The 57,671-nt window shown below is 69.0% G+C and carries 46 protein-coding genes and 1 pseudogene (1 of these 47 running past the window's edge); 34 read left to right on the top strand and 13 right to left on the bottom strand.

Annotated elements, in window-relative coordinates; translation table 11 throughout:
* From G6045_RS06775 to G6045_RS06765, 3 genes are all read left to right on the top strand, one after another.
* Positions 1–724 carry the 3' portion of an SCO1664 family protein gene (locus tag G6045_RS06775; protein ID WP_165330896.1) on the top strand. Its footprint begins 113 nt before the window's first position, so the window shows 724 of its 837 coding nt (coding positions 114–837); the start codon falls outside the window, past its left edge; it ends in the stop codon at positions 722–724.
* Between the two features lie 243 nt (positions 725–967).
* On the top strand, positions 968–2,197 hold the full coding sequence (gene mshC / locus G6045_RS06770) for a cysteine--1-D-myo-inosityl 2-amino-2-deoxy-alpha-D-glucopyranoside ligase (RefSeq protein ID WP_165330895.1): 1,230 nt from the start codon (positions 968–970) through the stop codon (positions 2,195–2,197).
* A 106-nt stretch (positions 2,198–2,303) separates the two neighbouring features.
* Positions 2,304–5,363: an NPCBM/NEW2 domain-containing protein gene (locus tag G6045_RS06765; protein WP_165330894.1), complete on the top strand. Its 3,060-nt coding sequence runs from the start codon at positions 2,304–2,306 to the stop codon at positions 5,361–5,363.
* 72 nt (positions 5,364–5,435) lie between these two features.
* Here the strand turns inward: G6045_RS06765 and G6045_RS06760 are convergent, their stop codons facing one another.
* Positions 5,436–6,128: a hypothetical protein gene (locus G6045_RS06760; protein WP_165330893.1), complete on the bottom strand. Its 693-nt coding sequence runs from the start codon at positions 6,126–6,128 to the stop codon at positions 5,436–5,438.
* An 84-nt stretch (positions 6,129–6,212) separates the two neighbouring features.
* Positions 6,213–7,958 carry a S8 family peptidase gene (locus G6045_RS06755; RefSeq protein WP_165330892.1) on the bottom strand — a complete coding sequence of 582 codons (1,746 nt, stop codon included), beginning with the start codon at positions 7,956–7,958 and terminating at the stop codon, positions 6,213–6,215.
* A gap of 273 nt (positions 7,959–8,231) precedes the next feature.
* Here G6045_RS06755 and G6045_RS06750 point away from each other — a divergent pair, with 273 nt between their 5' ends.
* Positions 8,232–9,212, top strand: coding sequence for an SMP-30/gluconolactonase/LRE family protein (locus tag G6045_RS06750; protein WP_165330891.1), 981 nt, complete (start codon positions 8,232–8,234; stop codon positions 9,210–9,212).
* Between the two features lie 120 nt (positions 9,213–9,332).
* Here G6045_RS06750 and G6045_RS06745 read toward each other — a convergent pair whose 3' ends face one another.
* On the bottom strand, positions 9,333–10,343 hold the full coding sequence (locus G6045_RS06745; protein ID WP_165330890.1) for a PAC2 family protein: 1,011 nt from the start codon (positions 10,341–10,343) through the stop codon (positions 9,333–9,335).
* A 271-nt stretch (positions 10,344–10,614) separates the two neighbouring features.
* Here G6045_RS06745 and G6045_RS06740 point away from each other — a divergent pair, with 271 nt between their 5' ends.
* Genes G6045_RS06740 through G6045_RS06725 form a run of 4 tightly spaced genes read left to right on the top strand, consistent with a single transcriptional unit; the run spans position 10,615 to position 15,594 of the window.
* The gene (locus tag G6045_RS06740; protein ID WP_165330889.1) at positions 10,615–11,928 is read left to right on the top strand and encodes an enolase C-terminal domain-like protein; all 1,314 of its coding nucleotides are present in this window, start codon (positions 10,615–10,617) and stop codon (positions 11,926–11,928) included.
* On the top strand, positions 11,925–12,971 hold the full coding sequence (locus tag G6045_RS06735) for a sugar ABC transporter substrate-binding protein (protein WP_165330888.1): 1,047 nt from the start codon (positions 11,925–11,927) through the stop codon (positions 12,969–12,971). The genes G6045_RS06740 and G6045_RS06735 overlap by 4 nt, the downstream gene beginning before the upstream one ends.
* A 5-nt stretch (positions 12,972–12,976) precedes the next feature.
* Positions 12,977–14,566, top strand: coding sequence for a sugar ABC transporter ATP-binding protein (locus tag G6045_RS06730; RefSeq protein ID WP_165330887.1), 1,590 nt, complete (start codon positions 12,977–12,979; stop codon positions 14,564–14,566).
* Positions 14,563–15,594: an ABC transporter permease gene (locus G6045_RS06725; protein WP_165330886.1), complete on the top strand. Its 1,032-nt coding sequence runs from the start codon at positions 14,563–14,565 to the stop codon at positions 15,592–15,594. Before G6045_RS06730 ends, G6045_RS06725 begins: the two co-directional genes overlap by 4 nt.
* 18 nt (positions 15,595–15,612) lie before the next feature.
* On the opposite strand, the gene G6045_RS06720 is transcribed toward G6045_RS06725, so the two are convergent.
* The 5 genes from G6045_RS06720 to G6045_RS06700 all read right to left on the bottom strand — a co-directional run bounded on the left by G6045_RS06720 (position 15,613) and on the right by G6045_RS06700 (position 21,606).
* Positions 15,613–16,284 (bottom strand): FadR/GntR family transcriptional regulator, encoded by a 672-nt coding sequence (locus G6045_RS06720; protein WP_165330885.1) that lies wholly within the window; start codon positions 16,282–16,284, stop codon positions 15,613–15,615.
* 211 nt (positions 16,285–16,495) lie between these two features.
* Positions 16,496–18,112, bottom strand: a complete 1,617-nt coding sequence (locus G6045_RS06715; protein WP_165330912.1) for a glycerol-3-phosphate dehydrogenase/oxidase — start codon at positions 18,110–18,112, stop codon at positions 16,496–16,498.
* A gap of 80 nt (positions 18,113–18,192) precedes the next feature.
* Positions 18,193–19,746, bottom strand: a complete 1,554-nt coding sequence (glpK, locus tag G6045_RS06710; protein ID WP_165330884.1) for a glycerol kinase GlpK — start codon at positions 19,744–19,746, stop codon at positions 18,193–18,195.
* A 56-nt stretch (positions 19,747–19,802) separates the two neighbouring features.
* Complete coding sequence (locus G6045_RS06705) at positions 19,803–20,591, bottom strand: MIP/aquaporin family protein (protein WP_165330883.1); 789 nt, start codon at positions 20,589–20,591, stop codon at positions 19,803–19,805.
* Positions 20,592–20,841: 250 nt separating this feature from the next.
* Positions 20,842–21,606, bottom strand: coding sequence for an IclR family transcriptional regulator (locus tag G6045_RS06700; protein ID WP_165330882.1), 765 nt, complete (start codon positions 21,604–21,606; stop codon positions 20,842–20,844).
* Between the two features lie 257 nt (positions 21,607–21,863).
* Between G6045_RS06700 and metH the strand changes: the two genes are divergently transcribed.
* The 4 genes from metH to G6045_RS06680 all read left to right on the top strand — a co-directional run bounded on the left by metH (position 21,864) and on the right by G6045_RS06680 (position 30,083).
* On the top strand, positions 21,864–25,394 hold the full coding sequence (metH, locus tag G6045_RS06695) for a methionine synthase (protein WP_165330881.1): 3,531 nt from the start codon (positions 21,864–21,866) through the stop codon (positions 25,392–25,394).
* A 161-nt stretch (positions 25,395–25,555) separates the two neighbouring features.
* On the top strand, positions 25,556–26,251 hold the full coding sequence (locus G6045_RS06690) for an HAD family hydrolase (RefSeq protein WP_165330880.1): 696 nt from the start codon (positions 25,556–25,558) through the stop codon (positions 26,249–26,251).
* A gap of 527 nt (positions 26,252–26,778) precedes the next feature.
* On the top strand, positions 26,779–28,413 hold the full coding sequence (locus G6045_RS06685) for an ABC transporter substrate-binding protein (RefSeq protein WP_165330879.1): 1,635 nt from the start codon (positions 26,779–26,781) through the stop codon (positions 28,411–28,413).
* 86 nt (positions 28,414–28,499) lie between these two features.
* Positions 28,500–30,083 carry an ABC transporter substrate-binding protein gene (locus G6045_RS06680; protein ID WP_165330878.1) on the top strand — a complete coding sequence of 528 codons (1,584 nt, stop codon included), beginning with the start codon at positions 28,500–28,502 and terminating at the stop codon, positions 30,081–30,083.
* A gap of 101 nt (positions 30,084–30,184) precedes the next feature.
* On the opposite strand, the gene G6045_RS06675 is transcribed toward G6045_RS06680, so the two are convergent.
* Positions 30,185–30,856, bottom strand: a complete 672-nt coding sequence (locus G6045_RS06675; RefSeq protein WP_165330877.1) for a response regulator — start codon at positions 30,854–30,856, stop codon at positions 30,185–30,187.
* A 45-nt stretch (positions 30,857–30,901) separates the two neighbouring features.
* Positions 30,902–31,828: a RecB family exonuclease gene (locus G6045_RS06670; RefSeq protein WP_165330876.1), complete on the bottom strand. Its 927-nt coding sequence runs from the start codon at positions 31,826–31,828 to the stop codon at positions 30,902–30,904.
* Between the two features lie 218 nt (positions 31,829–32,046).
* On the opposite strand from G6045_RS06670, the gene G6045_RS06665 reads away from it, so the two are divergent.
* The 3 genes from G6045_RS06665 (at position 32,047) to G6045_RS06655 (ending at position 35,265) form a co-directional block, all read left to right on the top strand.
* A complete protein-coding gene (locus tag G6045_RS06665) occupies positions 32,047–33,531 on the top strand; it encodes a site-2 protease family protein (protein ID WP_165330875.1) in 1,485 nt (494 codons plus the stop codon).
* 61 nt (positions 33,532–33,592) lie between these two features.
* Entirely contained in the window at positions 33,593–34,498 is a 906-nt protein-coding gene (locus tag G6045_RS06660) for a tRNA (adenine-N1)-methyltransferase (protein ID WP_165330874.1), read from the top strand.
* A 251-nt stretch (positions 34,499–34,749) separates the two neighbouring features.
* Positions 34,750–35,265: a hypothetical protein gene (locus G6045_RS06655; RefSeq protein ID WP_165330911.1), complete on the top strand. Its 516-nt coding sequence runs from the start codon at positions 34,750–34,752 to the stop codon at positions 35,263–35,265.
* Between the two features lie 138 nt (positions 35,266–35,403).
* Here G6045_RS06655 and G6045_RS06650 read toward each other — a convergent pair whose 3' ends face one another.
* Positions 35,404–35,715, bottom strand: coding sequence for a ferredoxin (locus G6045_RS06650; protein WP_165330873.1), 312 nt, complete (start codon positions 35,713–35,715; stop codon positions 35,404–35,406).
* Between the two features lie 253 nt (positions 35,716–35,968).
* Here G6045_RS06650 and arc point away from each other — a divergent pair, with 253 nt between their 5' ends.
* From arc to prcA, 6 genes and pseudogenes are all read left to right on the top strand, one after another.
* Positions 35,969–37,735, top strand: coding sequence for a proteasome ATPase (arc, locus tag G6045_RS06645; RefSeq protein ID WP_165330872.1), 1,767 nt, complete (start codon positions 35,969–35,971; stop codon positions 37,733–37,735).
* A gap of 236 nt (positions 37,736–37,971) precedes the next feature.
* Positions 37,972–39,483 (top strand): depupylase/deamidase Dop, encoded by a 1,512-nt coding sequence (gene dop, locus G6045_RS06640; protein ID WP_408056304.1) that lies wholly within the window; start codon positions 37,972–37,974, stop codon positions 39,481–39,483.
* A 128-nt stretch (positions 39,484–39,611) separates the two neighbouring features.
* The gene (locus tag G6045_RS06635) at positions 39,612–39,830 is read left to right on the top strand and encodes a ubiquitin-like protein Pup (RefSeq protein WP_093608684.1); all 219 of its coding nucleotides are present in this window, start codon (positions 39,612–39,614) and stop codon (positions 39,828–39,830) included.
* Between the two features lie 120 nt (positions 39,831–39,950).
* Positions 39,951–40,145, top strand: a pseudogene (locus G6045_RS06630) (endonuclease VII domain-containing protein); the annotation flags it as partial.
* Complete coding sequence (gene prcB, locus G6045_RS06625) at positions 40,097–40,942, top strand: proteasome subunit beta (protein ID WP_165330871.1); 846 nt, start codon at positions 40,097–40,099, stop codon at positions 40,940–40,942. The pseudogene G6045_RS06630 and the gene prcB, both read left to right, overlap by 49 nt.
* 52 nt (positions 40,943–40,994) lie before the next feature.
* Complete coding sequence (prcA, locus tag G6045_RS06620; protein ID WP_165330870.1) at positions 40,995–41,750, top strand: proteasome subunit alpha; 756 nt, start codon at positions 40,995–40,997, stop codon at positions 41,748–41,750.
* 74 nt (positions 41,751–41,824) lie between these two features.
* On the opposite strand, the gene G6045_RS06615 is transcribed toward prcA, so the two are convergent.
* Positions 41,825–42,826, bottom strand: a complete 1,002-nt coding sequence (locus G6045_RS06615; protein ID WP_165330869.1) for a LacI family DNA-binding transcriptional regulator — start codon at positions 42,824–42,826, stop codon at positions 41,825–41,827.
* A 193-nt stretch (positions 42,827–43,019) separates the two neighbouring features.
* Here G6045_RS06615 and G6045_RS06610 point away from each other — a divergent pair, with 193 nt between their 5' ends.
* From G6045_RS06610 to G6045_RS06550, 13 genes are all read left to right on the top strand, one after another.
* Complete coding sequence (locus G6045_RS06610) at positions 43,020–44,279, top strand: MFS transporter (RefSeq protein WP_165330868.1); 1,260 nt, start codon at positions 43,020–43,022, stop codon at positions 44,277–44,279.
* 9 nt (positions 44,280–44,288) lie between these two features.
* Positions 44,289–45,650: a Pup--protein ligase gene (gene pafA / locus G6045_RS06605; protein WP_165330867.1), complete on the top strand. Its 1,362-nt coding sequence runs from the start codon at positions 44,289–44,291 to the stop codon at positions 45,648–45,650.
* A gap of 133 nt (positions 45,651–45,783) precedes the next feature.
* Positions 45,784–46,749 (top strand): FKBP-type peptidyl-prolyl cis-trans isomerase, encoded by a 966-nt coding sequence (locus G6045_RS06600; RefSeq protein ID WP_165330866.1) that lies wholly within the window; start codon positions 45,784–45,786, stop codon positions 46,747–46,749.
* A 71-nt stretch (positions 46,750–46,820) separates the two neighbouring features.
* Positions 46,821–47,192: an FKBP-type peptidyl-prolyl cis-trans isomerase gene (locus tag G6045_RS06595; RefSeq protein ID WP_165330865.1), complete on the top strand. Its 372-nt coding sequence runs from the start codon at positions 46,821–46,823 to the stop codon at positions 47,190–47,192.
* 127 nt (positions 47,193–47,319) lie between these two features.
* Positions 47,320–48,273 carry a helix-turn-helix transcriptional regulator gene (locus tag G6045_RS06590; protein WP_165330864.1) on the top strand — a complete coding sequence of 318 codons (954 nt, stop codon included), beginning with the start codon at positions 47,320–47,322 and terminating at the stop codon, positions 48,271–48,273.
* A gap of 17 nt (positions 48,274–48,290) precedes the next feature.
* Entirely contained in the window at positions 48,291–49,244 is a 954-nt protein-coding gene (locus G6045_RS06585) for a helix-turn-helix transcriptional regulator (RefSeq protein WP_165330863.1), read from the top strand.
* A 224-nt stretch (positions 49,245–49,468) separates the two neighbouring features.
* Positions 49,469–49,720: a hypothetical protein gene (locus G6045_RS06580; RefSeq protein ID WP_165330909.1), complete on the top strand. Its 252-nt coding sequence runs from the start codon at positions 49,469–49,471 to the stop codon at positions 49,718–49,720.
* A 10-nt stretch (positions 49,721–49,730) separates the two neighbouring features.
* Positions 49,731–49,928, top strand: coding sequence for a hypothetical protein (locus G6045_RS06575; protein ID WP_165330862.1), 198 nt, complete (start codon positions 49,731–49,733; stop codon positions 49,926–49,928).
* Positions 49,929–50,169: 241 nt separating this feature from the next.
* On the top strand, positions 50,170–50,451 hold the full coding sequence (gene tatA / locus G6045_RS06570) for a Sec-independent protein translocase subunit TatA (protein WP_165330861.1): 282 nt from the start codon (positions 50,170–50,172) through the stop codon (positions 50,449–50,451).
* Between the two features lie 47 nt (positions 50,452–50,498).
* The gene (tatC, locus tag G6045_RS06565; RefSeq protein WP_165330860.1) at positions 50,499–51,458 is read left to right on the top strand and encodes a twin-arginine translocase subunit TatC; all 960 of its coding nucleotides are present in this window, start codon (positions 50,499–50,501) and stop codon (positions 51,456–51,458) included.
* Between the two features lie 18 nt (positions 51,459–51,476).
* The gene (locus G6045_RS06560) at positions 51,477–52,367 is read left to right on the top strand and encodes a diacylglycerol kinase (RefSeq protein WP_165330859.1); all 891 of its coding nucleotides are present in this window, start codon (positions 51,477–51,479) and stop codon (positions 52,365–52,367) included.
* A 65-nt stretch (positions 52,368–52,432) separates the two neighbouring features.
* Positions 52,433–55,237: a DEAD/DEAH box helicase gene (locus G6045_RS06555; RefSeq protein WP_165330858.1), complete on the top strand. Its 2,805-nt coding sequence runs from the start codon at positions 52,433–52,435 to the stop codon at positions 55,235–55,237.
* A 233-nt stretch (positions 55,238–55,470) separates the two neighbouring features.
* Positions 55,471–56,844 (top strand): cytochrome P450, encoded by a 1,374-nt coding sequence (locus G6045_RS06550; protein WP_165330857.1) that lies wholly within the window; start codon positions 55,471–55,473, stop codon positions 56,842–56,844.
* Between the two features lie 51 nt (positions 56,845–56,895).
* On the opposite strand, the gene G6045_RS06545 is transcribed toward G6045_RS06550, so the two are convergent.
* Positions 56,896–57,444 carry a DUF1062 domain-containing protein gene (locus G6045_RS06545; protein WP_165330856.1) on the bottom strand — a complete coding sequence of 183 codons (549 nt, stop codon included), beginning with the start codon at positions 57,442–57,444 and terminating at the stop codon, positions 56,896–56,898.
* Between the last annotated feature and the right edge of the window lie 227 nt (positions 57,445–57,671).

The raw sequence follows: 57,671 nt of genomic DNA, 5'->3' as shown, positions 1-57,671 counted from the left end.
CGCGGTGCTCCTCTGCGATCTGTCGTACGAGGGCGAGTCGGCCGCGTGCGTCTACAAGCCGGTCGCGGGCGAGCGCCCCCTGTGGGACTTCCCGGACGGCACGCTCGCCGAGCGCGAGGTCGCCGCGTACGAGGTCTCCGAGGCGACCGGCTGGGGCCTTGTGCCGCCGACCGTGCTGCGCGAGGGCCCCTACGGCACGGGCATGTGCCAGCTGTGGATCGACGCCCCGCAGGAGCCCGGGCCCGAGCTGCTCGCGCTCCTGGACGCCGAGGAGCCGGGCGAGGGCTGGAAGGCGGTGGCCTTCGCCGAGGTCGGCGAGGGGCGCCAGGCGCTGCTGGTGCACGCGGACGACGAGCGGCTGCGGCGGCTCGCGGTCCTGGACGCGGTGATCAACAACGCGGACCGCAAGGGCGGGCACCTCCTGGCCGCGCCCGAGGGGCACCTGTACGGAATCGACCACGGGGTCACGTTCCACACCGAGAACAAGCTGCGGACGCTGCTGTGGGGGTGGGCGGGGGAGCCGCTGCCCTCGTGGGCGCTGACCGTTCTGACCGGCCTCGCGTCCTCGCTCGCTCCCGACGGCCCGCTGGCCGGACGCCTGGGCGAGCTCCTGACCCCGCCCGAGATCGACGCGACCCGGTCCCGGGTCCGGACCCTGCTGCGCTCGGGCGTACACCCGGTCCCGCAGGGCGAGTGGCCGGCCATCCCTTGGCCGCCGATCTAGCCCTGCGGCAAACCCAGCCGTTCCCGCAAACCCAGCCCCGCCGGGCAAACCCAGCCCGTCCGCAAACCCAGCCCCGCCGGCGTTTGAGGCGATCTTTCAGCCCCTGCGGCGCTTGAGTAGATCCGAACGAAGTTCGGATGCGGGGAGTCCGGGGGCCAAGTCCCCGAAAGCGCAAGACCGCGGATCCGGTCAAGATCGAGGACCGGTTCGGACAGGGAACACCCCTCCGGTTACGCTCAAGGAATGCATGCCTGGCCCGCTTCCGAGGTCCCCGCCCTGCCCGCCAAGGGCCGCGACCTCAGGATTCACGACACCGCGACCGGTGGGCTCATCCCCCTCGACCCCGGTCCCGTCGCCCGTATCTACGTCTGCGGCATCACGCCGTACGACGCGACCCACATGGGTCACGCGGCGACTTACAACGCGTTCGACCTCGTTCAGCGCGTGTGGCTCGACACGAAGCGGCAGGTCATCTACGTACAGAACGTCACGGACGTCGACGACCCGCTGCTCGAGCGCGCGATCCGCGACGGCGAGGACTGGGTCGGGCTCGCGGAGCGCGAGACGGCGCTGTTCCGCGAGGACATGACCGCGCTGCGGATGCTCCCGCCGCAGCACTACATCGGCGCGGTCGAGGCCATACCCGGCATCGTTCCGCTCGTGGAGCGGCTGCGGGACATGGGCGCGGCCTATGAGCTCGAAGGCGACATCTACTTCTCGGTCGACTCCGACAAGAACTTCGGCAAGGTCTCGAACCTCGACGCCGCCGCCATGAAGCTGCTCTCCGCCGAACGCGGCGGCGACCCCGAGCGGCCCGGCAAGAAGAACCCGCTCGACCCGATGCTGTGGATGGCCGCCCGCGAGAACGAACCGAGCTGGGACGGCGGCTCGCTCGGCGCCGGACGGCCCGGCTGGCACATCGAGTGCGTGGCCATCGCCCTCGACCACCTCGGCATGGGCTTCGACGTCCAGGGCGGCGGCTCCGACCTGGCCTTCCCGCACCACGAGATGGGCGCCTCGCACGCACAGGTGCTGACCGGCGAGTTCCCCATGGCCAAGGCGTACGTCCACGCCGGCATGGTCGGCCTGAACGGCGCGAAGATGTCCAAGTCCAAGGGCAATCTCGTCTTCGTCAGCACGCTGCGCCGCGACGGTGTGGACCCCGCGGCGATCCGGCTCGCGCTGCTCTCGCACCACTACCGGGCCGACTGGGAGTGGACCGACCAGGTGCTCGCCGACGCCGTGGCCCGCCTCGGCCGCTGGCGCGCCGCCGTCTCGCGTCCCGACGGACCGGCCGCCGAGGCCCTCGTCGAGGAGATCCGCGAGGCCCTGTCGAACGACCTCGACGCGCCTTCCGCGCTCGAGGCCGTGGACCGCTGGGCCGAGCTGCAGAGCTCGGTGGGCGGTACGGACGAGGGGGCGCCGGGGCTCGTATCGCGGGCTGTCGACGCGCTGTTGGGCGTGGCTCTCTAGGCAGTACCAAGAACCGCAGATCCACGAGGAAGGCCGCTTCGGAAAGTCCAGAAGCGGCCTTTCTCCGTCCATGGTGGCGCCTGTGCGCAGCTGCTACACACGCGCCATGAGATCTCCAAAGTGGTTCAGGGCAACGGCAGTTGCCGCCCTGTTGGGGTTGTCCGCGGTGCTCGCCGGACCCGGCGGCGGGCAGGCCGCGCAGGCCGAGCCCGCGGACACCATCGTCGGCGACATCACCGGCTTCGAGGCCGACGGGTCCGTCTACCACCTGGCGGCGGGAGCCGCCGAGGTCCGTGTCTCCTTCGTGACGGCCGAGACCTTCCGTATCGAACTCGCGCCGGACGGGAAGTTCACCGACCCCACCGGCACCGACATCGTCCTGCCGCAGGGCACCCCGCCCGCCACCAAGTGGCGCGACAGGGGCGACCGCTACGAGCTCTCCACGTCCCACGTCACCTTGCGCGCCTACAAGAAGCCCCTGCGCTTCGCCCTGCACCGGGCCGACGGCAGTCGGATCTGGGCCGAGACCAAGGGCCTCACCTGGAACGGCGAGCGCACCACGCAGAGCCTCGCGCGCGGCGCCGACGAGCAGTACTACGGCGCCGGAATGCAGAACGGCCGCGGCAACACCTCGCACCGCGGCAAGACCGTCGAAGTCGGCGTCGACTACAACTGGGACGACGGGGGCCACCCCAACTCCGTGCCGTTCTACCTGTCTTCGTCGGGGTACGGCGTCTACCGCAATACGTACGCCCCGAACACGTACTCCTTCGCCGACCCCGTGACGGCCTCGGCGAAGGAACAGCGCTTCGATGCCTACTACTTCACCGGCGAAGGCGCCGACAGCGCGAAGGACGTCATCGGCGCCTACACCCGGCTGACCGGGAAGCCGTTCCTGCCGCCCCTCTACGGTCTGGAGATCGGCGACGCCGACTGCTATCTGCACAACGCCAACCGCGGCGAACGGCACACCCTCGACGCCCTGAAGGTGGCCGACGGCTATCTCGAGCACGACATGCCGAACGGCTGGATGCTCGTCAACGACGGCTACGGCTGCGGCTACGAGAACCTCGCCGAGACCGCCAAGGGCCTCCAGGACCGCAAGATGCAGCTCGGTCTGTGGACCGAGGACGGCATCGACCAGCTCGCCGGCCAGGTGAAGGCCGGACAGCGGGTGGCCAAGCTGGATGTCGCCTGGGTGGGCGAGGGCTACAAGTTCGCCCTCGACGGCTGCAAGGACGCGTACCAGGGGATCGAGGACCACAGCGATGCCCGCGGCTTCACCTGGGCGCCCGAGAGCTGGGCGGGCGCGCAGCGCTGCGGGGTGCAGTGGTCCGGCGACCAGTCGGGCAGCTGGGAGAACATCCGCTTCCAGATCCCGACGTACGCCGGTGCCACCATGTCGGGCCTCGCCTACACCACAGGTGACGTGGACGGCATCTTCGGTGGGAGCCCCAAGACGTACACCCGTGATCTGCAGTGGAAGGCCTTCCTGCCGGCCCTCATGACGATGAACGGCTGGGCGGCCAGCGACAAGCAGCCCTTCCGGTACGGGGAGCCGTACACCTCCATCAACCGCAAGTACCTCAAGCTCAAGGAGTCCTTGCTGCCCTACATGTACTCGTACGCGCACGAGGCCACGAAGACCGGCGTGGGTCCGGTGCGGCCGCTCGCGCTGGAGTACCCGGGGGATCCGCAGGCCGGCACGGACGCGGCCAAGTACGAGTTCCTGACCGGTGAGGACTTCCTCGTCGCACCCGTGTACCAGGACTCCACCGCGCGCGACGGGATCTATCTGCCGAAGGGCACGTGGATCGACTACTGGAGCGGGCGCGTGTACCAGGGCCCGGTCACTCTGGACGGCTACAGTGCGCCGCTCGACACGCTGCCCCTGTTCGTACGGGCGGGGGCCTCGGTTCCGATGTGGCCCGGAATCCGCTCGTACCAGGACCGCACGGCCGAGTCGCCGCTCGCCTGGGATGTCTATCCGCAGGGCAGGTCCTCCTTCACGCTGTACGAGGACGACGGCGTGACGCGGGAACACCGCGCCGGCAAGTACGCCACCCAGCGCGCGGACGTCGACGCGCCGCGCCAGGGCGCCGGTGACGTGTCCGTCCGGATCGGGGCGAGCGAGGGCGAGTTCAGCGGAAAGCAGCGCAGCCGCCCGTACCGCTTCACCGCGCACACCGGGGACGCGCCGAGCCGCGTGGAGCTCGACGACCGGGGGCTGCCGCGGCTGGCGTCGAAGGCCGCGTTCGACGCGGCGGCGGAGGGCTGGTGGTACGACCGGGACGACCGCGGTGGCGTGGTCCAGGTCAAGACCGCGAAGCTGCGGACCGACCGGGCCTTCGAGCTCGAACTCGAGGACACCAGCGCGGTCGGCGGTGCGGTGCCCGGCGCACAGGCCGCGCTTTCGGCGCCTGTGGCACAGGAGTTGGGTGCCGGGGTGGCCGGAAAGGTGTCCGTCGACGTCACGGCGGGCAGCCGGGACGCGACCGGCGTCCAGGTGGGCGTCGAGGCGCCAGAGGGCTGGCAGGTGACCTCCGCACCGGTCGTCGACCGCATTCCCGCCGGCACGACCCGCCGGGTCGAGGTGGCCGTCACCCCGGACAAGGACGCGCGGCCCGGCGAGGCCTCGCTGACCGCCACCGCCCGCTACCGGGCGGCGGGCCAGGACCGCACCTCCGTCCAGCGGTTCGCCGTGGCCGTGATGCCCCCGCCGCCGACCGCCGACGCCTGGGCGAGCGATCTGCCGTGGCTGAAGTCCACCAACGGCTGGGGCCCGCCGGAACGCGACCGCAGCAACGGCGAATCCGGCGCCGAGGACGGCCGGGCGCTGACGCTCGCCGGGACCACGTACGAGAAGGGCATCGGCGGGCACGCCGACTCGGACATCGAGGTCTATCTCGGCGGCCGCTGCTCCAAGCTGACCGCCGACGTCGGCATCGACGACGAGATCAACGGCTATGGAGAGGTGGCCTTCTCGGTCGAGGCCGACGGCAAGGTCCTGTGGACCTCGCCCGAGGTGACCGGGGCGTCGGCGACCGTGCCGGTGGACGTGGACCTGGACGGCGCACGCCATGTCCATCTGCGGATCACGGACACGAACGGCTCCAAGAGCGGTGATCACGGGGACTGGGCGGCGGCCAGGTTCCACTGCGCCTGACGCCCGCAGGGCGATACGACGCGGTGCAGGGCGGGAAGCGCTTCCCGCCCTGCACCTCTGCGCATACGCGGCCTACTTGTTGACCACGATCGCCTGGATCTGGTTCGGCGACTGGCTGTCGAAGAAGCCGAGCACCTGGTGGCCCGCGATGAACGCGCGCTGCACCACGTCCTGGATCACCTGGCTGGGGTTGTGCAGCTCACGCCAGACGTTGTCGACCAGGAGGAACAGGATCGGCGGCTGGCCGGGAAGCGCGTCCACGACATCCCAGTAGCGGGTGGCGACGCCGCTCTGGATCGCCTGCGCCCCGATCTGACCGGTCTGGCCCATCTGCTGCCCCATCTGCTGGAGCATCTGCTGGATGTTCGGCTGCCGGCCGAGCTGCTGGAGCTGCTGCTGCAGCTGCGGAGGCAGCTGCTGCTGGCCGGACTGCCCGTACGGGGACGACTGCTGGCCGAAGCTCTGCTGGCTCTGCTGCTGCGGGGGCGCGGTGCTGGGTCCCTGCTGCTGCCCGGACTGCTGCTGTCCGTACGGCTGGGGGCCGAACTGCCCCTGGCCGTAACCCTGCTGGGGCTGCTGGCTGAAGCCCTGCTGACCGAGGCCCTGTTGGGGCTGCTGCTCGTACGGGGACGACTGCTGGCCGAAGCCCTGCTGGCCGTAACCCTGCTGGTCCTGCTGCTGCGGGAACTGCTGCTGCTGTTGTTGCTGCGGAACCTGCTGCTGTCCGAACTGACCTTGCTGACTCATCTGCGGGGTGGTGCTCATGCGCGTGCCACCTTCCCTCGGTGATGGAGTGCTGTGATCGATGGATGTCGTCGATGGATGCCGTCGTACGGGGATCGCGCGGTCTCAGCCGGTGACGACCAGGCCCACGATCTCGTCGTCCGCGTACCAGACACGGATGTCCGGCCGGCCGCCGGCGAAGGCGGAGTGCACCGCCTGGCGGACCTCCGGCGCCGGATGGTTGAGGTTGCGCCAGGCGCCGGCCACGAACAGCCGGAGCCGGGGCGGGAGTTCACGGGGATAGGGGACCAGTTCGTCCCAGTACCGCTCGGCCTGGCCCGAGCCGATCGCCGACGGGAGCAGCCGGGTCAGCGCCGCCTTGATGTCGGGCCGGTTGCCGATGCGCTGGGATGCGGGGCGGCCGGGCGCGTCCTGCTGGGGTGTGCCCGAGGCGCGCAGCACCTCACGCGCCTGCTGCGGGGACATGGGCGCCGACCCGGAGGCCTTCAGCATGCCCTGCAGCGAGGCGAGCGCTCCGGTCACCACCGGGGAGGCCGAAGAGGTGCCGGAGAACGTGTCGGTGTACCAGGCGATTTCCTCGGCACCGCCCTGCAGGTCACCGGGCCGGTTCCACGAGCCGCCGGTCGTGGTGGTCTCGCGCCCCCAGCCCTGGGCGTCCACGCGCGCACCGTAGTTGGAGAACGCCAGACGGGAACGGTCGGGTCCGTGATCGCGGCCGTGGGTGCCGGGCGGCGGTGCGCCCGCGCCGGCCAGGACCGCGCCGGAGGGCTGGTTGGACGGGTTGAAGGGGTTGCGCCACCACTCGGGGAACTCGTCCGGCCTGCGCTCGTACACCGCGTCGTCGAGCGACTCGGCGCCGTTGCCCGCGGCCTCGACCACGATGACGCCCTTGGCGGTGGCCCAGCGGATCGCCGCATAGTCGTCCGGCCACCATTCGAGCGGGATGTAGCCGCGCTGGTCGTCGCGTGTCTCGTAGTCGAACTGCGGTCCCGGGCGGTGCAGTTCGATCAGGACGATATCGCCGTGCGTGAGCTTCTCGGCCGCCGCGTGGATGGCCGCGGCGGAACCGATGCCCTGGAAGGACGCGGCCGCGGTCACGGCCTCGGGCACGATCCCGGTGATCCCGCGCCGGTTGCGGTCGCCGCCGAGGACGCCGAGCACCGCGGTGCCGTGGTTGCGCCAGGCGATGTCCTGCACGGGGGTGCCTACTACGACGCCGGCGAGTTTCGCCGACAGGTCTTCATGGCCGAGCTGCCAGGCGCCTTCGACATCGATGATCGTGACGCCCTCGCCGCTGCCGCCGGGCCGCTGCCAGGCCCAGTGGGCGTCGATGCCCTCGGGGGCCGGACGCAGATACCCCTGGCGCGAGGTGAAGTCCGGTGTCTCGGGGGCGCCTTCCTTGAGGCGCTGATTCTCCTCGGTGGTCTGCCGTACGGGCCCGAGCGTCGCCGGTACGGCGCCGGGCTTGACGTACGCCGTATCGATCTCGGGCAGCGCGGCCATCCGTGACCGCAGCTCCTGGGCCCGTTCGCGGCCGCCGCGCACCCGGTAGAACAGGGTGAGATCGGGGCCCGGCTCCTGGACCTGCTGCGGGGGAACGGCGGCCTGGATGCGCTCTTCGTTGCCGAACAGCGGCTCCAGCGCCAGCTGTTCATCGCTGAGGAACATGTTGAGGGCGGATATGTCGGCACCGGCCGCCGAGCGCACCGAGGTCCCTTCGGCCCGCAGCCGGGCCTCGGGCCGTGCGACCACGATCAGTTCCTGCTCGGCGCCTCGATAGGTGAATCCCGCTCCGTCGGGTCCTGGGCCCGTGCTGCCCGGTCCCTGCGGCGGCTGTACCTGGTCGGTCATCGCTGTGCGCTCCCCTCGGACGAGTCCTGCTGCGTACGTCGGGTGCTGCTCCGCGGTTCTCCGGGGCCCACCCTGCTACCGCTGCGCGGATCCGTCCACCCCCTGTCGTCCCAACTGCGTTTGAAATCAAGTTGAATGGGGAACCCCCTGCAATTCGTCTTGAATCCGATGTCACGCCCCAATTCGGCCAAACCCTGCGGCGACAGTCGTCATGTGATGGGGTATGAGCGACTGTTGACCGTTTCTGGCGACTTCTCCACGAGAGGATGCGCAATGGCATTCAGCAACAGACCGGGCCGTCCGTTAGCACGTCGGGGACTGCTCGGTGCGGGGGCGGCGCTCGGTGGCGCGGCACTCCTCGGAGGTCTCGGCTCCACGGCGCAGGCGGCCGAAACCCGTGACAAGGCCGCGTGGCCCCGGCAGTTCCCGCTGCCGAACGGTTTCCAGCCCGAGGGCGTCACCATCGGCCGCAGTCCGCACGCGTACTTCGGCTCCATCGCCCACGGCGGCGTCTACCGCGTGGACCTGGCCACGGGGCGCGGCCGGACCGTCGTGCGAGGCCAGGGCGCGGACCACCCCACCATCGGCCTGAAGATCCTCGACAGCGGTGATCTGCTCCTGTGCGGCGGCCCCAGCAGCGAACTGCGGATCGCCGACCCGCGCACCGGCGCGCTGCGCACGCTCGCCACCGTGGACGGCATCTTCGTCAACGACGTCATCCCCACGCCGGGCGCCGCCTGGTTCACCGACTCTTTCAAGCCGCAGCTCTACCGTCTCGCCCTCGACCGGCAGCAGCGGCCCGGCGCGGTGACGACCGTGCCGCTCTCCGGTGACTGGGTGCAGGGTCCGGACTTCACGGCCAACGGCATCGAGCGCACCCCGGACGGATCGGCCCTGCTCGTGGTGAACGCCTTTGCGGACGGCGGCACTTTGATGCGCGTGGACCCGCGTACCGGCCGTGCGGCGGCCGTCGATCTCGGCGGCGCCAAGATTCCCAACGGCGACGGACTGCTGCTGCTCGGCCGCACGCTCTACTGCGTGCAGCAACAGCAGAACGCCGTCGATGTGTTCACCCTGGACAAGGCGGGCACGCGCGGCCGGGCGATCGCCCGCATCACGGATCCGGAGCGGTTCCGCATCCCCACGACGGCGGCGGCCTGGGGCAACCGGATCTATCTGCCCAACGCGCGCTTCGACGTGCCGGAGCCCGGCCCTGACACGACGTACGACGCGGTCGCGATCGACCAGGTCTGAGCGCGGCGCATACGGACCCGGTGGACCAGCAGGACGGGGCGGCACCCATCAGGTGCCGCCCCGTACGTATGCCTGTGAGCTCAGCCGTATCCCCGAGAGCTCGGCCGCGGGACTCCGAGATCAGTCCGACGCGTCCTCGCCGCCGGCTTCCTCGGTGTCGTCCTCCTCGGCTTTCTCGCCGGGCCGCGGCCCCGGGTCCGCCGGCGGGTAGGGCGGCTTGGTGCGGTCGTGCGGGGTGTCCCTGTCCCGCAGGAACTGGCCCTCGCCGCCCTCGGTCGCATGCCCGGGACCGCCGTCTCGCCGCCGCAGATACCGCTCGAACTCCCGCGCGATCGCCTCACCGGACGCCTCGGGAAGCTCGGCGGTGTCCCGGGCCTCCTCCAGCGTCTGTACGTATTCGGCGACCTCGCTGTCCTCCGCGGCCAGCTGGTCCACGCCGAGCTGCCAGGCGCGGGCGTCCTCGGGCAGTTCACCGAGCGGGATCCTGAGGTCGATCAGGTCCTCGAGGCGGTTGAGCAGCGCCAGCGTGGCCTTGGGGTTCGGCGGCTGCGACACATAGTGCGGAACGGCCGCCCACAGCGAGACCGCGGGAACGCCTGCGTGCGTGCAGGCCTCCTGAAGGACGCCGACGATGCCGGTGGGACCCTCGTACCGGGTCTCCTCCAGGTTCATCGAGCGGGCCAGGTCCGCGTCCGAGGTCACACCGCTGACCGGCACCGGCCGCGTGTGCGGGGTGTCGCCGAGCAACGCGCCAAGGATGACGACGAGTTCGACGCCCAGCTCATGGGCGAAGCCCAGCAGTTCGTTGCAGAACGAGCGCCAGCGCATGGACGGTTCGATACCGCGGACGATCACCAGGTCGCGCGGCTTGGGGCCGCCGACGCGGACCACCGAGAGCCGGGTCGTCGGCCAGGTGATCTTGCGGGTGCCGCCGTCCAGCCAGACCGTGGGGCGGTTGACCTGGAAGTCGTAGTAGTCCTCGGCGTCGAGCGCGGCGAAGACCTCGCCCTTCCACTCCTTGTCGAGGTGCGCGACCGCGGTGGAGGCGGCGTCGCCGGCGTCGTTCCAGCCCTCGAACGCGGCCACCATGACCGGGTCGACCAGCTCGGGAACCCCTTCGAGCTCGATCACCCAGCGCCTCCTTCCGACGTTCCTCTTTGCACGCCCCAACCTTACGGCTTGTACGGGGGCCTTCCGCAGCCCCCTTGCACGGCCCTGGTGTGGTGTGGTCAGGGTGAGGGGAGTTTGTCTTGGGGACATCGCCTCCAAACCACCGCCTCGGAATTCATCCGAGCTGTAACCCGTAAGTTGCGTCAGAACTCTGGACGACCCCCGTTCTAAGGGCTATACATCGGATGTCCAGCAAAGATCCGATGTCCGGCGCGACGTAACGGGGGCGTGCATGAGCGAGACCGTCACCGGCTTCGAGGTGGAGGACATACGCTTCCCGACCTCGCGGCAGCTCGACGGCTCCGACGCCATGAACCCCGACCCCGACTACTCGGCCGCGTATCTGGTGATCCGCACCGGCACCGGAGCCGAGGGGCATGGGTTCTGCTTCACCATCGGCCGCGGGAACGACGTCATGGCGGCCGCCATCCGGTCCCTGCGTCCGTACCTCATCGGCCGCCGGGCACCACGGGACGCGGCGGATCTGGCCGCACTGCACCACGAACTCACCCACGATTCGCAGCTGCGCTGGCTCGGCCCCGAGAAGGGCGTCATGCATATGGCGGCCGGCGCCGTGGTCAACGCGGCCTGGGACCTGGCCGCCAAGCGAGCGGGCCTGCCCGTCTGGGAGTTCCTCGCGGCCATGAGCCCCGAAGAGCTCGTCTCCCTCGTGGACTTCCGGTACTTGAGCGACGCCCTCACCCCCGACGAAGCCCTCGGCATCCTGCGCGCCGCCGCACCCGGCAGACGGGAAAGAGCGGATCGGCTGCGGGCCACGGGCTATCCCGCGTACACCACCTCGGCCGGCTGGCTCGGCTATGACGACGCCAAGCTGGTGCGGCTCGCCAAGGAGGCCGTGGCCGAGGGGTTCGAGCAGATCAAGCTGAAGGTCGGCGAGAGCCTGGCCGACGATCTGCGCCGGATGCGGCTGGCCCGCGAGGCCGTCGGCCCCTCCGTACGGATCGCCGTCGACGCCAACCAGCGCTGGGACGTGGCCGACGCCATCCGCTGGATGGAGGCGCTCGCACCGTTCGATCCGCACTGGATCGAGGAGCCGACCAGCCCCGACGACATCCTCGGCCACGCCGCCGTACGCGCAGGACAGCCGGTGAAGGTCGCCACCGGTGAACACGCCGCCAACCGCGTGGTGTTCAAACAGCTCCTGCAGGCCGGCGCCGTCGACTTCGTCCAGATCGACGCGGCCCGGGTCGCGGGCGTCAACGAGAACCTCGCCATCCTGCTGCTCGCCGCCAAGTTCGGGGTGCCGGTCTGCCCGCACGCGGGCGGGGTCGGACTGTGCGAACTCGTCCAGCATCTCGCCATGTTCGACTACGTGGCGGTCTCCGGCTCCCTCGAAGGCCGGGTCATCGAGTACGTGGACCATCTGCACGAGCACTTCACGCACCCCGCGGTCGTCGCATCGGGTCGCTACCAGGCACCCGCCGCACCGGGCTTCTCCGCCCGGATGCACCCCGAGTCGATCGCCGCCCACCGCTATCCCGACGGGCCGGTCTGGCGGCCTGGCACCCCAGGGAGGACCTCATGAGATTCCGTACGACGAGTGCGGCGCTGGCCGCCGCACTGATAGCCGTCTCCGCGCTGTCGGCCTGCAACCGGGACTCCGCAAACGGCACTGACGGCGCGGGAGGCGGCGGCAAGGTCGGTATCGATCTGCCACGCAGCGACACCGACTTCTGGAACTCCTACCAGCAGTACATGGAGAAGGGCGTCAAGACGGAGAAGCTCGGCCATCTGCCGTTCACCAACTCGCAGAACGACATCGGCAAGCTCGCCGCCAACGTCCAGACCTTCCAGGACCAGGGCGCCAAGGCTGTCATCATGGCGCCGCAGGACACCGGAGCGGTCGCCGAGACCCTCAACAACCTTGCCGAGAAGGACATCCCGGCCATCAGCGTCGACACCCGGCCCGACCAGGGCGATGTCTACATGGTCGTGCGCGCCGACAACCGCGCGTACGGCGAACAGGCCTGCAAGTACCTCGGCGAACAGCTGAAGGGCAAGGGCAAGGTCGTGGAGTTCCAGGGCGACCTGGCCTCCATCAACGGCCGTGACCGCTCCGAGGCGTTCAAGGCGTGCATGGACAAGAACTACCCGGACATCAAGGTGTTCGAGCTGGCCACCGAATGGAAGGGCGAGGTCGCCTCGGCCAAGCTGCAGACCACGATGGCCGCCCACCCGGACATCGACGGGATCTACATGCAGGCCGGCGGCGCGTTCCTCGAGCCCACCCTCGCGCTCCTGGAGCAGAAGAAGCGGCTGGTCCCGAGGGGCGAGAAGGGCCACATCACGATCATCTCCAACGACGGCATCCCGCAGGAGCTGGACGCCATCCGCAAGGGGACGATCGACGCGACCGTCTCGCAGCCGGCCGACCTCTACGCCAACATCGCGCTGTACTGGGCGAAGAAGGCCCTGGCGGGCGAGAAGGCCAAGGAGGGTCCCACCGACCACGACTCCACCGTCATCAAGATCCCCAACGGGTACGAGGACCAGCTCCCCGCGCCCCTGGTGACCAAGGAGAACGTGGACGACCCCAAGCTCTGGGCCAACCAGCTGGACAAGAAGTAGCCGCCATGACCGAGCAGTTGGAAAGGCCGCCCGCCGTCCGGGCGGAAGGCGTCGTCAAGCGCTTCGGGCCCACCCTGGCGCTCGACGACGTCGGTCTGACCGTGCGCCCCGGCGAGTCCCACGCGCTCGTCGGGCGCAACGGCGCGGGAAAGTCGACCCTGGTCAACGTACTGACCGGACTGCACAAGCCGGACGCTGGCACCGTGCGCTTCCACGGTGAACCGGCGCCTGATTACGGCGACATGGCAGCCTGGCAGTCCAAGGTCGCCTGCGTCTACCAGAAGTCGATGGTCGTACCCGAACTGACCGTCGCCGAGAACCTCTTTCTCAACCGGTTCGAGCCGGGGGAGCGCTATATCCGCTGGTCACGGCTGCGGCAGAAGGCACGTGAACTGCTTGCCTCGTACGGGGTGGACGTGGACCCGTCGGCCAGGGCGAAGGATCTCGCGGTCGAGCAGCGGCAGTTCGTGGAGATCGCCAAGGCGCTGTCCTTCGGCGCCAAGCTGATCATTCTCGACGAACCCACGGCCCAACTCGACGCCCGCGGCATCCAGCGCCTCTACGCCAAGCTGCGCGAACTCCAGGCGCAGGGCGTGGCGTTCCTCTACATCTCGCACCACCTCCAGGAGGTCTACGACCTCTGCACCACCGTCACCGTCTACCGCGACGCCCGCCATGTGCTGACCGAGCAGGTGGCCGATCTTTCCAAGGCGGATCTGGTCGAGGCGATGACGGGGGAGGGCAAGGGCGGCGCCTCCTCGTGGCATGCCGTCTCCGTGCACGGCTCGGACCATGCGGTGGGCGAGACGGTGCTGCGGACCGAACAGCTCGCCCTGGAAGGGGAGTTCGACCCGATCGACCTTTCTGTGCGCTCCGGTGAGGTGGTCGGCCTCGCGGGCGCCACGGCCAGCGGCAACACCGCGCTCGGCGAGGTGCTCGCCGGCATGCGGAGCCCCACCTCGGGCGCCGTGAACGTGGCGGGCCGCGATGTCCGTACCGGCAGCGTGCCGCACGCCCTGGACGCCGGCATCGGCTACATCCCCGAGGACCGCCATCGCCAGGGCCTGGTGCTCGGCCGCAGCGTCGCCGAGAACGCCACGCTCACGGTGGCCGACCAGCTGGGACCGTGGGGGACCGTACTGCCGTCCCGTACAAGGGAGTTCGCGGCCGGGATGATCGCCTCGCTCGACATCAAGACCCGCGGCCCCGAGCAGCTGGTGAACGGCCTGTCCGGCGGCAATCAGCAGAAGGTCGTGGTCGCCCGCGCGCTCGCCCGCGACCCCAAGGTCCTGGTGGCACTGCGGCCGACCGCGGGCGTCGACATCAAGTCCAAGGACGCGCTGCTCGGCGTGGTGCGGCGGGTCGCCGGCGAGGGCAGCGCGGCGGTGATCGTCTCCGACGAGCTCGACGATCTGCGGGTCTGCGACCGGGTGCTCGTCCTGTTCCACGGGCGGGTGGTCGCCTCGTACGACAGCGGGTGGAGCGACCGCGAGCTGGTGGCCGCGATGGAGGGCGTGGGGGAGACCACGCCCTCCGCCGATGGTGGGCAAGAGGGAACAGCCGGGACTTCCGGGAACAAGGAGCAGACGTCATGACCGAGACCTTGCAGCCCGTGCAGGTCGACGAGGCCAAGTCCGCTGGCGGGGCGCGCAGTCGGCTCGATCTGATCCGGTGGAGCGACTTCTCGCTCGTGCCCGTGATCCTGGTCCTGCTGGTGATCGGCTATATCGTCTCGCCGGTCTTCCTGACCTCCGACAACCTCATCAACGTCGTGCAGCAGTCGAGCGAGCTCTCGCTGCTCGTGCTCGGGCAGGCGCTGATCCTGATCGCCGGCCGGATGGACCTCTCGCTCGAATCGACCATCGGCATCGCGCCGGTGATCGCGATGTGGCTCGTCCTGCCCACCGAAGGCGGGCGGTTTGCGGGTCTGGAGTGGTTCCCGATCTGGACCGCCGTACCGATCTGCCTCCTCGTCGGCGCGCTGATCGGCACGTTCAACGGCTTCATGATGCTGAAGCTGCATGTCAACGGGTTCATCGCGACCCTCGGCATGCTGACCATGCTGCGTGGTCTGCAGATCGGCATCACCGAGGGCAAGTCCATCACCGGAGTCCCGGAGTCCTTCCGGTATTTGGGCAAGGCCGACTGGATGGGCATCCCCGCCTCCGTGTGGATCTGCCTCGCCCTGTTCGCCGTCGGCGGCGCCGCCCTCGCGTGGCTGCGGCACGGACGTTCGCTGTACGCGATCGGCGGCAACCCCGAAGCCGCGCGTGCGGCCGGTATCCGGGTCGACCGGATCACCTGGATCGTGCTCGCCGTCGGCGGTGTCCTCGCCGCCCTCGCCGGCATCCTCTACACCGGCCACTACGGCTCGGTCGCGGCGAACCAGGGCAACGGCTGGATCTTCCAGGTGTTCGCGGCCGCCGTGATCGGCGGGATCAGCCTCAAGGGCGGCCGGGGCACCTTGTTCGGCGCACTCACCGGAGTGCTGACGCTGCAGCTCGTGGTGAATGTGATGACGCTCGGCGGGGTGCCCCAGCTGTGGAACCAGTTCCTCAACGGCGCGATCATCATCGTCGCCCTGATCATCTCCCGCTTCGCGAGCGGCGAGAAGCAGGACTGACCGCGCCGGTCGGGGTGCTCAGAGTGTGGTGCGCAGCCACTGCTCCACGCTCGCGATGTGGACGGTCGCCCAGGAACGGGCGGCCTCCGCGTCACGGTCCCGCAGCGAGCCCAGGATCATCCGGTGCTCGTGCAGCGTGCGGCTGACCGCGTCCTCCTGGGTCAGCCCGCGCCAGACCCTGGCCCGGGTCGTGGGCCCGGACAGACCGTCGAGCAGCGAGCAGAGCACCGAGTTGCCGGAGGCCTGCACGATGCCCCGGTGGAACTCCAGGTCGCACGCGACCAGTTCCTCCACCGAGGGCGCCGGGCCCAGCGCGTCCAACTGCGCGCTGAGCGCGTCCAGTTGATCGTCGTCGATCAGGGCGCTGGCCATCGCCGTCGCGGCCGGCTCCAGGATCCTGCGGACCGCGAGGAACTCCAGGACCGTGTCGTCGCGGTGGAAGTCCACGACGAAGCTGAGCGCTTCGAGCAGCAGCTGCGGGTCCAGGCTGGTGACATATGTTCCGTCGCCCTGGCGGACGTCGAGGATACGGATCAGCGACAGCGCCCGTACGGCCTCGCGCAGCGAGTTGCGGGACAGACCGAGCTCGGCGGCGAGCTCGCTCTCCTTGGGGAGGCGGTCGCCGGGGCGCAATGCCCCGGAGACGATCATTCCCTTGATCTTCTCGATGGCCTCGTCGGTGACAGCCATGGCGCCCTCCCTGATACCTCCGATGTATCCGGCCATTATGGGGGCGCCGGGCTGCCGGGGAAGGCGTTCTCGCAGATGAAGCGCTTGCCATGACTGTACGTAGGGCCAGCCGCGCGCTCCGTGATCACTGACGTACAGGTGTGAGGGACGGCCGCCGCGGCGACCGCCCCTCACATCCCCCGATTCCCCCGTGTTCCGGGGCCGCTCGGTCCTACTTGGTGTCGAGCAGCCCCTGGACCTTGCCCCGCACCTCGTCGGAGGCGAGACCGCGGATCGTCAGCGTCGTACGGCGGCGCAGCACGTCGTCCGCCGTCTCGGCCCACTCGTGATCACGGGCGTAGACGACCTGGGCCCAGATCTCCGGGGCATCCGGGTGGATCCGCTGGGCGAGCTCCGGGCTCTCGTTGGCCAGGCGCGCGATGTCGAAGGCCAGCGAACCGTAGTGCGTGGCGAGGTGGCGCGCCGTGTCGGCGGCCATCCGCGGGCCTGGCGCCGGACCGTCGACGAGCAGGCGGTGGGCGACCGCGCGCGGGTTGGCGATCCCCGGCAGCGGCAGCTTCTTGGGCAGCCGGCCGACCGGCTCCAGGTCCTCCCCGAGCGGGTGGCCCGGCAACTGCGCCAGCTTGTGCATCACGGTGCGGCCGATGTGCCGGAAGGTGGTCCACTTGCCGCCGGCCACCGACAGCATGCCGCCCTTGCCCTCGGTCACGACCGTCTCGCGCTTGGCCTTCGCGGTGTCGCCGGGACCGCCGGGCAGCACGCGCAGACCCGCGAAGGAGTACGTGATCAGGTCGCGCGACAGCTGCTGGTCGCGGATGGAGAACGCGGCCTCGTCCAGGATCTGCTTGGTGTCCTGCTCGGTGACGGACACTTCGCGCGGATCGCCCTCGTACACCTCGTCCGTGGTGCCGAGGAGCAGCATGTCCTCCCACGGCAGGGCGAACGTGATGCGGTACTTGTCGATCGGGGTCGCGAGCGCGGCCTTCCACGGCGAGGTGCGCTTGAGCACCAGGTGCGCGCCCTTGGAGAGCCGGATCGAGGGCGCCGCGTTCGGGTCCTCCAGCGTGCGCAGGTGATCGACCCAGGGGCCGGTCGCATTGAGTACGAGCCGGGCGTCGACCCCGAACTCCGTACCGTCGAGGCGGTCCTTGAGCTCGGCGCCCGTGACCCGGCCGCGCGTGAAGCGAAGCCCGGTCACCTCGGCGTGGTTGAGCACCACGGCGCCCGAGTCGACGGCCGCGCGGACCGTCATCAGCGCCATCCGCGCGTCGTTCATCTGGTCGTCGCCGTACACGGCCACGGCCTTGAGGTTGTCGGTCCGCAGCTCCGGCACGTCCTGCGCGGCCTTCGACGGGCTCAGCAGATGCCCCACACCGTCGCCGAACGCGGAGAGCGCGCTGTACGCGAACACGCCCGCGCCCAGCTTCGCCGCACCGTGCGGACCGCCCTTGTAGACGGGCAGATAGAAGGTCAGCGGGTTGGCGAGGTGCGGCGCCACCTGACGGGACACCGCACGCCGCTCGAAGTGGTTCTCGGCGACCAGCTTCACCGCGCCGGTCTGCAGATAGCGCAGACCGCCGTGCAGCAGCTTGGACGAGGCCGAGGAGGTGGCGCCGGCGAAGTCGCCGGCGTCCACGAGCGCCACCCGCAGCCCGGACTGCGCGGCGTGCCACGCGGTGGAAATGCCCAGGATCCCGCCGCCGATGACCAGCAGGTCGTACGAGGCACGGCTCAGCTGCTCACGGGTCTCGGCGCGCCCCGGGTTGATGCCCGAGGCCGCGTGCGTCCCGAGCGAAGGGAGGCTCTGCAGGGTGGTGCTCATGGTCAACTCCTCGTCGGAGTCCCGCACTCAGCCGGTACGGGACTCCATCCAGTAAGGCCCGTCAGGCCTCTGTGTTTCCCGGCCTGTCAGGCCTCGTCGGAATCCTCGACCCAGCCCATGGTCCGCTCCACGGCCTTGAGCCAGCTCTTGTACTCGCGGTCCCGCTGCTCCGCCGGCATACGGGGGGTCCACTCCGCGGCGCGGCGCCAGTTGGCCCGCAGCGCGTCGGTGTCCGGCCAGTAGCCGACGGCGAGACCGGCGGCGTAGGCGGCACCGAGGCAGGTCGTCTCGGCCACCATCGGACGCACCACGGGCGCGTCCAGGAAGTCCGAAAGGGTCTGCATCAGCAGGTTGTTGGAGGTCATGCCGCCGTCGACCTTGAGCGCGCTCAGCTCGACACCGGAGTCCTTCGTCATGGCGTCGGTGATCTCGCGGGTCTGCCAGGCGGTGGCTTCCAGGACGGCGCGCGCGATGTGCGCCTTCGTCACGTAGCGCGTGAGACCGGCGATCACACCGCGGGCGTCGGAGCGCCAGTACGGGGCGAACAGACCGGAGAAGGCCGGCACGAAGTACGCACCACCGTTGTCCTCGACGGACGAGGCGAGGGTCTCGATCTCGGCGGCCGAGTTGATCAGACCCATCTGGTCGCGCATCCACTGCACCAGCGAACCGGTGACGGCGATCGAGCCCTCGAGGGCGTAGACGGGCTTCTGGTCGCCGATGCGGTAACCGACCGTGGTGAGCAGTCCGTTGTACGAGTTCACCGGTGTCTCACCGGTGTTCATCAGCATGAAGGTGCCGGTGCCGTACGTGGACTTGGCCTCGCCCTCGGCGAAGCAGGTCTGGCCGAACAGCGCCGCCTGCTGGTCACCGAGCGCCGACGCGACCGGCACACCCGCGAGCACGCCCGCCTTGGCGTGCCCGTACACCTCGGCGGAGGAGCGGATCTCGGGCAGCACGGCGGCCGGGATGCCCATGGAGTGCAGGATGCGCTCGTCCCAGGCCATGTCGTGCAGGTTCATCAGCATCGTGCGCGAGGCGTTGGTGACGTCCGTGACGTGCACACCGCCGTCGGTGCCGCCGGTCAGGTTCCAGATGACCCAGGAGTCCATCGTGCCGAAGAGGATGTCGCCGGCCTCGGCGCGCTCGCGCAGACCCTCGACGTTGTCCAGCAGCCAGCGGACCTTCGGACCCGAGAAGTACGACGCGAGCGGCAGACCGGTCTCGCGGCGGAAGCGGTCCTGACCGACGTTGCGGCCGAGCTCCTTGCACAGCGCGTCGGTGCGGGTGTCCTGCCACACGATCGCGTTGTGCACCGGCTCACCGGTGTTCTTGTCCCACATCAGCGTGGTCTCACGCTGGTTGGTGATGCCGATCGCCTTCACGTCGGCGGAGGTGATGCCCGCCTTCGAGATGGCGCCCGCGACCACGGACTCGACGTTCGCCCAGATCTCCTTGGCGTCGTGCTCGACCCAGCCGGGCTTGGGGAAGATCTGCTCGTGCTCGCGCTGGTCGACGGAGACGATCCGGCCGTCCGTGTCGAAGACGATGCAGCGGCTAGAGGTCGTGCCCTGGTCGATGGCCGCGATGAACGGCCCTGCGCCGTGGGAGGAGGTCCCTGCGGTGTGTGCGTCGGTCATTTCTGGTGCTCCAAGAAGTCTGTGTACGGCGGCTCTTGCGTCCTCGTAGGAGTCGGTCAGGCGAAGGCGAGCTTGTAGAGACCGCCCGCGATCACACCGCCGATGATCGGTCCTGCGACCGGGATCCAGGCGTACGACCAGTCCGAACCGCCCTTGTTGGGCAGCGGAAGGAGCGAATGGACGATGCGCGGGCCGAGGTCGCGGACCGGGTTGATGGCGTACCCGGTGGGACCGCCGAGCGAGAGACCGATGCCGACCACGACGAGCGCGGTGATCAGGGCGCCGAGCACTCCGAGGCCGTTGCCGTCGCCGTTGAGGCCCTGGGTGAGGATCGCGAGGACCAGGACGACCGTGGCGATGATCTCCGTGGCCAGGTTCTGCGCGACGTTACGGATCTCCGGGCCGGTGGAGAAGACGCCGAGGACCGGGCCGGGCGCGTCCTTGGAGACGGCCTTGACCGAGTCCTGTGCGCCGGGACCGCCGACGATCTCACGGTCGGTCAGATGGGCCTGGAACTGTCCGTAGTACGTGACCCACACCAGGACCGCGCCGATCATGGCGCCGATCAGCTGCGAGAAGAGGTAGAGGGGAACGTCGCCCCACTCGGTGCCGCCCTCTATCGCCAGGCCGATCGTGACGGCCGGGTTGAGGTGCGCGCCCGAGACGCCGCCCGCGAGATACGCGCCGGTCAGCACGGCGAAGCCCCAGCCGAAGGTGATCGCGAGCCATCCGGCGTTGCGGGCCTTCGAGTGCTTGAGCGTGACGGCGGCACAGACACCGCCGCCGAGCAGGATGAGCACGGCGGTACCGATGGTCTCGCCGATGAAGATATCCGAGCTGGACACCCGCGACTCCTTTGTCCTTCGTCCAGGTGACTACCGGGCAGAGCCGGGTAGCTGGTTGCGGTGCTCGATCCGCGTTGTCACACCCTACCCCGTATTGCCGGTAGCTGTTCGACAATGCCGACCGATGAACGGAAGTCTTGTTCCCGTGTTCGCTTGACGTCAAGACTTGTGTGACGGGAATTGCGATCGTTACGGGAGGGTGGTGACGGATCTGTGGGGGAGTGGTTGCGGGAGGTGAGCGCGAGAGTGCTCAGAACCTGCCCGCGCCGAGGTCGCGCGACACCGCGCGGGCGCAGTCCCGTACCGCCGCGATCAGCTCGTTGCGCAGCTCGCCGCCTTCGCAGACCCGCTCCACGGCGCCCGTGATGCCGACCGCGCCGACCGGCATCCGCCGCCGGTCGTGGATGGGGGCGGCCACCGAGGCCACGCCGTCCCAGGTCTCCTCGACATCGGCGGACCAGCCGCGTGCGCGGGTGAGGTCGAGCACCGACTCGAACTCGTCGAGCCCGGTGATCGTGCGGGGCGTGAACTCCTTGCGCTCCACCTCCACGACCTCGCTGTGCGCCACCGGGTCGTAGGCCGAGAGCACCTTGCCGAGTGCGGTCGAGTGCAGCGGGTGCATGGCCCCGACCTCGAGCACCTGACGTGACTCGTCGGGCCGGAAAACGTGGTGCACGATCAGGACGCCCTGCTGGTGCAGGACGCCCAGGTAGACGCTCTCGCCGCTGGAGCGGGCCAGGTCGTCGGTCCACACCAGGGCACGGGCACGCAGCTCGTGGATGTCGAGGTAGCTGTTGCCCAGACGCAGCAGCTCGGCGCCCAGCTGATAGCGGCCGGACGCGGCGTCCTGCTCGACGAAACCCTCCGCCTGCAGCGTGCGCAGGATGCCGTGCGCGGTGCCCTTGGCGAGACCCAGCGAGGAGGCGATGTCGGAGAGGCCGAGGCGCCGCTCGCCGCCGGCGAGCAGCCGCAGCATCGCGGCGGCACGCTCGAGCGACTGGATGTTCTTCGCCATCGCCTAAAGCCTCCTGGTCGTTCGACAATGCTGAACACTATCGGCCGTTGTCGACCTTGTCCTAATGTCCAGCCCCGCAGATTTCGGTATCCGGCCGACATAGTGGCGGACGCCTGTGCGACCCAGGCCCCCGCCCCGTCGTCCGTCCCCTGGGACGCCCCTCACCCCGGGACCTTGGTCCCGGCTACCCTGACCGGGTGCGCCCTCCGCCGGGAGGACGTAAAGCCGACAGCCGTCGCACTCCAGGGAGCAGATCCATGGCCTCGCAGCCGACGCCCATCACGTCCGCAGGCACCCCGCAGGGACAAGCCGCCCGCATCGCAGCCCTCAGGGAAGCGCTCGCCACCCGAGTCGTGGTGGCCGACGGGGCGATGGGGACCATGCTCCAGGCGCAGGACCCGACTCTGGAGGACTTCCAGCAGCTCGAGGGCTGCAACGAGATCCTCAACATCACGCGCCCCGACATCGTGCGCTCGGTGCACGAGGAGTACTTCGCCGTCGGCGTCGACTGCGTGGAGACCAACACCTTCGGCGCCAACGCCACGGCCGCCAGCGAGTACGAGATCGCCGACCGGATCTTCGAACTCTCGGAGTCCGGCGCCCGGATCGCCCGCGAGGTCGCCGACGAGTTCGCCGCCAAGGACGGCCGGCAGCGCTGGGTGCTCGGTTCGGTGGGTCCGGGTACCAAGCTGCCGACGCTCGGCCACACGACGTACGCCTCGATCCGCGACGGCTACCAGCAGAACTCCGAAGGCCTGCTCGCCGGTGGCGCGGACGCCCTGATCGTGGAGACCACGCAGGACCTGCTCCAGACCAAGGCCGGTCTGATCGGTGCCCGGCGTGCGATGGAGGCGCTCGGCATCGACGTCCCCCTCATCTGCTCGCTGGCCTTCGAGACCACCGGTGTGATGCTGCTCGGCTCCGAGATCGGCGCCGCGCTGACCGCCCTGGAGCCGCTCGGCATCGATCTGATCGGCCTCAACTGCTCGACCGGTCCTGCCGAGATGAGCGAGCACCTGCGCTATCTGGCCCGCCACTCCCGTACGCCGCTGATGTGCATGCCGAACGCCGGTCTGCCGATCCTGACCAAGGACGGCGCATACTTCCCGCTGACCCCGCCGGAGATGGCGGACGCGCAGGAGACCTTCGTCAACGACTTCGGTCTTCAGCTGGTCGGCGGCTGCTGCGGCTCCACTCCCGAGCACCTGCGCCAGGTCGTCGAGCGCGTACGGGACATGACGCCGCCCGAGCGCAACCCGCAGCCCGAGCCCGGCGCCTCCTCGCTGTACCAGACGGTGCCGTTCCGCCAGGACGTCTCGTACATGGCGATCGGTGAGCGCACCAACGCCAACGGTTCGAAGAAGTTCCGCGAGGCCATGCTCGAAGGCCGCTGGGACGACTGCGTGGAGATGGCCCGCGACCAGATCCGCGAGGGCGCGCACATGCTCGACCTGTGCGTGGACTACGTGGGCCGCGACGGCGTCGCCGACATGCACGAGCTCGCGGGCCGTTTCGCCACCGCGTCCACGCTGCCGATCGTCCTCGACTCCACCGAAGTCGAGGTGATCCGGGCCGGGTTGGAGCACCTCGGCGGGCGCGCCGTCATCAACTCCGTGAACTATGAGGACGGTGACGGGCCCGAGTCCCGTTTCGCCAAGGTCACGCAGCTGGCGCAGGAGCACGGCGCCGCGCTGATCGCGCTGACCATCGACGAGGAGGGCCAGGCCCGCACCGTCGAGCACAAGGTCGCCATCGCCGAGCGGCTCATCGACGACCTGACCGGCAACTACGGGATCCTCGAGTCCGACATCCTCATCGACACCCTGACCTTCACCATCTGTACGGGTCAGGAGGAGTCGCGCAAGGACGGCATCGCCACCATCGAGGCGATCCGTGAGCTCAAGCGCCGCCACCCGGACGTGCAGACCACGCTCGGTCTGTCCAACATCTCCTTCGGCCTCAACCCGGCCGCGCGCATCCTGCTCAACTCGGTCTTCCTCGACGAATGCGTCAAGGCGGGCCTCGACTCGGCGATCGTGCACGCCTCGAAGATCCTGCCGATCGCGCGGTTCGACGACGAGCAGGTCAAGGTCGCGCTCGACCTGGTCTACGACCGCCGCGAAGAGGGTTACGACCCGCTGCAGAAGCTGATGGAGCTCTTCGAGGGCGCGACCACCAAGTCCCTCAAGGCAGGCAAGGCCGAGGAACTGCTCGCGCTGCCGCTCGACGAGCGGCTGCAGCGGCGGATCATCGACGGCGAGAAGAAGGGCCTCGAAGCCGACCTCGACGAGGCGCTCGCCGACACCCCGGCCCTCGACATCGTCAACAACACGCTGCTCGCGGGCATGAAGGTGGTCGGCGAGCTGTTCGGCTCCGGCCAGATGCAGCTGCCGTTCGTGCTCCAGTCCGCCGAGGTCATGAAGACCGCGGTGGCCTACCTCGAACCGCACATGGAGAAGACGGACGACGACGGCAAGGGCACCATCGTCCTCGCCACCGTCCGCGGCGACGTCCACGACATCGGCAAGAACCTCGTCGACATCATCCTGTCCAACAACGGCTACAACGTCGTCAACCTCGGCATCAAGCAGCCCGTCTCCGCGATCCTGGAGGCCGCCGAGGAGCACCGGGCGGACGTCATCGGCATGTCAGGACTCCTCGTCAAGTCGACGGTGATCATGAAGGAGAACCTGCAGGAGCTCAACTCCCGCAAGCTCGCCGCCAAGTTCCCCGTCATCCTCGGCGGCGCCGCCCTGACCCGTGCGTACGTGGAACAGGACCTGCACGAGATCTACGAGGGCGAAGTCCGCTACGCCCGGGACGCGTTCGAGGGCCTGCGCCTGATGGACGCACTGATCGGCGTGAAGCGCGGCGTGCCGGGCGCGGTCCTGCCGGAGCTGAAGCAGCGCCGGGTCAAGGCCACCGGCGTCCAGGTCGTCGAGGGCGCGGACGAGGAGCCGAAGGGCCGCTCCGACGTCGCCGTCGACAACCCCGTGCCGGAGCCGCCCTTCTGGGGCACCCGCGTCATCAAGGGCATCCAGCTCAAGGAGTACGCCTCCTGGCTGGACGAGGGCGCGCTGTTCAAGGGCCAGTGGGGCCTCAAGCAGAACCGCAAGGGCGACGGACCCACGTACGAGGAGCTCGTCGAGACCGAGGGCCGGCCGCGGCTGCGCGGCTGGCTGGACGAGCTGCACACGAAGAACCTGCTCGAAGCGGCCGTCGTGTACGGCTACTTCCCCTGCGTCTCCAAGGGCGAGGACCTGATCCTCCTCGACGCGCAGGGCAACGAGCGCACCCGCTTCACCTTCCCGCGCCAGCGCCGCGGCCGCCGGCTGTGCCTCGCGGACTTCTTCCGCCCCGAGGACTCCGGCGAGATCGACGTCGTGGGCCTGCAGGTCGTCACGGTCGGCTCGAGGATCGGCGAGGCCACGGCCGAGCTCTTCGAGTCCAACTCCTACCGCGACTACCTCGAACTGCACGGCCTGTCCGTGCAGTTGGCGGAGGCCCTCGCCGAGTACTGGCACGCGCGGGTCCGCTCCGAGCTCGGCTTCTCGGGCGAGGACCCCTCGGCGATGGAGGACATGTTCGCCCTGAAGTACCGCGGCGCCCGTTTCTCGCTCGGCTACGGGGCCTGCCCCGACCTCGAGGACCGCGCGAAGATCGCCCGGCTCCTCGAGCCCGAGCGGATCGGCGTGCACCTGAGCGAGGAGTTCCAGCTCCACCCCGAGCAGTCCACGGACGCCATCGTCATCCACCACCCGGAGGCCAAGTACTTCAACGCCCGCTAGGGCGTCCGGGGTACCTGGCAAGCCCCGCGAGGATCTCCCGCGCGCTTCGCGCGGACGGGACGTACACTGGTCGGTCCAGTGCAGGCCGGTCGCCTTCACCAGCGGAAAATCCCGCGGGTCAAGGCGACCGGCCTTCTCGTCCCTTACGGAGGTGTGGCCGAATGACCAGTACGGTCCCCGCAGTCGGCACTCGTACGGCTCAAAGCGACAACCTGCAGGCCGTGCTGCTCGACATGGACGGCACTCTCGTGGACACCGAGGGCTTCTGGTGGGACGCCGAAGTCGAGGCGTTCGCGAAGCTCGGCCATGCCCTCGACGACTCCTGGCGCGATGTGGTCGTGGGCGGGCCCATGAGCCGCAGCGCCGGGTTCCTCATCGAGGCCACGGGCGCCGACATCACGCTGCCCGAGCTGACCGTGCTGCTCAACGACGCGTTCGAGCACCGCATCAGCCGCGCCCTGCCGCTGATGCCCGGTGCCGCCCGGCTGCTCGCGGAACTCTCCGCGCACGAGGTGCCCACGGCCCTCGTCTCGGCCTCGCACCGCCGCATCATCGACCGCGTACTCGAATCGCTCGGCGCGCACCACTTCGCCCTGACGGTGGCCGGCGACGAGGTGCAGCGCACCAAGCCGCACCCCGACCCGTACCTCCACGCGGCCGCCAGACTCGGCGCGGACCCCGCGCGCTGCGCCGTGGTCGAGGACACCGCCACGGGCGTCGCCGCGGCGGAGGCCGCCGGCTGCCGGGTCGTCGCGGTTCCCTCGGTCGCGCCGATCGCCCCGAGCCCCGGCCGTACGGTCGTCTCCTCGCTCGAAGAAGTCGACCTTCCCTTCCTGCGGTCATTGATCGGTCACTGATCCCTCGGGCATTGGTCAGCCACTGATCGATTGACGGTTCCCGGCCACCGGCCGAAAACCCGGCACCGCCGATTACGGGAATGCACCGGTCGTTCACCGAGCGTGCAGCGGCGAATGCGCGGGAAACGCAGCGCATTGGCCCGTGCATTTTCCGTGACCCGGGAACCGCTAATTCCCTTCTCCGGCAATCGAGTTGACGGCGTGATGTTTATCACGTCGAGGTCCGTCGACAGGGGGTCGCGCCTGTGCTGCGACCCGCGTAGGCGGCGGCCTCGTCCTGACGTTGTGTCCCGATTGGTGGGCTGGTGCACGAAACATTCCGTACCCCGGATTTCAGTGTGTCCGCATCCGCTCCCGCTGCGTGATTACGCCCAACTCCGGGTCACTGCAACCGACCTGACCCCGCGGACTAATGTCTTCGCGAGAACCCAGTCGGGACCACTGAGAACACCGTCATTACCTCCATGCCCTGCGCACCCACCCCTTGGCGCAGGCGCCTTGGGATCGATCGTTGGAGTACTTCGCGCATGAACCGCAAGACACTGGTGCTGCCGGTCGCCATCGGCCTGCTCGCCCCTGTCCTCGCCGCCTGCGGCGGCAGTGACGGCGGCGGCGACAGCGACGATGCGATCGTCATCGGTACCACTGATGCGTTCGCCGCCACCTCCGACGCCCCCGCGCCGTTCGACCCCGCGTACGCGTACGACGCCGGCTCCTGGAACGTCCTGCGCCAGACCGTGCAGACGCTGATGATCGCCCCGCGCGGCGGTGGCGAGCCCGAACCCGAGGCCGCGGAGAGCTGCCGGTTCAGCGACAACATCAACAAGCGGTACGAGTGCACGCTGCGCGACGGCCTGAAGTTCGCCAACGGCAACGCGCTGACCGCCGAGGACGTCAAGTTCTCCGTGGAGCGCACCCGCGCGCTCGGCGAAAGCCTCCCGGAGGAGCAGAACAGCGGAGTGTCCGGGCTGCTCGCGGGCATCGACACCGTCGAGGCCGTGAGCGAGGACAAGGTGGTCTTCCACCTCAATGCCTCCGACGCCACGTTCCCGCACAAGCTCGCCACGCCCGCCGCCGGCATCGTCGACGCCGACACCTACAGTGCGAAGAAGCTCCGCAACGGCTTCCAGGTCGACGCCTCGGGCCCGTACACCCTCGAGACCGAGACGAAGCAGGTCGAAGGTGTCGAGGAAGTCGTCAAGGCGGTCTTCACCAAGAACCCGAACTACAAGGGCTCGCTGAAGGTCAACAGCGACAAGCTCGAGATGCGGACCTTCGCCAAGGCCTCGCAGATGAGCACCGCACTCAAGAGCGGTGACATCGACGTCATGGGCCGCACCATCGAGCCCGCGCAGATCAAGGACTTCTCGGCCGGCGCCGTCGAGGGCATCGAGCTCGTCGAGATGCCCGGCCTGGAGATCCGCTACCTCGGCTTCGACACCGACGCGCCGGTGGTCGAGGAGAAGGCCGTCCGCCAGGCCATGGCGCAGCTCGTGGACCGCGCCGCGATCGTCTCCGAGGTGTACGGCACCTCCGCCGAGGAGCTGTACTCCCTGGTGCCCAGCGGCGTCACCGGGCACACCAACTCCTTCTTCAACAAGTACAGCGAGCCGGACAAGGCGAGGGCGGCCCAACTGCTCGGCAAGGCAGGCATCAAGACCCCGGTCAAGGTGACGCTGAACTACTCGACCGACAAGTACGGTGAGGTCACCAAGCAGGAGTTCGAAATCCTGCGCGACCAGCTCAACGGCAGCGACCTGTTCGATGTGACCATCAAGGGCACGCCCTGGAAGACGTACAGGTCCGCCGAGCTCAAGGGTGAGTACGCGGTGTACGGCATGGGCTGGTTCCCCGACTTCCCCGACGCCGACAACTTCCTTGCGCCGTTCGTCGGCGAGGGCAACTTCCTCAACTCGCCCTACCGGAACAGCAAGATCAACAACACGCTCATTCCGCAGTCCCGCCAGGAAGCCGACCGACTCGCCGCCGGCGACTCGCTCAAGCAGATCCAGGACATCATCGCCGAGGACGTCCCGGTGCTCCCGCTGTGGCAGGGCAAGACCTATGTCGCCGCCCGCGACGACATCACCGGGGTGGAGTGGGTGCTCAACTCCTCCTCCAACATGCAGCTCTGGGAGCTCGGGCGCGGTATCGGCGAATAACGCCCGCACCCGCTCGGCCGACTGCTGACCATACGGGCACGCCCCTGGGGGCGTGCCCGGCTCAACACACCTCCGGGGAACCACCAGTGAACATACGTAAGTCCTGGCCTGCGCCGATCCTCGCGGCCGGACTCGCCGCGGGCCTGCTGAGCGGTTGCGGTTCGGAGCAAGGCTCCAGCGGCGGCGAAGACGGCGAGATCGTGGTCGGCATGTCCGACGACGTCCTCGCCACGGACCCGGCGTCCGGTTACGACCCGGGTTCCTGGCTGCTGTTCAACAACGTCTTCCAGTCGCTGCTCGCCTTCCCCAAGGGCGGTACGGAGCCGGAGCCGGAGGCCGCCGAGTCCTGCACGTTCACGGACTCCGCGACCAAGGAACTGACCTGCAAGCTGCGCGACGGCCTGAAGTTCAGCAACGGCAACGAGCTGACCTCGAAGGACGTCAAGTACTCCTTCGACCGGACGCTGAACATCGACGACCCGGACGGCCCCGCCGTCATGTTCAGCTCGCTCGGCAAGGTCACGACCCCCGACGCCAAGACGGTCGTGTTCCACCTCAAGGTCCCCGACGCGACCTTCCCCAGCAAGATCGCCTCCGGCGCCGGCTCGATCGTCGACCACCGCGAGTACCCCGCCGACAAGCTCCGCAAGGACGGCAAGGCCTTCGGTTCGGGTGCCTACACCCTCGACTCGTATGGCGACAGCGAGGCCGTGTTCAAGGTGAACGGCTCGTACAAGGGCAGCGCCGAGACCCACAACTCCGGTGTGACGCTGCGCTTCTTCCACGACGACCGCAAGAAGCTGAAGCAGGCGATGCTCGCCGGCGACATCGACATCGCCTACCGAGGCCTGTCGGCCGGCGACATCGCCGATCTCGAAAGCAGCACCGACGCCGAGGCGAAGGCCGAGGTCATCGAGGGCACCAGCGCCGAGGTCCAGCACATCGTCCTCAACATGAACGATCCGGTCGTCGGAAAGCTCGGCGTGCGCAAGGCACTCGCGTATCTGATCGACCGCGAGAAGCTGGTCTCCGACGTGCACGACCAGACCGCCTCGGCGCTGTACTCGATCATCCCGGCGGGTATCGAAGCCCACAACACGGCGTTCTTCGACACCTACGGCGGCCGTCCGCAGCCCGACAAGGCGGCACAGGCGCTGCGCGACGAGGGCATCACCGGCAAGGTCAAGCTCACGCTGTGGGCGACGCCCTCGCGTTACGGCCCCGCCACCGTCGAGGAGTTCAAGGCGATCGCCGAGCAGCTCAACGCCAGCGGCCTGTTCGAGGCCGACGTGAAGTCGGTGCCCTTCGACCAGTACGAGAAGGATGTCGAGGCCGGCAAGTACGGCTTCTACGTGAAGGGCTGGGTCCCGGACTACCCGGACCCGGAGAACTTCACCCAGCCGTTCTTCGGCAAGGACAACGTCCTGATGAACAACTACACCAACGAGACGATCACCGGCGAGATCGTCCCGGGTACGGCCGCGCAGACCGACCGCACCGGTACCCAGGACCAGTTCCACCGGCTCCAGGACATCGTCGCCGACGAGCTCCCCATCATCCCGCTGTGGCAGGGCAAGCAGTACGCCGTCGTCGGCGAGGAGATCTCCGGCGTGGAGTGGTGCCTGGACGCCTCGACGGTCTTCCGCTTCTGGGAACTCCAGAAGGGCTGACCGCCCGGGCACAGCAGTGAGGGCCGCCCCGATCCGGGGCGGCCCTCACTGCGTTGTTCCGTTGTTCCTCGGGTGCGGCTACTGCTGCTGCGCGGGTGCGTCTACTGCGCACCCGGCCGTACGAGACCGCTCTCGTACGCGTACACGGCGGCCTGTACGCGGTCCCTGAGCCCCAGCTTGGTCAGCACATGGCCGACGTGGGTCTTCACGGTGGTCTCGCTGACGAACAGGTCGGCGGCGATCTCGGCGTTCGACAGACCGCGCGCGACCAGCTTGAGCACCTCGACCTCACGCTCGGTCAGCGTGTTCAGCGTGTCCGGCACCGGCTCCTCGCCGGACGGCAGATGATCCGCGTACTTGTCGAGCAGCCTGCGCGTGATGCTCGGCGCGAGCATCGCCTCGCCGGCTGCGACCACCCGGATCGCCTGCACCAGCTCATGGGCGGGGGCGTCCTTGAGCAGGAAACCGCTCGCGCCCGCCTTCAGCGCCTCCACCACGTACTCGTCCAGATCGAACGTCGTGAGCACGAGGACCTTCGCCGGGCCGTCCCGCTCGGGCCCGGTGATCTGCCGGGTCGCCTCGACACCGTCCATCCGCGGCATCCGGATGTCCATGAGCACGACATCGGGCTGCAGCGCACGCACCTGGTCGAGCGCCTGCAGACCGTCCCCGGCCTCGCCGACGACCGCGAGATCCTGCTCGGCCTCCAGAATCATCCGGAACCCGGTGCGCAGCAGCGGCTGGTCGTCGACCAGCAGGACGCGGATCGCCACGGCATATCTCCTTCGCTCGGCGCCGCCAAGCCCTCGCGACGAGGACTAGACCGGCCCCATTGTGCCCTGAGCGTCCCCTGCCGGACGCGGCGGCCTGATCTGCAACGGATACGGCGGGGGAGTACCGCCGAATTCCGGACACACCGCCTGGTGGTCGCACCAGCCGCACAGCTTGCTCGGCCGCGGCCGCCACTCGCCGGTCTCCGTGGCCTCGCGGATCGCCTCCCACAGCGTGTGCAGCTTGCGCTCCACCCGCTCCAGATCGGCCATCACCGGGTCGTACGTCAGCACATCACCGCTGCCGAGGTACACGAGCTGCAGCCGGCGCGGGATCACGCCCTTCAGACGCCACACCACGAGGGCGTAGAACTTCATCTGGAACAGCGCACCGTCCGCATACTCCGCCCGCGGCGCCTTGCCCGTCTTGTAGTCGACGATCCGCACCTCGCCGCTCGGCGCGACGTCCACGCGGTCGATGATGCCGCGCAGCTTCAGACCCGAGTCCAGGCTGGCCTCGACGAACAGCTCCCGCTCGGCCGGCTCCAGACGCGTGGGGTCCTCGAGCGTGAACCAACGCTCGACCAGCGCCTCCGCCTCGGTGAGCCACTGGGCGAGCTGATCGCCGGCGGTCCGCTCGTCGCTGTCCTTGAACAGCTCGGCCAGCTCCGGCTTGGACTCCTTGAGCCGGTCCCACTGCCCGGGCACGAGCGACTTGGCGCGCGGCGCGGTGCGCTCGGCGGCAGGAGCGTCGAAGAGACGCTCGAGGACGGCATGCACCAGGGTGCCGCGCGTGGCGGCCGGGCTCGGTTTCTCGGGCAGCTTGTCGATGACCCGGAAGCGGTAGAGCAGCGGGCACTGCATGAAGTCGCTTGCCCGTGAAGGCGAAAGCGACACGGGAGGCGTGGCCCTCACCCCGCCGGCGGGGCCGGCGACGGTCGCTGCGGCCTCGCCGGCCTCGGTGCTGTTGTCCATGGAGAAGACCCTACGGCCCGGGACCGACAACGGACGCATACCATCGACGGCAGACCGTACGGCACCGCATGATCGTGAGAGAGTGACGCACGCGCAACGCCCCGTCGACACCTGCCTGTCGAGCCGGTGCGGCGCACGCGGGACGGCGGCACGGACGGCCTCGCGGAGACGTTGGACGACGGGTACCACGGGCACGACGGGGACTGAAGGGGCGCACAGTGGACGAGAGCGGCGCGAGCGGACTGCCGCGGACCGGCGGCGGGGACAGCGGCCCCACGTCCGAGAAGGACGCCTCGGTGACGCCCGCCGAGCCGGAACGCACCAACTCCGCGAAGCCCACAGCGCAGGCCGAACAGCCCGAGCGCACCGAAGCCGACACCCCCGCTCCTGACAAGGCGTCCGCGAAGGCCGTCAACATCGACAAGAGCGGCGACAAGAACAAGGAGAGCGCCGCCCCGCACCAGCAGAAGGACGGCGCCGCCCCGCAGCAGCAGAAGGACACCGCCGCCGGGCCGGAGAACAAGGACAGCGCCACCGCGCAGGACAAGAAGGCCCCGGGCGGCGGCCTCCTCATGGGCCGCATCTTCGGCGTACCCATCTACGTCGCACCCAGCTGGTTCCTCGTCGCCGCCCTGATCACCTGGGTCTTCGGCAACCAGCTCGACCGCGTCCTGCCCGAACTCGGCGGCGCCCGCTACCTGGTCTCCCTCTTCTTCGCCGTCGCCTTCTACGGCTCGGTGCTCGTCCACGAGCTCGCCCACACCGTCGCCGCACTCCGCTTCAAGCTCCCGGTGCGCAAGATCCAGCTGCAGTTCTTCGGCGGTGTGTCGGAGATCGAGAAGGAGTCCGAGACCCCGGGCCGCGAGTTCGTGCTCGCCTTCGTCGGCCCGCTGCTCTCCCTCGTCCTGGCCGCCGTCTTCTACGGCGGGATGCAGGCCGTCGAACCCGGCACCGTCCCCGGCGTCCTGATGGCCGGCCTGATGATCTCGAACCTGATCGTGGCCGCCTTCAACCTGCTGCCCGGCCTCCCGCTGGACGGCGGCCGCATGCTGCGCGCCGTCGTCTGGAAGATCACCGGCAAGCCCATGAGCGGCACGGTCGCCGCCGCCTGGGTCGGCCGCGCGCTCGCCGTCTCCGTACTGATCGGCCTCCCGCTGCTCACCCAGTCCGGCGTCCTTGGCGCCGAGGCCACCGACTCCGTCGGCATGGACACGGTCATGGACGCGCTGCTCGCCGCGATCCTGGCCGCGATCATCTGGACCGGCGCCGGCAACAGCCTGCGCATGGCCCGCCTCCGCGAGCGACTGCCCGAGCTGCGCGCCCGTACGCTCACCCGCCGCGCCGTCCCCGTCGAGTCCGCGACGCCGCTCTCCGAAGCCCTGCGCCGCGCCAACGACGCCGGCGCCCGCGCACTCGTCGTCGTCAACGGCCACGGCGATCCCGTCGCCGTCGTACGGGAGGCGGCCATCGTCGGCGTCCCCGAGCACCGCCGCCCGTGGGTCCCGGTCAGCGGTCTGGCCCAGGACCTCACCGAGGGCATGAAGGTCTCGGCGGAGCTGTCCGGCGAGGAGCTCCTCGACACGCTCCGCGCCACCCCGGCCACCGAGTACCTGGTCGTCGAGAAGAGCGGCGAGATCTACGGAGTCCTGTCGACCTCGGACGTGGAGCGCGCCTTCGTGAAGGCGATGGACCGCACCGGCTGAGCCCCGCAGGGCCTCCCCGGCCGTGGTGAGCGGGCCCCGTCACGGCCGGTAGGCTGTTCACATGTCCGAACCGACCGGTGCCGCCCGCCGACGCGGGCCCTTCAAGGTCGGGGACCAGGTACAGCTGACCGACCCCAAGGGCCGCCACTACACGTTCACGCTCGAAGAGGGAAAGAACTTCCACACCCACAAGGGTTCCTTTCCTCACGACGAGCTGATCGGCGCTCCCGAGGGCAGCGTTGTCCGCACCACCGGCAACGTCGCCTACCTCGCGCTGCGCCCCCTGCTCCCCGACTATGTCCTGTCCATGCCCCGCGGCGCCGCCGTGGTCTACCCGAAGGACGCGGGCCAGATCCTCGCCTTCGCCGACATCTTCCCCGGCGCCCGCGTCGTGGAGGCCGGTGTCGGCTCCGGCTCGCTCAGCAGCTTCCTGCTGCGCGCCATCGGCGATCAGGGCATGCTGCACAGTTACGAGCGCCGCGAGGACTTCGCCGAGATCGCGAAGGCGAACGTGGAGCGCTACTTCGGCGGTGAACACCCCGCCTGGCAGCTCACCGTCGGCGACCTCCAGGACAACCTGTCCGACACCGACGTCGACCGCGTCATCCTCGACATGCTCGCCCCCTGGGAGTGCCTGGACGTCGTCAAGAAGGCGCTCGTCCCCGGCGGCATCCTGTGCTGCTACGTGGCCACCACCACGCAGCTCGCCCGCACCGTCGAGTCCATCCGCGAGATCGGCTGCTTCAACGAGCCGACCTCGTGGGAGTCGATGATCCGCAACTGGCACGTGGAGGGCCTCGCGGTCCGGCCCGACCACCGGATGATCGGCCACACCGGCTTCCTGCTCACCGCCCGCCGCCTCGCGGACGGCGTCGAGCCGCCCATGCGCCGCCGCCGCCCCGCCAAGGGCGCCTACGGCGAGGACTACGACGGTCCGAACGCCGAGGGCGGCTCCCGCGGCCGCTGACCGCCTGCCCGCAGGCAAGGTCTCAACACATCGGCGCCGCCGCCGAGTTCCAGGAGCACGCAACGGAACTCGGCGGCGGCGCCGTCGTATTGACCGAGGCTTTACGCGGCCGCGCCGTACCCCGCCGTTCCGTACCTCTGTGAGGTGTGACACCATTTCGGACACCCCCACCGGCACAGCCCTCACAGGAGACCCTCCTCGTGCAGCAGCACTCCGCCGTACCGGAGCTCGCCCACACCCGCACCAGCCCGATGCACTGGCTCGCCACCGCCGCGGCCCTCGCCGCGGTCGTCGGCGCCTCCTCGTTCCTCCAGCCCGAGGACGCCACCGCCGCCCAGGCCGGTCCGCCCTCGGTCGCCGCCCAGGCCGCCCCTGACCCCACCACGGCGACGATCCCGATGAACTGTGCGGGAGAGCGCCCCCAGATCCTCAAGCACGCCTCAGGGGACCTCGACGGCGACGGCAGACCCGAGACGGTCGCCGTGGCCCGATGCGTCTCCGGCTCCGGTACCCCGCCGAGCGGCGTCTACGTCCTCACCCGGCCGGACTCCGGCAAGCCCCGCGTCGTCGCCACCCTGGTCGACCCCAAGGACCGGCTCAGCGTCACCGACTTCGCCGTCACCAACGGCGTCGTCACCGCCACCCTGCTCGGCTACTCGTCCTCGGCCGTGCCCCGCTGCTGCCCGGACAAGACCGAGAAGGCGAAGTGGCAGTGGCAGGGCAGTGCGTTCGTCCGCTCCGAGCAGAGCGCCGCGGTCGGCGTCTGAGCCCCGTACGCGCAGGGCTCGATCCCGGATAAACCGGCATATAACGCGAGCATCCCGATAAACGGCCGAAAACAAGGGCCCGCACCCGCCGGTCTCCGGCAGGTACGGGCCCTTTCGTCACGCTCAGAAGCGTTACGGCTACTCCGCGTCCGGACCGAAGACTTCGACCTTGTCCGAAATGCGCCGTACATGGATGCAGTCGCCCGGGCACTCCTTCGCCGAGTCGGCGACATCACGGATCAGCGGCAGCGGCACCCGCGTTGTGGCACCCGGCTTCTGCAGGAGCTCGTCGTCCGAGTCCTTCACATACGCCAGTCCGTCGATGTCGAGCTCGAAGACCTCGGGCGCGTACTGCGCACAGATGCCGTCGCCGGTGCAGAGGTCCTGGTCGATCCAGACCTCGAGCTCCTCTCCGCCGTCGGTGGAGGGGGCCTCGTGCGTCACGGTCATGTCTCCTGCCATTTCTCCTGTCGAGCGGCCCAACACAGTGCAAGTCAGGCCAGGCCTGACGGGTGTTGAACGTTTCGACGATACAACCGCTCGCTTTTCGATGTTGTTCCGTGGGTAACAAGCTGGCGTGAGGGAGAACGCAAGGGTGAAGATCAGACACACCCCGGACGTCTTTGTGATCTAGGGGTTTCAATCAGTACCTGCCCAGGTAGGGTCAGGAAGCGTCCAGCTCCCCCCGGAGGAGGTGAGGACCGTGGCAGCCCACGACGACGACATGAACCGCGGCATCCGCCCGGCTCGAGGGTCCGATGACCCGGCCGGCCAGATTGCCTATCTCGAGCAGGAGATCGCCGTCCTGCGACGCAAGCTCGCCGACTCTCCGCGTCATACGAGGATTCTCGAAGAGCGGATCGTCGAGCTGCAGACCAGCCTGGCCGGAGTCTCCGCGCAGAACGAACGACTCGCCAACACGCTCCGCGAGGCCCGCGACCAGATCGTGGCCCTCAAGGAAGAAGTCGACCGGCTCGCACAGCCGCCGGCCGGCTTCGGTGTCTTCCTCAGCGCCAATGAGGACGGCACGGCGGACATTTTCACCGGCGGCCGCAAGCTGCGCGTGAACGTCAGCCCCAGCGTCGACCTCGACGACCTGAGGCGCGGACAGGAGCTGATGCTCAACGAAGCGCTCAACGTGGTCGAGGCCATGGAGTTCGAGAGCGTCGGCGACATCGTCACCCTCAAGGAAATCCTCGAGGACGGCGAGCGGGCCCTCGTACAGGGCCACACCGACGAAGAGCGCGTGGTCCGCCTCGCCGAGCCCCTGCTCGACGTGGTCATCCGCCCCGGCGACGCCCTGCTCCTCGAACCACGCTCCGGATACGTCTACGAAGTCGTGCCCAAGAGCGAGGTCGAAGAACTGGTCCTCGAAGAGGTCCCGGACATCGGCTACGAGCAGATCGGCGGTCTGGGCAACCAGATCGAGATGATCCGCGACGCGGTCGAGCTCCCGTACCTCTACCCGGACCTGTTCCGGGAGCACGAACTGCGCCCGCCCAAGGGCGTCCTGCTCTACGGTCCGCCCGGTTGCGGAAAGACCCTCATCGCCAAGGCAGTCGCCAACTCCCTTGCCAAGAAGGTCGCCGAGGTCACCGGACAGGCCCAGGGCAAGTCGTTCTTCCTCAACATCAAGGGCCCCGAGCTCCTCAACAAGTACGTCGGCGAGACCGAGCGGCAGATCCGCCTCGTCTTCCAGCGTGCTCGTGAAAAGGCCAGCGAAGGCACTCCCGTCATCGTCTTCTTCGACGAGATGGAGTCCCTGTTCCGCACCCGAGGATCCGGCGTCAGCTCGGACGTGGAGAACACCATCGTCCCCCAGCTGCTCGCCGAGATCGACGGTGTCGAGGGCCTGGAGAACGTGGTCGTGATCGGCGCCTCCAACCGCGAGGACATGATCGACCCGGCCATCCTCCGACCCGGCCGGCTCGACGTGAAGATCAAGATCGAGCGTCCGGACGCCGAAGCGGCCAAGGACATCTTCGCCAAGTACCTCACCCAGCGCCTCCCGCTGCACTCCGACGACCTCGGCGAGCACGGCGGCGACAGGGGGGCCACGGTCGGCCGGATGATCCAGACCGCCGTGGAGCACATGTACGCCGAATCCGAGGAGAACCGCTTCCTCGAGGTCACGTACGCCAACGGCGACAAGGAAGTCCTGTACTTCAAGGACTTCAACTCCGGCGCCATGATCGAGAACATCGTCGGCCGCGCCAAGAAGATGGCCATCAAGGATTTCCTCGACGCGAACCAGAAGGGCCTTCGCGTCTCCCACCTCCTCCAGGCCTGCGTGGACGAGTTCAAGGAGAACGAGGACCTGCCCAACACCACCAACCCGGACGACTGGGCCCGCATCTCCGGCAAGAAGGGCGAGCGGATCGTCTACATCCGTACGCTCGTCACCGGAAAGCAGGGCGCGGACACCGGACGTTCCATCGACACGGTGGCCAACACCGGTCAGTACCTGTAAATGGCAGGGCGGCTGCGGGTGCCCATCACGGGGTACCCGCAGCCGACTGTTTTTCAGGACACCACCGGAGCACAGGCAATGACGCAATTGATCTCCCCACCAGCGCAAAGCCGTTCTAGGCTCTTCCGTACCGCCGAGTCGCGCAGTGCGGGGACGGGCACCGCACACGACCCGGAGAACCAGCGGTACTTGAGCGCCGCTCCCACAAGGGAGCGCCGCCGGGCAAGGAGGGCCGCATGACCGTACGGCGAGTAATGGGCATCGAGACCGAGTACGGGATCTCCGTGCCCGGGCACCCCAACGCCAATGCCATGCTCACCTCGTCCCAGATCGTCAACGCCTACGCGGCGGCGATGCACCGGGCGCGGCGCGCCCGCTGGGACTTCGAGGAGGAGAACCCGCTGCGCGACGCGCGAGGCTTCGACCTCGCCCGCGAGGCCGCCGACTCCAGCCAGCTCACCGACGAGGACATCGGCCTCGCCAACGTCATCCTCACCAACGGCGCACGCCTGTACGTCGATCACGCACACCCCGAGTACAGCTCGCCCGAAGTCACCAACCCCCGCGACGCCGTCCTATGGGACAAGGCCGGCGAACGCATCATGGCCGAGGCCGCCGAACGCGCAGCCAACCTGCCCGGCGCCCAGCCCATCCACCTCTACAAGAACAACACCGACAACAAAGGCGCCTCGTACGGCACGCACGAGAACTACCTGATGAAGCGGGAGACCCCCTTCTCGGACATCGTGCGCCACCTCACGCCGTTCTTCGTCTCCCGCCAGGTCGTCACCGGCGCGGGACGCGTCGGCATCGGCCAGGACGGCCACGAACACGGCTTCCAGATCAGCCAGCGCGCCGACTACTTCGAGGTCGAGGTCGGCCTCGAGACCACACTCAAGCGCCCCATCATCAACACCCGCGACGAACCGCACTCCGACGCGGAGAAGTACCGCCGGCTGCACGTCATCATCGGCGACGCCAACCTCTCCGAGATCTCGACCTACCTGAAGCTCGGCACCACGGCCCTGGTCCTGTCGATGATCGAGGACAACTTCATCGCCGTCGACCTCGCCGTCGACCAGCCCGTACGCACCCTCCACCAGGTCTCCCACGACCCCACACTCAAGCGCCTGGTCACGCTGCGCAGCGGCCGCACACTCACCGCCGTACAGCTGCAGATGGAGTATTACGAACTCGCCCGCAAATACGTCGAAGAGCGCTTCGGCTCCGACGCGGACGACCAGACCAAGGACGTACTCGGCCGCTGGGAGGACACCCTCAACCGGCTCGAGAACGACCCCATGAGCCTCTCCGGCGAACTCGACTGGATCGCCAAGAAGGAGCTCATGGAGGGCTACCGGCGCCGCGACAGCCTCGACTGGGACGCGGCACGCCTCCACCTCGTCGACCTCCAGTACGCCGACGTACGCCCCGACAAGGGCCTCTACAACCGTCTCGCCGAACGCGGCAAGATGAAGCGGCTCCTGGACGAGACCGAGGTCGAGCGCGCCGAGACCAAGCCCCCGGAGGACACCCGCGCCTACTTCCGCGGCCGCTGCCTCGAGCAGTACGCCGACGACGTCGCCGCGGCCTCCTGGGACTCCGTCATCTTCGACCTGCCCGGCCGCGATTCCCTGCAGCGCGTCCCAACCCTGGAACCGCTACGCGGAACGCGTAATCACGTCAAAGAGCTCCTGGACAGGTGCCGGACCGCGGAAGACCTGGTGCGGGTGCTTTCCGGCGGCTGATACATGCCTCTTGTGGGAATCACAGGGGTAGGTCTCGCACGTTGAACCAACTGCGGGGCCGATGTCGGACCCTCGGCGTAGGGTCTGATCAAGAACGGCGAACGTCGACACCGAGCGGGGTGAGGGACATGGCGACCAAGGACACCGGCGGCGGACAGCAGAAGGCCACGCGTTCTACCGAGGAGACCGAGGAGCAGGTGCAGGATGCACAGGGCTCCGAGGACCTGGCGGAACGCCAGGAGAAGCTGAGCGAGGACGTCGACTCGGTTCTGGACGAAATCGATGATGTGCTCGAAGAGAACGCAGAGGACTTCGTGAGGTCCTTCGTTCAAAAGGGTGGCCAGTAGGCCGACCTGCCTTCGGATCGAAGGTGGTGGCGGTCGGGCCCGGAGTCTCGGACGGGAAGCAGGCGCGTGGCAGGGCGGTCTCGGTCGCGCGCCTGCTTTCATCCCTCCGGGAACTTCCCGAAGCGGCCCGCCAACCATGTGGATCATTGCCACGAGACGGGTAGGGTCCGAGGCGTACTCTGCTTCAACTGCAATTCGGCCATCGGCAAGTTGGGGGATGATCCCGACGCTCTCGGTCGGGCCATCGCATATCTGGGAGGAAACTCGTGGAAGCCAATCCTCGTAGCACCGGGCGTCTACCAGCTGCCTTCCTGACGCCCGGGTCCTCGTCCTTCGTGGACTTTCTCGGCGAGCACCAGCCGGACATGCTGCCCGCGAACCGTCAGCTCCCGCCCGTGAAGGGTGCGTTCGAGGCGCCGCACGGTACGACGATCGTGGCCGTGACGTTCCCCGGTGGCGTGGTGCTAGCCGGTGACCGGCGGGCCACGATGGGCAACATGATCGCTTCGCGCGATATGGAGAAGGTCTTCCCCGCGGACGAGTACTCGGCGGTGGGTATCGCCGGCACCGCGGGTCTGGCCGTCGAGATGGTGAAGCTGTTCCAGCTGGAGCTGGAGCACTTCGAGAAGGTCGAGGGCGCGCAGCTGTCCCTTGAGGGCAAGGCCAACCGGCTGTCCACGATGATCCGTTCGAACCTCGCCATGGCGATGCAGGGCCTCGCGGTGGTGCCGCTGTTCGCCGGGTTCGACCTGGATCGCGAGCGCGGCCGGATCTTCAGTTACGACGTGACCGGTGGCCGTACCGAGGAGCAGGGCTTCGCGGCCACGGGTTCCGGTTCGATCTTCGCCCGTGGTGCGCTGAAGAAGCTGTTCCACGACGGTTTGAGCGAGCAGGATGCCACGACGCTGGTCGTCCAGGCGCTGTACGACGCCGCGGACGACGATTCGGCGACGGGTGGCCCGGATGTGGCCCGCCGGATCTACCCGATCGTCACCGTTATCACCGATGAGGGCTTCCGGCGGCTGTCCGAGGAGGAGTCCTCGGCCATCGCCCGCGCGGTCGTGGAGCACCGCCTCGAACGACCCGATGGCCCGCGGGCCGCGCTGCTCTGAGAGCGGGTGGACCGGAATGCACTTGTCACTGACAGAAAGGGACGGATAGCCGGTGTCGACGCCGTTCTATGTCTCACCCCAGCAGGCCATGGCCGACCGGGCGGAGTACGCCCGTAAGGGCATCGCCCGTGGACGCAGCCTTGTGGTGATGCAGTACGCCGACGGGATTGTGTTCGTCGGAGAGAATCCGTCCCGAGCGCTGCACAAGTTCAGCGAGATCTATGACCGGATCGGTTTTGCCGCGGCCGGTAAGTACAACGAATACGAGAACTTGCGTATCGGAGGCGTCCGTTACGCGGATCTGCGCGGCTATACCTATGACCGTGACGATGTGACGGCGCGTGGGCTGGCCAATGTGTACGCCCAGACGCTCGGCACGATTTTCTCCAGCGCCGCGGAGAAGCCTTATGAGGTGGAGCTGGTCGTCGCCGAGGTGGGTCATGAGCCTGCCGGTGACCAGATCTACCGGCTGCCGCATGACGGTTCGATCGTGGACGAGCACGGCTCGGTCGCGGTGGGCGGCAATGCGGAGCAGATCAGCACCTTCCTCGATCAGCGTCACCAGGACGGGATGACGCTGGCGGAGGCGCTGAAGCTGGCGGTGCAGGCGCTGTCGCGCGAGGCCAACGGGAGCGAGCGGGAGATTCCCGCGGAGCGCCTCGAGGTGGCGGTCCTGGACCGTACGCGTCCGCAGCAGCGGAAGTTCAAGCGCATTGTCGGGCGGCAGCTGAAGCGGCTGCTCGAGGCGGACGGCGCGGCTGCCACGCCGACCGATGCGCCGTCGGACGAGGAGGAGGGCGAGTCCTGAGCTCGCCTGCCTGACCACGTACGCCCCCGTCGCCGGATTTCCGGTGGCGGGGGCGTGGTGTTTCCACGGGGGCGCTATGCGGTGGGCGGCGCTGTGGAGTCGCGGACGATCAACTCGACGGGGAGTGCGTCGCTTTGGGGTTCCTTGCCTTCCAGTACGTGCAGGAGGGCTTGCATGCCGCGTTCCCCGACCAGTTCGGCGGGCATGCGGATGGTGGTGAGCTCGGGGTCGACGGCAGTGGCCAGGGCCAGGTCGTCGAAGCCCGTGACGGAGATGTCCTCGGGGATGCGCAGGCCGAGGCGGCGTACGGCCTTGCAGGCGCCGGCCGCGATGATGTCGTCGTCGCAGAGGACGGCCGTGGGGCGCGGCGTCGTGGCGGTCAGGGCGCGCTCTGCGGCGGCACGGGCGCCGTGCACGGTGAGGGGCGCGTGCTCGGTGCGCAGGGTGGCGTCGGGGGCGGTGCGCAGGGCGTGGGCGATGGAGTCGGCTCGTACGGCGAAAGTCCATGAGTCGACATCGGCGGCCAGATGCAGGAAGCGGCGGTGGCCGAGCGAGAGCAGGTGCTCGGTCATCTGGCGCATGCCGTCGGCCAGGTCGACGTTCACGTGGGCGGCGGCCGTGGTGTCGGCCGGGTCGCTGTCGAGCATGACGAGGGGCAGGTCGGCGCCGCGGATGTCGGCGAGTGCGCCGGCCGCCATGGAGGAGGCGATGACGCCGTCGAGGGCCGAACGGGCCGAGGCGAAGGGGTCTTTGGCGGGTCCGATGCCGTCGGGGGAGGGGTAGAGGACCACGCCGAAGTCGTGGGCGGCGGCGATGCGGGCGGCGCCGGTGTAGACGCGGGCGAAGAAGTCGTTGGTGAGTGCCGGGACGACCAGGAGCACGGTGCGTGTGGAGCCGAGGCGCAGATTGCGGGCGGCGAGGTTGGGGCGGTAGCCGAGGTCGCGGGCCGCGGTGCGGACGCGTTCGGCGGTGGCCTCGGAGACGCGGCCGCGCCATTTGTCGCCCAGGACGAGGGAGACGGCGGCCTGGGAGACCCCGGCTGCGTGGGCCACGTCCTTGCTCGTGGGCCGGGCCACGGCGGCTCCTCGTTGCGGTTGCTCGGGGTCCGTGCGGGACCGGTTGGCCGGCCCGTACGGGGCCGGGTGGTTGCCCTGTGCGGGACCGGTGGTCCGGGTCCGGGGCTGGACCGGTGGGCTGGGCTCATGGTACGTATAACCACGGACGTTATACGTAAAACTTCATCCTGGACCCAGCGAGAGGAGCCCGCCGATGGCCGCGGGATACGCGGAGCTGCTGCGCACACGGCATGCGGCGCGGCTGCTCACCGGCACCCTGGTGGGCCGGCTGCCGAGTGCCACCGGGCATATCGCGATCGTGCTGTTCACGCGCGCCGAGGGCGGCAGCTACACGCTCGCGGGCGTCCTGGCCGCCGTGTACGGGCTCGCCACCGCCGTCGGCCAGCCGCTCCTGGGCCGGGCCGTGGACCTGCGCGGACAGCCGCGGGTGATGCTGCCCGCGGCGATCGTGTCCGCGCTCGGGATGGCGCTGTTCGCGTTCGTGGGCATCGACTCGCTGCTCCTCGCGTACGTGGCCGTGGCGATCGCGGGACTCTTCACACCGCCGCTCGAAGGCGGCCTCAGGTCCCTGTGGCCGGGGGTGCTCAAGCGCGAGGACCGGGTGCACGCCGCGTATGCGATGGACGCGGTGGCGCAGGAAATCATGTTCACCGTCGGCCCGTTGATGGTCACGCTGATCGTCTCGCTGTGGTCGGCGGCCGGGGCGCTGCTCGTCATCAACGTGATCGGTGTCGCGGGCGCCCTGTCCGTGGTGGTCTCCGAGCCGTCGCGCACCTGGCGTTCGGCGCCGCGCGAGGCGCACTGGCTGGGGGCGCTGCGCTCGCCGGGATTGCTCGCGCTGCTCGGCTCGTTCTTCTTCGTCGGCCTCGCGCTCGGCTCCATCACCGTGGCCGGTGTCGCGTACGCCGACGACCACGGCCAGGAGTCCGTGTACGGCTGGCTGATGGCCGCGCTCGGACTCGGCGCCCTGCTCGGCGGCGCGTTCTACGGCGCGCGGAAGTGGACGGGCGCCCCGGAGCGCAGGCTGCGCATCCTCGTCGGGCTGCTCGCGCTCGGCTACGTACCCCTCGCCTTCACGCCGGACGTGGTGGCCATGTGCGTACTCGCCGCGGTCGCCGGCGTGTTCCTCGCGCCCTCGCTCGCGTGCGCCTTCATCGTCGTCGACCGGCACGCGCCGCGCGGCACCGTGACCGAGGCGTTCTCCTGGCTGGTGACCACCTTCGGGGTCGGCGCGGCGGTCGGAACGGGCGTTGCGGGCCCGGCGATCGAGAACGGTTCGACGGCCTGGGGCTTCGCCGTCGCGGGCGTCGGTGGAATCGCCGCGCTGTCCGTGCTGCTCGCCACCGTGAAGGTGCTCGCCGTTCCCGGACGCACCACGAATATCACCGGCTCGTCGGAAAGTGATCGAAAAGGGTCCGTCGAACCCGGTTTCAGCACGGAGCATCAGGCGTAATGTTCAGTCATGGACCGCCGAATTTTCGGGCTGGAGAACGAGTACGGCGTCACATGCACGTTCAGGGGACAGCGCCGTCTGTCACCTGACGAAGTGGCGCGGTACCTCTTCCGCCGTGTCGTGTCATGGGGCCGCAGCAGCAATGTCTTTCTGCGCAACGGCGCCCGCCTCTATCTCGACGTCGGATCACATCCGGAGTACGCAACTCCCGAATGTGACAACGTGACCGAGCTGGTCACCCACGACAAGGCCGGCGAGCGCATTCTGGAAGGCCTCCTCGTCGACGCCGAACGCCGCCTGCACGAGGAGGGCATCGCGGGCGACGTCTACCTCTTCAAGAACAACACCGACTCGGCGGGCAACTCGTACGGCTGCCACGAGAACTACCTGGTGGCACGGCACGGCGAGTTCTCCCGGCTCGCGGACATCCTGATCCCGTTCCTGGTGACCCGTCAGCTCCTGTGCGGAGCCGGCAAGGTGCTGCAGACCCCACGCGGCGCCGTGTACTGCGTGAGCCAGCGCGCCGAGCACATCTGGGAGGGCGTCTCGTCGGCGACGACACGCTCCCGGCCGATCATCAACACCCGAGACGAACCGCACGCGGACGCGGAGCGCTACCGCCGTCTGCATGTCATCGTCGGTGACTCCAACATGTCCGAGACGACCATGCTGCTCAAGGTCGGCGCCACCGACCTGGTGCTCCGCATGATCGAGGCGGGCACGGTGATGCGGGACCTGACCCTGGAGAACCCGATCCGGGCGATCCGCGAGGTCAGCCACGACATCACCGGCCGGCGCAAGGTGCGCCTCGCCTCCGGACGCGAGGCCTCGGCGCTCGACGTGCAGCGCGAGTACTACGAGAAGGCCGTGGACTTCGTCGACCGGCGCGGCATCCGCACCGGCACGGTCGCCCAGGTACTCGAACTGTGGGGGCGCACCCTCGACGCCATCGAGGCGGAGGATCTCGACCGGATCGGCACCGAGATCGACTGGGTCATGAAGTACAAGCTCATCGAGCGCTACCGGGCCAAGCACAACATGACCATGTCGCACCCCCGGGTCGCGCAGATAGACCTCGCGTACCACGACATCCACCGTCGGCGCGGGCTGTACTACCTGCTCGAGAAGAGGGGCCAAGCCGCCCGTATCTGCAATGACATGAAGATCTTCGAGGGCAAGTCCGTGCCCCCGCAGACCACCAGGGCGCGGCTGCGCGGCGACTTCATCCGCCGAGCGCAGGAGCAGCGCAGGGACTTCACGGTGGACTGGGTGCACCTCAAGCTCAACGACCAGGCGCAGCGCACCGTGTTGTGCAAGGACCCGTTCCGCTCCGTGGACGACCGGGTGGAGAAGCTCATCGCCGGGATGTGATCCGGCGGCAATCCGCCTGCGGGCCCGTACCGAACCATCGGTACGGGCCCGCAGGCATGCCCTACATGGACGGCGTACGGCTTGGCCGTAAGGTGGCGGGCACCGAACACTCCTGCAACCCCAGAGGACCACTGTGCGACGCCGACTTGCCGGCCTTGTGCTCGTTCCGCTGCTGCTGCTGTCGACAGCGGCCTGCGGCGACGACAAGGGCTCCGACTCCGACTCCTCCTCGTCCGCCGTGAGCAAGGGCGGGCTGCCCGCCATCACCGCCGGTGAGAAGTTCGGCGAGAAGCCCACCCTGGCCAAGGGCAAGGGCACTCCGCCGAAGGACCTGAAGGTCGAGGTCATCAGCGAGGGCAAGGGCGAACCGCTGGCCGACGGCGACAAGGCCCAGGTGAACTACCTGGGGCAGCTGTGGGACGGCGACAAGCCGTTCGACAACAGCTTCGACCGGGGCCAGCCCTTCGACGTCACCCTCGGCGGCGGCGGTGTGATCGAGGGCTGGCAGCAAGCCCTCAAGGGGCAGAAGCAGGGCAGCCGCCTCGAGGTCTCGATCCCGCCGGAGCTCGGCTACGGCGACCAGGGTCAGGGCGACATCCCGCCGGGCGCCACGCTCGTCTTCGTGATGGACGTCGTGAAGGCGACGAAGGGCACCCCGATCCCCAAGAAGATCGAGGGCGGCAAGGTCGTCGACCAGACGGACGCGAGCCTGCCCAAGATCGGCACCAATGAGGACGGCAAGGAGCCCGAGGTCACCATCCCGAGCGACAAGGACGCGCCGGGCAAGCTGGTCTCGAACTACGTCATCGAGGGCACCGGCGACGAGCTGAAGGCGACCGACACCGTCGCCGTCTCCTACGTGGGCAAGCTCTGGAAGGACGGCAAGACCTTCGACAGCAGCTACAAGAACGGCCAGCCGGTCACGTTCCCGCTGAACCAGGTCATCCCGGGCTGGTCGAAGGGTCTCGAGGGCAAGAAGGTCGGCAGCCGCGTGCTGCTCGTCGTGCCGCCGGCCGACGGCTACGGCGACCAGGCGCAGGGCCCCATCCCCGCCAAGTCGACGCTGGTCTTCGCCGTGGACATCCTGGCGAAGATGTAACGCCGTGGACACCCTGGCGAAGATGTAAGACTGTCCGGGTTGCCCATCCGTAGAAATCAGGAGCAATACACGTGAGCATCGAGAAGCCCGAGGTCGACTTCCCCGGTGGCGAGCCCCCGAAGGACCTTGACATCAAGGACATCTGGGAAGGTGACGGCCCCGAGGCCAAGGCCGGCGACAACGTCCAGGTCCACTACGTGGGCGTGTCCTTCTCCACCGGTGAGGAGTTCGACGCGAGCTGGAACCGTGGCAACCCGCTGCCGTTCACGCTGGGCGCCGGCCAGGTCATCGCGGGCTGGGACCAGGGCGTGCAGGGCATGAAGGTCGGCGGCCGCCGCCAGCTGGTCATCCCGCCGCACCTCGCCTACGGCGACCGCGGCGCCGGCAGTGCGATCAAGCCTGGCGAGACGCTGATCTTCGTCTGCGACCTGGTCTCGGTCTGATCCGGTCCGGTTCGAACATTTGAGGGCCCTTGCCTGTTGGCAAGGGCCCTCGGCTTTTGCCCCGCTACCCGGGGACGGTACGGTCGAGCTTCGTAGTGGCTGTCCAGGAGGGGTGGAGAGGGCGTCGATGGCGATTGCCAAGGCAGAGCGGCTGATGAATCTGGCGCTGTGTCTGCTCGGGACCCGGCGACCGCTGAGCAAGCGTGAGCTGCGCGGTTCCATCGAGGCCTACCTCGAAGCCAACTCGGATGACAGCTTCAACCGGATGTTCGAGCGCGACAAGGATGATCTGCGCGAACTCGGCCTGGTCATCGAGACGGTGGAGAACCTGGACGGCGAGGTCGGCTATCTCGCCCGCCGCGACTCCAACCACCTGCCTCCTGTGACCCTCGACGCCGAGGAGGCCGCCGCACTCGGCGTCGCCGCCAAGGTCTGGCAGCAGGCACGGCTCGCGGGCGCGGCCAGCGGCGCCCTGCAGAAGCTGCGCGCCGCGGGGATGCCCGAGGACGTGAATCCGTATGAGAGCCATGGCGCGCTCGAACCGCGTATCCCCGTTCACGAAACGGCCTTCGAGCCGCTGATGCTGGCCTGCCGCGACCGCAGGCCCGTCGTCTTCGACTACCGCAAGGCCACCGCCGCGCGCCCCGAGACCCGGCATGTCGAGCCGTGGGCCCTGGAGTGCTGGCGCGGCCACTGGTACCTGGCCGGCTGGGACCGCGACCGCGGCGCCGAGCGCGTCTTCCGGCTCTCGCGGATCACCGGCAAGGTGCGTTCGCGCGCGGGCAAGTTCACCGCCGAGATCCCCGATGTCGTCACCGTCCGCGAGACGGTCGCGGGCTGGGCCGGCGAGATCACCGACCGGACCGCGCTGATCCGGCTGCGCACGGAGGCCGGCTATCCGCTGCGCGCCAAGGCCGCCCGCGTACGGGAACTCGGCGACGGCTGGGACGAGTTGGAGATCCCGTACGGGCACGGGCTCGACGCCTGGCTCGTGGAGTTCGGGCCCGATGTGGTCGTACTGGAGCCCGCCGAACTGAGGGCGGACGTCGTGGACCGGCTGCGCGCCGTGGCCAAGGGCTGAGGGGGAGCGGAACACTCATGGCTGCCAATGCCATCGACCAGACACGGCGCATGCTGTCCCTGGTGACCTATCTGCGCGAGCGCCCGGGCGCCCGCGTCGCGGATGTCGCGCGCGCCTTCGGGGTCACCGAGGCCGAGCTGATCTCCGACCTCGACGTCCTGCCGCTCTGCGGGACGAGCTTCCGCGGCGGTGATCTACTCGACATCGACACCGACGGCGAGCGGATCTGGTGGCACAACCCCGACGATGTGGCCGCCCCGCTGCGGCTCGCCGCCGACGAGGCCACCGCGCTGCTCGTGGCCGCGCGTGCCGTCGCCACGCTGCCCGGGCTGCGCGAGAGCGACCGGGAGGCGCTGGTGCGCGCCACGTCCAAGCTGGAGGCCGCCGCGGGCGAGACCGCTTCGGCCGGCGACCGGCTCTCGGTCACCTTCGAGTCCGAGGGCGGTGTCTTCGCCGAGGTCGACCGCGCCATCTCCGAGCGCCGCCGGCTCTGGGTGCGCTACTACTCGCCGGCCCGCGACGAGCTCACCGAGCGTGAGGTCGACCCGATCCGGCTGTTCGCGCTCGGCCACACGTACATGGAGGCCTGGTGCTACCGCTCGGAGGCGCGGCGCACCTTCCGGCTCGACCGGGTCGCCGAGATCCGGATCCTCGACGAGGCCGCCGCACCGCCGGAGCTCGAGCTGCGGGACCTGTCCGAAGGGCTCGTACAGCCCTCGGCCGACGACCCGGAGGTCGTGGTCGAGGTCGGGCCCGGCGGGCGCTGGGTCGCCGAGTACTACCCGCACGACAGCGCGGAGGAGCTGCCCGAGGGCGGGCTTCGGATCACGCTGCGCACCCCGGACCCGGCGTCCCTGAAGCGCCTCGCGCTCCGGCTCGGCCGGGACGGGCACATCGTGGCGCCGCAGGACCTGGCGGACAGTGCGCGCAAGGCGGCCAGGGCGGCGCTCGAGGCGTACGAGCAGGTCTGATCGGGTCGGGTCAGGTCTGCGCGCAGGGCTGATCGAGGCGTATGAGCAGGACAGAACGAGACGTACGGGCAGGACCGAGAGGAGCTGTGACGGTGCGGACACTGGATGCGTCGGGCGGGGTGGACGAGTCGGGCGGCTCGGGCGGTCTCGCGGGGCCGTGGAGTGCCGGCACGGTGGGGCGCTGGTACTCGCCCAACCTCGAGACGGAGTCCAGTAATTCGGAAATGTCCGGATTTAGTCGTACGGTCGCAGGCGCTCCGGCTGTCTTCCGCGCCGGGTGCCCCGACTGTCGTTCCCGCTTCGTACTCGCCGCCGCGGCGCTGCGGTTGGTGATGGGGGCCAGCGACCGCACCACCTTCTACTCCTTCTCCTGCCCCGACTGCGGCTCGTCCGTCCGCAAGCCGGCGGGGGAGCGGATCGTCGAACTCCTCACGCACGGTGGGGTGCGGACCCTGCGTCTGCACTCCACGGTCTAGGCTTGCGCCCATGCTCTGGCCCATGATCGCGATCGCCCTCGGCTTCCTCGGGCTCGTGGTGCTCGCCTTCTTCGCCGTACGGGTCTTCGTCGAGGTCCGCCGCCTGGGCGCCCAAGTCGCCGAGACCTCAAGGAAGATCAGCGTCGCGGCGAACGATCTTGAGCGGGCTGCGGCGGATATGTCCCGAACCGGGCGCGAGGTTCTGTAAGGCGCCTGAGCTGCGCCTTCGATAATTGACCTGCGTGGACTCCAACTTGCTCGGCCGGGCGGGTACGCTCCTTAGGCAGTGACCCGGCAAGGAGGCGTCGGGTCAGCAACCGGGAGTACGCACAGGCATTGCCTCAGGTTCACTCCCGGGGGTTACGATCGCTGTCAGCGCGGTGATCGGATGTCTGTCCGGGTCGCCGGGCACATGTTCCCTGTCGCCTCGGTGAAGAAGGTAAACGGCTATGAACCTCGGGGCCCCCGAAATCATCCTGATCCTCGTCGTGATCATCCTGCTGTTCGGCGCCAAGAAGCTTCCCGACATGGCGCGCTCGCTCGGCAAGTCGGCCCGCATCCTGAAGAGCGAGGCCAAGGCGATGAAGTCGGATGACAACAAGGACGCCGCCGCCGGCCCGCCGCACACCGACGAGCAGGTACCCCCGGCTCAGCGCACGATCCAGGCCGCTCCCGGCGACGTGACCAGCTCGCGTCCGGTGACCGAGCCCACGGATACCACCCAGCGCTGACCGAGTGCAGGTCACGTCCGGCCTGCCGCACGAGATGAGGACGTGGGTTGCTCAAGTCTGCCCGCAAGCAGGAGCAGGAGAAGGATCCCGAGGGGCGGATGCCGCTCCAGGAGCACCTGCGCGAGTTGCGCAGCCGCTTGGTCAAGAGCCTGCTGGCCATCATTGTCACGACGGTGCTCTCGCTCCTGATCTACAGGGACGTCATCGAGTTCTTCACCAATCCGATTCTCGGTGCCGTCGGCTGCGACATGAGCTTCGACGAGCTGCAGCAATCGGGTGCGGAGAAGTGCGCCCGCATCACGCAGAACGGTCTGATCAGCCCGTTCACGCTCGCGCTCACGGTCTCCTTCACGACGGGTCTCGTGCTGGCCACGCCGGTCTGGCTCTACCAGCTCTGGGGCTTCATCGCGCCCGGTCTGCACCGGAACGAGAAGAAGTACTCGCTGGCGCTGGTCTTCACCGGGTTCCCGCTGTTCCTGCTCGGCGCGTACTTCGCGTACTGGTCGCTGCCGAAGATGGCCAGTGTCCTGATCCAGTTCTCGATCGTCGGCAGTGAGAACTTTCTGCCGCTCGACGACCTGATCAACCTGATCATGCGGATGATCGTGGTCTTCGGGTTTGCGTTCCAGTTGCCGCTGCTCCTGGTGATGCTCAACTTCGGTGGCATCGTCTCGGGCGCCAAGCTGCTCAGCTGGTGGCGCGCGATGATCATGGGCATCACATTGTTCGCGGCCATCGCCACTCCGAGCACCGACCCGGTGTCCATGCTAGCCCTGGCCGTTCCCATCTGGGTTCTGTACTTCGGTGCGGTCGGCGTCTCGCTGATCAATGACAAGCGCCGGTCGAGGGCCGAAGCGGAAGGGCCCGCCGACGACGAGGCCTCCGACCTCGACCTCACCCCCGAGGACATCGGCGAGATCGAAACCGTCTCCGCCTCCAAGGCCCTGCCCGAGCAGGCCTCCGGCGACGGGGAGCGGCGGATGAACGGTTACGACGACGTCACCTGACCTTGTAGGGTCCGGGCCGTGACCAGCGAGATCACCCTCTTCGTCAATCCCACCGCGGGACGCGGCCGGGGCGCCCACGCGGCGCAGCCGGCCGCTCGCGCGTTCCGGGACGCCGGTTTCTTTGTACGTACGGTCGTCGGCGAGGACGCCGACGACGCCCTGAGGCGGGCCCGTGAAGCCGTCGGCCAGGGGACCGGCGCGCTGGTCGCCGTCGGCGGGGACGGGATGATCAATCTCGCGCTGCAGGCCGTGGCCGGGACGGACACCCCGCTCGGAATCGTCGCGGTCGGCACCGGCAACGACTTCGCCCGCGCTCTGGGTCTGCCGATACGTGACCCGGAGGCCGCCGGCCGGCTCGCCGCGCGGGCGCTCAAGGGGGCGACGACGAGAGCCGTCGACCTCGGCCGTATCGGCGATCGCCTCTTCGGCACCGTTCTCGCCTGCGGCTTCGACTCGCGGGTCAACGACCGCGGAAACCGCATGCGTTGGCCCAGTGGCCGCTTCAAGTACGACCTCGCGATGATCGCGGAGCTGGCCGCGTTCAAGCCGTTCCCGTTCCGGATCCGTCTGGACGACGGGCCCGTCCAGGACGTCGACGCGACGCTGATCGCCGTCGGGAACGGATCCTCGTACGGCGGTGGCATGCGCATCTGCCCCTCGGCCGCGGTCGACGACGGGCTTTTCGATGTGACCGTCGTGGGGGACTGCTCGCGGGCGACGCTGCTCAAGGTGTTTCCGCGGGTCTACAAGGGGACGCATGTCGACCACCCGAAGGTCACCGTGCACCGTGCCGCGAAGATCACGGTCGAGGCGGCCGGCATCACGGGATACGCCGACGGGGAGCCGCTGGGGCCGTTGCCGCTGACCGCCGTGTGTGTGCCGGGAGCCGTTCGCGTACTCGCCGGGTAAAGCCTCGTTGTCGGGTCAACAAAGATCGCGACGCTGTCAGTGCCTGCGGGTAGGCTCGAAGCAAGATGACTGAGGACCTCTCACCGGCCGAGCGATATGCGGCAGCACGGGTGCGCGCTGCCGAGCAGGCCACCGCACTCGCGTCCTTCCGCGAGATGTACGAATTCGGTCTCGACCCCTTCCAGATCGAGGCCTGCCAGGCGCTGGAAGCGGGGAAGGGCGTCCTAGTCGCCGCCCCGACCGGCTCCGGCAAGACCATCGTCGGCGAGTTCGCCGTGCATCTCGCCCTCGGACAGGGCAAGAAGTGCTTCTACACGACGCCCATCAAGGCGCTGTCCAACCAGAAGTACGCGGACCTGGTGAAGCGCTATGGCGCGGACAAGGTCGGCCTCCTGACGGGTGACAACAGCGTCAACTCCGAGGCGCCCGTGGTCGTGATGACCACCGAGGTGCTGCGGAACATGTTGTATGCGGGCTCGCAGTCGCTGCTCGGCCTCGGCTATGTGGTGATGGACGAGGTGCACTACCTCTCCGACCGCTTCCGTGGCGCCGTATGGGAAGAAGTGATCATTCACCTTCCCGAGTCGGTCACGCTCGTCTCGCTTTCGGCCACGGTGTCGAATGCGGAGGAGTTCGGCGACTGGCTCGACACGGTACGCGGGGACACCGACGTGATCGTCTCCGAGCACCGGCCCGTGCCGCTGTTCCAGCATGTGCTCGCCGGGCGGCGGATGTACGACCTCTTCGAGGAGGAGTCCGCGGCCAAGAAGCGCGAGGTCAATCCCGATCTCGTACGGATGGCGCGGCTCGAGGCCAGCAGGACGCCGCACGGCCCCGGCCGGCGGCGCGGGCGCGAGGCCGACCGGGAGCGGGAGCGCCGGCAGCGCTCGCGGATCTGGACGCCGTCGCGGCCCGAGGTCATCGACCGGCTCGACAGCGAGGGCCTGCTGCCCGCGATCACCTTCATCTTCAGCCGGGCCGCCTGCGAGGCGGCCGTACAGCAATGTCTGTATGCGGGGCTGAGGCTGAACGACGAGGACGCGCGGCTCAGGGTGCGCGAGATCGTCGAGGAGCGCACGGCCGCGATTCCGAACGAAGACCTGCATGTCCTGGGGTACTTCGAGTGGCTCGAAGCCCTTGAGCGGGGCATCGCGGCGCATCACGCGGGCATGCTGCCGACCTTCAAGGAGGTCGTCGAAGAGCTGTTCGTGCGCGGCCTGGTGAAGGCCGTCTTCGCCACCGAGACGCTGGCACTGGGCATCAACATGCCCGCGCGCTCCGTGGTGTTGGAGAAGCTCGTCAAGTGGAACGGTGAGCAGCACGCCGACATCACCCCCGGTGAGTACACCCAGCTCACGGGCCGTGCGGGCCGGCGTGGCATCGACATCGAGGGCCATGCGGTGGTGCTGTGGCAGCGCGGCATGAACCCCGAGGCGCTGGCGGGCCTGGCGGGCACGCGTACGTATCCGCTGCGGTCCAGCTTCAAGCCCTCGTACAACATGGCGGTCAATCTCACCCAGCAGTTCGGGCGGCACCGCTCGCGTGAACTGCTCGAGACCTCGTTCGCGCAGTTCCAGGCGGACAAGTCGGTCGTCGGTATCTCGCGCCAGGTGCAGCGCAACGAGGAGGGGCTCGACGGCTACAAGGAGTCGATGACCTGCCACCTCGGGGACTTCGAGGAGTACGCGCGGCTGCGGCGCGAGCTCAAGGACCGCGAGACCGAGCTGGCCAAGCAGGGGGCGGTGCAGCGCCGTGCCGAGGCGGCCGTGGCCCTGGAGAAGCTCAAGCCGGGCGATGTGATCCATGTGCCGACCGGCAAGTACGCGGGGCTCGCGCTCGTGCTCGACCCGGGGCTGCCCGCGGGGCGCTCCAACGGGCACCGTGGCTTCGAAGCCCACGACGGGCCGCGCCCGCTGGTGCTCACCGTGGAGCGGCAGGTCAAGCGGCTCGCGTCGATGGACTTCCCGGTGCCGGTCGAGGCGCTCGACCGGATGCGGATCCCCAAGTCGTTCAACCCGCGCTCGCCGCAGTCCCGGCGCGATCTCGCCTCCGCGCTGCGCACGAAGGCCGGGCACATCCGGCCCGAGCGGCACCGGCGCGGACGTGCGGAGGCGGCCGACGACCGCCAGATCGCACGGCTGCGGGCGGAGCTCCGGGCGCACCCGTGCCACGGCTGCGACGAGCGGGAGGACCACGCCCGCTGGGCCGAGCGTTACCATCGGCTCCTGCGCGACACCAAGCAGCTGGAGCGGCGCATCGAGGGGCGGACGAACACGATCGCCCGCACCTTCGACCGCATCGTCGCCCTGCTCACCGAGCTGGACTATCTGCGCGGCAATGAGGTCACCGAACACGGCAAGCGGCTCGCGCGGCTTTACGGCGAGCTCGATCTGCTTGCTTCGGAGTGCCTGCGCGAGCGGGTCTGGGAAGGCCTGACTCCGGCCGAACTGGCCGCCTGTGTATCGGCGTTGGTGTACGAGGCGCGGCAGAGCGATGACGCCATGGCCCCCAAGCTGCCCTCGGGCAAGGCCAAGGCGGCACTCGGCGACATGGTGCGGATCTGGGGGCGCCTCGACGCGCTCGAGGAGGACTTCGGGATCAGCCAGACCGAGGGCGTCGGTCAGCGCGAGCCCGATCTGGGCTTCGCTTGGGCCGCTTACATGTGGGCCTCGGACAAGGGCCTGGACGAGGTGCTTCGCGAGGCGGAGATGCCGGCCGGTGACTTCGTGCGCTGGTGCAAGCAGGTCATCGATGTGCTCGGGCAGATCGCGGCGGCCGCGCCCAAGGAGGACAGCACCGTGGCGAAGAACGCGCGCAAGGCCGTGGATGCGTTGCTGCGCGGGGTGGTTGCGTACTCGTCCGTGGGCTGAGTGCTTGGTTGTGGTGTTCGGCTGTGTGAGGCCGGTGCGCCGTTCCTTGTCGGGGGCGGCGCATCGGCCTTTTCCACAGGCGTCGGTGGTGGGGTGGGGTGTTTGTCATATGAGTGGGCGTCATGATCTCGAACGGTTATCCACAGGGGTGGCGGTGCGTTCGAGGCTCCGATTTCATGGCGTCACATGCGGCGCCGTGAACGAACTGCGCCACCAGGGAGGGGAGTTCGACCATGACCACGGAGTCTGCTGCGGGCGTGGATGCACGGCCGCAGGGTCCCGAGCTGGTGCCCGGTCCGCGCGGCGTGCCACTGCTCGGCAATCTGCCGCAGTTCGGCAAGGACCCTCTCGCATTCTTCGAGCTGCTGCGGGAGCGGGGTGAGATGGTCGGCTGGCGGTTCGGCCGCACCTCATGTGTGTTCCTCACCGAGCCGGACCACATAGGGGAGTTGATGCGGGAGATCGAGGGCACCTTCGAACAGCCCGACCTGGGAATCGCCTTCCGCACGGTGATGGGTAATGGTGTGACGGTCGCCAAGGGCAGGGACTGGCGGCGCAAGCGGTCCCTGGTGCAGCCTTCGGTGCGGCCGAAGCAGGTCAAGTCCTATGCGCAGACGATGGCTTCCTGTGCGATCGAGGTGGCCGAGACCTGGTCGGACGGTCAACGGATCGACATCAAAGGGGAGATGGCGACGCTGACGCGAAGGATCGCCGTTTCCACCATCTTCGGTGTGGACACCGAGTCCGACTCCGAGACGATCGGCGAGGCCATGGAGGTGGCGCTCAAGGAGATCGGGGCGGAGTTCAGCGGGCTCGGTGCGGTGCTGCCGGACTGGGTGCCGACGCCTGGGCGGGCGCGCATCAAGAAGGCCGCGGCCGTGATCGACGCGGAGGTCGCCCGGATCGTCGCGGCGCACCGGGACGCCCCCGACGAGCGGCCGGATCTTCTGAGCCGGCTGCTCACCGCCCAGGACGAGACGGGCGTGCGACTCACGGACGTCGAGATCCGCGACGAGGCGGTCACGCTCTACATCGGCGGCCATGAGACCACCAGCTCGACCCTGGTGTGGGCCTGGCATCTGCTCTCGCGCAACCCCGGGGCGCGGGCGGCACTGGGCGAGGAACTGGACCGCGTCCTCGGCGAGCGCGACCCGGGCTTCGAGGACTACGCGGATCTTCCGTACACCCAGGCCGTGGTGAAGGAGACCTTGCGGCTCTACCCGACGATCTGGCTGCTCACCGGCCTGGCCAAGGAGGGCGCGTCGATCGGTGGGCGGCCCATGCCCAAGGGCACCCGAGTGTGGAGCAGCCAGTGGGCGACGCATCGCGATGCGCGCTGGTACAAGGACGCCGACGCGTTCCGTCCCGAGCGCTGGGCGGGGGCGGAGGGGGAGGAGATACCCGAGTACGCATGGTTCCCGTTCGGCGGTGGGCCGCGTGTCTGCCTCGGGGCGCGCTTCGCCATGGTGGAGGCGGTGCTGATCCTGGCAGTGATCGCACGGCGCTTCGAACTCCTGGTGGATCAGGAGGAGATACGTCCGGTGCCGTCGCTGACGCTGCAGCCGGACCGGGAGGTCACTGCGGTGGTGAGGGGGAGGGTCGGCTGATCCCTGGGTCTGTCCGGCATCCCGCCGGACAGACCCTGGACTCGATGGGGGTCAGAGCTTGAGCGTGAAGGTGAAGTCCTCCGCGACTTTGCCGGTCAGGCGGACCGCCGAGACGAGCTTCCCCTCCGTGATCCGTCTCTCGACTTCCGCGCGCGACAGGCCGCAGCCCGTGGCAATCAGTCGTGTCGGCCGGACCGGGATCCGCGCGGTGAAGCGGACCGTGATGTCGATGACCTCACGGTCCAGATGATCCGACCCGTTGGTGTCGAGACGCCAGGCGCCCGACCAGTCGAGGGCGATCCGATTGCGGTGCTGCACGGCCGGATCCTGGAGCAGTTCGGCGACCAGGCCGAGGTCGTTGTCGTGCAGTCGGTCGAGCAACTCCGGCTGTACGGAGCGCACTTGAGCCCGCTCGAGCAGGGGGAGCTTGGCGGTGTCCCCGCACGAGGTGCAGAGCACGAGAAGCCAGGCGTCGATGAGCTTGTGGTGGGCGTTGACGCGGAATTTGCCGCTGGGTCGGAAGCGGTCGGACGCGCAGGAGTGGCAGCGGCGCAGGACGTGCGGGAGGCGAGTGGGCATGACAACCCAGTGATTGAGCACAGGGGTACACCGGTTTCAGTGAGAAGTCCGCAGCAGGAAGCAGCGCGGCGCACAGGGTGCGGCGCGCGGAGAAATCAGCGCTTGGGAGGTCTCACACGGTGTACAACGGCACGTCCTTGCCCCAGACGACCAGGTCGGGCAGCACGTTAGTGGTGCGTGGTGGCGTTGCTCCACCGGTTTTTCCGGGTGCCTGAGGCGGGAGGGGGCGGCCTCGGACCGGGGTGGTG

Source organism: Streptomyces mesophilus, from assembly GCF_011044995.1.
Classification (GTDB): Bacteria; Actinomycetota; Actinomycetes; order Streptomycetales; family Streptomycetaceae; genus Streptomyces; species Streptomyces mesophilus.
The sequence above is the reverse complement of the archived record's forward strand: the minus strand, read 5'-3'. Positions and strand labels throughout refer to the sequence as shown.

Bases quoted from the DNA above. Each gene is read 5' to 3' on its own strand.
- G6045_RS06750 (WP_165330891.1), top strand. From the start codon at position 8,232: ATGGCATTCAGCAACAGACCGGGCCGTCCGTTAGCACGTCGGGGACTG.
- tatA (WP_165330861.1), top strand. From the start codon at position 50,170: ATGAACCTCGGGGCCCCCGAAATCATCCTGATCCTCGTCGTGATCATC.
- G6045_RS06550 (WP_165330857.1), top strand. From the start codon at position 55,471: ATGACCACGGAGTCTGCTGCGGGCGTGGATGCACGGCCGCAGGGTCCC.
- G6045_RS06700 (WP_165330882.1), bottom strand. From the start codon at position 21,606: ATGGCGAAGAACATCCAGTCGCTCGAGCGTGCCGCCGCGATGCTGCGG.
- G6045_RS06685 (WP_165330879.1), top strand. From the start codon at position 26,779: ATGAACCGCAAGACACTGGTGCTGCCGGTCGCCATCGGCCTGCTCGCC.
- G6045_RS06755 (WP_165330892.1), bottom strand. From the start codon at position 7,958: ATGACCGACCAGGTACAGCCGCCGCAGGGACCGGGCAGCACGGGCCCA.
- metH (WP_165330881.1), top strand. From the start codon at position 21,864: ATGGCCTCGCAGCCGACGCCCATCACGTCCGCAGGCACCCCGCAGGGA.
- G6045_RS06740 (WP_165330889.1), top strand. From the start codon at position 10,615: ATGAGCGAGACCGTCACCGGCTTCGAGGTGGAGGACATACGCTTCCCG.
- G6045_RS06555 (WP_165330858.1), top strand. From the start codon at position 52,433: ATGACTGAGGACCTCTCACCGGCCGAGCGATATGCGGCAGCACGGGTG.
- G6045_RS06760 (WP_165330893.1), bottom strand. From the start codon at position 6,128: ATGAGCACCACCCCGCAGATGAGTCAGCAAGGTCAGTTCGGACAGCAG.
- G6045_RS06765 (WP_165330894.1), top strand. From the start codon at position 2,304: ATGAGATCTCCAAAGTGGTTCAGGGCAACGGCAGTTGCCGCCCTGTTG.
- dop (WP_408056304.1), top strand. From the start codon at position 37,972: ATGACCGTACGGCGAGTAATGGGCATCGAGACCGAGTACGGGATCTCC.
- G6045_RS06720 (WP_165330885.1), bottom strand. From the start codon at position 16,284: ATGGCTGTCACCGACGAGGCCATCGAGAAGATCAAGGGAATGATCGTC.
- G6045_RS06580 (WP_165330909.1), top strand. From the start codon at position 49,469: ATGTCCGGATTTAGTCGTACGGTCGCAGGCGCTCCGGCTGTCTTCCGC.
- G6045_RS06670 (WP_165330876.1), bottom strand. From the start codon at position 31,828: ATGGACAACAGCACCGAGGCCGGCGAGGCCGCAGCGACCGTCGCCGGC.
- G6045_RS06690 (WP_165330880.1), top strand. From the start codon at position 25,556: ATGACCAGTACGGTCCCCGCAGTCGGCACTCGTACGGCTCAAAGCGAC.
- G6045_RS06725 (WP_165330886.1), top strand. From the start codon at position 14,563: ATGACCGAGACCTTGCAGCCCGTGCAGGTCGACGAGGCCAAGTCCGCT.
- G6045_RS06635 (WP_093608684.1), top strand. From the start codon at position 39,612: ATGGCGACCAAGGACACCGGCGGCGGACAGCAGAAGGCCACGCGTTCT.
- glpK (WP_165330884.1), bottom strand. From the start codon at position 19,746: ATGACCGACGCACACACCGCAGGGACCTCCTCCCACGGCGCAGGGCCG.
- pafA (WP_165330867.1), top strand. From the start codon at position 44,289: ATGGACCGCCGAATTTTCGGGCTGGAGAACGAGTACGGCGTCACATGC.
- G6045_RS06610 (WP_165330868.1), top strand. From the start codon at position 43,020: ATGGCCGCGGGATACGCGGAGCTGCTGCGCACACGGCATGCGGCGCGG.
- G6045_RS06590 (WP_165330864.1), top strand. From the start codon at position 47,320: ATGGCGATTGCCAAGGCAGAGCGGCTGATGAATCTGGCGCTGTGTCTG.
- G6045_RS06730 (WP_165330887.1), top strand. From the start codon at position 12,977: ATGACCGAGCAGTTGGAAAGGCCGCCCGCCGTCCGGGCGGAAGGCGTC.
- G6045_RS06735 (WP_165330888.1), top strand. From the start codon at position 11,925: ATGAGATTCCGTACGACGAGTGCGGCGCTGGCCGCCGCACTGATAGCC.
- G6045_RS06585 (WP_165330863.1), top strand. From the start codon at position 48,291: ATGGCTGCCAATGCCATCGACCAGACACGGCGCATGCTGTCCCTGGTG.
- G6045_RS06575 (WP_165330862.1), top strand. From the start codon at position 49,731: ATGCTCTGGCCCATGATCGCGATCGCCCTCGGCTTCCTCGGGCTCGTG.
- G6045_RS06655 (WP_165330911.1), top strand. From the start codon at position 34,750: ATGCACTGGCTCGCCACCGCCGCGGCCCTCGCCGCGGTCGTCGGCGCC.
- G6045_RS06650 (WP_165330873.1), bottom strand. From the start codon at position 35,715: ATGACCGTGACGCACGAGGCCCCCTCCACCGACGGCGGAGAGGAGCTC.
- mshC (WP_165330895.1), top strand. From the start codon at position 968: ATGCATGCCTGGCCCGCTTCCGAGGTCCCCGCCCTGCCCGCCAAGGGC.
- G6045_RS06660 (WP_165330874.1), top strand. From the start codon at position 33,593: ATGTCCGAACCGACCGGTGCCGCCCGCCGACGCGGGCCCTTCAAGGTC.